Source organism: Actinomycetospora sp. TBRC 11914 (genome assembly GCF_012933465.1).
Classification (GTDB): domain Bacteria; phylum Actinomycetota; class Actinomycetes; order Mycobacteriales; family Pseudonocardiaceae; genus Actinomycetospora.
This window is the reverse complement of record NZ_JABBND010000006.1, coordinates 113,959-168,996: the sequence shown is the minus strand read 5'-3', so window position 1 is coordinate 168,996 and position 55,038 is coordinate 113,959. Positions and strand designations below refer to the sequence as shown.

Sequence of the window (55,038 nt, the reverse complement as noted above, 5' to 3'; positions counted from 1 at the left end):
CTGCACGTCGTCGCCTCGGACTCCGACGCCCGCGCGCGGATCGCGGCGATCCGCAACGCCCGGCTCAACGGGGTGAGCCTCGACGTCGTCGGGGACCTGGTCACCGAGGACGCGGCGGACGTCGCGCTGGACGTCGACGTGGTGCTCGCCGGCGACGTCTTCTACGAGCAGCCGATGGCGCGCCTGGTGCTCGACTTCCTCGACGAGGCCGTGGGGGCGGGGATCGACGTGCTGGTCGGCGACCCCGGGCGGGAGTACCTGCCCCGGAAGCGCGTGACCCCGCTCGCGACCTACGACGTGCCCGGCACCGCCGACCTCGAGGGCCGCGCGGTGACGCCGACGACGGTGCACCGGTTGACCTGACGCCCGTGAGCGCGGCTCCCCACGAGGGGATACCTGCCCGCAACACGATGGGCCGCCACCGGAAACGGTTGCGCACAATCATCGACGGTGAGTCCCCTCCGTCAACCCGAAAGGCTGACCGTGCCCGACCTCTTCTCCCCGTTCACCCTCAAGGGCGTCACGCTGCGCAACCGCATCGGGATGTCGCCCATGACGATGCACGCGTGCGAGGACCGCAGCGGCAAGATGAACGACTACCACCTGATGTACCTCGGGGCCCGCGCCGCGGGCGGGTTCGGGCTGGTGTTCCCGGAGCAGATCGCGATCGTCCCCGAGGGCCGCACCACGGTCGACTGTGCCGGTCTCTGGAGCGACGAGCAAATCGAGGGCCACGCGCGGGTCACCGGGATCATCCGCCGGCAGGGCGGCGTCGCGGGCATCCAGCTCGGGCACACCGGCCGCAAGGGCAGCGAGGTCGCCGCGCACGGGCAGGTCGGCGAGTACGGGCCGGGCGCGGCCCTCCCGCCGGACCACGACCGCGGCTGGCTGGTCTCCGGGCCGTCGGACATCCCCTACGGCGGCGACCACCACTACCCGGTGCACGCCCTGACGACGGACGAGATCCGGGGCCTCCACCGCGCCTACGCCGACGCCGCCCGGCGGGCCGCCGACGCCGGCTACGAGTGGCTCGAGATGCACTTCGCGCACGGCTACCTCGGCGCCGAGTTCTTCTCGCCGCTGGCCAACCAGCGCGACGACGAGTACGGCGGGTCGCTGGAGAACCGGGCCCGCTTCCTGCTCGAGGCGCTCGACGCCGTCCGCGAGGTGTGGCCCGAGCGCTACCCGCTGACGATGCGGCTCGGCTCGGACGACTTCCACCCCGGCGGCGTCCAGTTCGACGAGTCCGTCCAGGCGGTGGGCTGGATGGCCGAGCACGGCCTCGACGCCGCCGACATGAGCCTCGGCTTCAACACCGACGACATGGCGACGAAGCCGCCGATGAACGACCCGGGCTTCATGCTCGAGCGCTCCGCGCGGGTGAAGCGCGAGGTCGGGATCCCGACGGTGTGCTCGTGGAACCTGGGCGTCCCCCAGAACGCCGACCGGGCGATCACGACCGGCATGACCGACGTCGTCCTGCTCGGCCGGCCCGCCCTCTCCAACCCGCACTGGCCGGTCTGGGCGGCCCGCGAGCTCGGCCACGAGGCGCCCTTCTCGCTCCTGCCCGACGACTGGCGCCACTGGCTGGAGAACTTCCGGGGTCACGCGCCCTCGATCGGCCTACCGCCCGCGGGGTCCTGGACGGCGACGCCGGAGGACGGGGTCGCGGCGTAGCGCCGGAGGCGCCCTCCGGCCCGGTCGGTGATCCACGTCTAGGGTCCCGACGACGGGTGTGCGTGCGTTCCCGTGCTCCGGCACGGGGCGCACGCACGAGGCCGGAGGCCGGAGGAGACGCATGCGCGCGGTGCAGGTGACCACGCTCGAGGGACCCGACGCCGTCGAGGTCGTGGAGCTCGACGAGCCGGTCGCCGGCCCGGACCAGGTGCTCGTCGACGTCGAGGCCGCCGGCGTGGTGTTCCCCGACCTGCTGCTGACCCGCGGCGAGTACCAGATGCGCCCGGAGCTGCCGTTCGTGCTGGGCTCGGAGATCGCCGGCACCGTCCGCACGGCGCCCGACGGGTCCGGCTTCGCGTCGGGGGACCGGGTCGCGGCGCTGTGCGTCGTCGGCGGGTTCGCCGAGCGTGCGCTCGCCCCGGTCGACCAGACCTTCCGGCTGCCCGACGCGGTGTCCTCCGACGTCGGCGCCGGCCTGCCGATGAACTACCTGACCGCGCACTTCGTGCTCGGGCAGCGCGGCCGGCTCGCCGAGGGCGACACCGTGCTCGTCCACGGGGCAGCCGGCGGGGTGGGGATCGCGTCGATCCAGTTCGCCAAGGCCCAGGGCGCCACCGTGATCGCCGTGGTGTCGACCGAGGGCAAGGCCGAGGTGGCCCGCGCCGCGGGCGCCGACCACACCGTGCTGGTGGACGGCTTCAAGGACGCCGCCCGGGAGATCACCGGCGGGGCGGGCGTGGACATCGTCGTCGACCCGGTCGGCGGCGACCGCTTCACCGACTCGCTGCGCAGCCTGCGCCGCGGCGGGCGCGTCCTCGTCGTGGGGTTCACCGCCGGCGAGATCCCGACGGTGAAGGTGAACCGGCTGCTCCTGGGCAACACCGAGGTCATCGGCGCGGCCTGGGGCGAGTGGGCGTGGGGCACCCCCGGCTTCATGCGCGAGCAGTGGGACGAGCTGTACGACGACATCGCGTCGGGCCGGCTCGCGCCCCCGGTCAGCGCCACCTACCCGCTGGCGCAGACGGCGGCCGCGGTCGGCGAGCTCGCCGAGCGGCGGGTCACCGGCAAGGTCGTGGTCCACCCCCAGGAGTGAGTCGCGGCAGGTGCGCTCCGCGCTCGTGAGCACTTTCTGGTGCTATAGCACCAGAAAGTGCTCACGAGGCCGAAGGCCACCCAGGAGGTTCCGTGCTCGCCCACTCGCGCTCCGGGAACGGGGAGCCGCTGATCCTCGTCCACGGCATCACGCACCGCCGGCAGGGCTGGGACACGGTGACGCCGTACCTCGAGCCCGAGCACGAGGTGATCGCCGTCGACCTGCCCGGCCACGGCGAGTCGCAGGACGTCGCGGCCGACTTCGACGGGTCCATCTCCTACCTCGTGGACGCCGTCGAGGAGCTCGCGCGCGACCTCGGGCTCGAGCGCTGGCACGTCGCCGGCAACTCCCTCGGCGGGCTGATCGCGCTGGAGCTCGCGGCGCGCGGCGGCGTCTCCTCCGCGACGGCGCTCTCCCCGGGCGGGTTCTGGTCGCCGGTGGGCCGGCTGTGGGCGAGGACCGTGCTCGGCGGCGCCAGCGCCCTCCTGAAGCGGATGAGCCCCGAGCAGCTCGACCGCGCGCTCGCCAGCTCGGCGGGCCGCGCCGCGCTCACCGGGCTGATCGTCGCCCACCCCGGCCGGCAGGACCCCGCGGTGCTCGCCGCCGACCTGCAGGGGCTCGCCCGCCCGCGGGACGGCTTCGCGACGATGCTGGCCGCCCTCGACCGCTGGACGGTGCCGCGCCGCTCCGACGTGCCGACCATGGTGGCCTGGGGCAACCGCGACTACCTGCTGCCGCGGGCCCAGATCCGCCGGCTGCGCACCGTGCTGCCCGACGCCCACGTCGTGGTGCTGCCCGGCTGCGGGCACATCCCGATGGCGGACGACCCGGCGCTCGTCGCCGAGGTGATCCTCGGCAACGCCCGGCTCGCGCGGCGGTAGCAATGGCCCACGAGTACCGGCTGACGGTCGACTGGCACGACGACCCCGGCACCGTCGACTACCGCTCCTACACCCGCGACCACGTCGTCACCGTCGAGGGCAAGCCGGCCCTCGACGGGTCCGCCGACCGCGCCTTCCGCGGGAACCGGGCGCGCTGGAACCCCGAGGAGCTCCTCGTCGCGGCGCTCTCGCAGTGCCACCTGCTGAGCTTCCTGCACGCGGCCGCCGACGCCGGCGTCGTCGTCACCGCCTACACCGACCACCCGGTGGGACGGATGACCAAGGACGACGACGGCGGGTGGTCGTTCGCGTCGGTGGTGCTGCACCCCGCGGTGACCACCACCGATCCCGGTGCGGACCTGGCCCCGCTGCACCACCGGGCCCACGAGGACTGCTTCATCGCCCGGTCGGTGGCGTTCCCGGTGACCGTCGAGCCGGCGTGACCCTCAGCGGTACCAGAGCCGGTGGGCGGTGCGTGCCACGTCGGTGACGGCGTCGATCACGGCGCCCTCCCGGTCGGCCAGTCGACGCGCCGGCATCGAGACCGCGAGGCAGGCGGCCACCCGGCCGTCGGGGTCGGCCACCGGGGCCGCGACGCAGGCGAAGCCGTCGGCGAACTCCTCGCGGTCCAGCGCGTAGCCGTCGCGGCGCACCCGGGCGAGGTCGGCGTCGAGCGCGGCCGGGTTCGTGAGGGTGTTCCGGGTGTAGCGCCGCCAGGGTCCGGCATCGTCGAGACGGGCTCGGCGGGCGCGGGAGAAGGCCATGAGGGCCTTCGCCGCGGCGAGCGCGTGGGCGCTCGTCGGGGGCACCCGGGAGGGGAGGTCGGGGATGCGGGCGAGGCGCTCGTGGCCCCGGACGTCGAGGAGGTCGACGTGGTCGTCGTCGGTCCACTCGGCCAGGTAGGCACGGGCCCGGGTGCGACGGTGCAGCTCGGTGACGGCGTCCGCGAGGACCGTCGGGAGCGGGGTGGGCCCGCTCCGGACCCGGTAGGTGCCCTCCGGTGTCGCCTCGGCGTGGCCGGCCGCGACCAGCGACTCGACGGTCCGCCGGGTCGCGTCGAGCGGGCGGCCGAGGTGGGTGCGGGCGCTGGGCAGGTCGAGGCCCTCGGGGTTGGCGGCGAGCAGGCGCAGGGCGCGCAGCGCACCGGGCGCAGCGGTCGTCACCCGTCGGAGTCTAGATCAGACCCGTCGCGATGAGTGACGATCCGCTGCGCCGATCGAGCTAATCAGCGGGCGACTCAGTAGCCGGAGGACCCGTAGGAGTCACCGGACGCGGCCGGGGCCGGGGCGGGGGCGGCACCGGCGTTGGCCCCACCGGCGTTCGTGCCACCGGTGTTCGTGCCACCGGTGTTCGTGCCGCCGGCGTCGGTCCCGCCGGTCTTGGCCCCGGCGGCCGGCGCGTTCGGCGCGACCGCCTTGCCCTCGGGGTTGAGGGCCTTCCACGTGCCGCCGACGCCGTTGCCCGTGGTGTCGCCGGGCTTGGTGTCCTTGGCGTAGCGGTAGAGCGGCCAGCCGTTGAGGGTCATCTGCTTGGTGCCGTCGGGCCGGTCGACGGTGCCGACCTTGTCCGGGTTCACGCCCTTGAGCCACGGGGTGTCGCCGGCGAGCACCGGGGGCCAGGCCGTCGCACAGGCGCCGGTGCAGGTCGCGTTCGCCGGCTTGTTCGAGTCCTTGGTGTACTCGTAGACGGTGTAGCCGTCGCTGGTGGCGACCAGGCCGAGCGGCGTCTCGCGGGTGGAGAGGTTCGGGCCGGTCAGCGAGCTGACGGACGCCGGCGCGGCGGCCGTCGTCGCGGGCGCGCTCGAGGACGACGTGCCCCAGTGCGCGATCGCGACGTAGCCCGCCGCGCCGGCGGCGACCGCAGCCGCGGCCACCAGCGCGAGGAGCACCCGACGCTTCCCGCGGCCGGTCCCGGTGCGGCGCTCACCGCGCCGGTGCCCGGAGCCGACGGGCAACGGGCCGCTGGGGTGCCCGTCGCGGGGGTCGTACCCCGCGGGGCTGTACCCGGGCGGCTCGTACCCGGCCGGGGCGGCGTCGTAGGCGGTGGCCTCGTAGCGGGGCTCGGACTGCGCGTGGCGCACGGTCGGCTCGGCGGCCTGCCGGGCGGTGGGACCGGCGGCGCGGGGGTCCGCGGCCGGCCACCCCCCGGTGCGCGGCGCCGCCGCCTGGGGTCCGGAGTACGGCCCGACCGCGGGCTGGCCACCCGAGTAGGGGCCGGCGGTCGGGGTCGGACCGGACCAGGGCGCCGCGGGCTGCGGGCCCGACCACGGAGCCTGCGGGCCGGCCGCGGCGTCGTGCCGGCCCGCCGTGTCGCGGGGGACCGGGATGCCGAACTCCGGGCGCGGGTCCTGCTGCAGGTCGGGGCGCATGGACGAGAACCTCCGGTGATGGGGAGCGGGGCCCGCCGCGGCGTCGGGGGAAGCCGCGGCGAGCGCAGCGACGACGGTAGGCAGGCCCGCGCCCGCCGGTCCCGGACCTGAGAACGTGACCGTTCCGAGGCCGCGCAGGGGGCCTCGTCGTGCGGCAAACGGCGCCCGAGGCGGCCGGACGTCTGCTGCGACTACTCCGAACGCCGACACGCGCCTTCAGGTCGGCCGTTCATCGCCACTCACCGCGTCCGGGCCACGATCGAGGGTCACTGGACGGAGTGACGCTGCCGCTGCCCCTGCAACGGTGACCGCGCCCCCGACGAGTTCCCCCGGGAGGCCCGTCCGAGGGGAGACCATGCGCATCGTCGTCGTGACCGCGGTCGTCGTCCTGGCCGTGCTGGGTGGGCTGGTCGTCGTCACGGCGGCGGACAGCCGGGCGGCCGCCGAGGTCCACGCGGCCCCGCCGCCGCGCGCCGCGGCCGCCTCACCCGCCGTGCTCGGCGTGATCGGCGACTCCTTCGCGGCCGGCACCGGCGAGGTGGCCGGCCGGGGGTTCCCGGTGGTGCTCGCCGAGCGGGTGGGCTGGCGCGCGACCACGACCGCCGTCCCGGGGACGGGCTACGTGGCCCACCCGGGCGGGACCCGGCCCTACGACGGGCAGGTCGCGGCGATGGTCGCGGCCCGGCCGAGCGTCCTCGTCGTCGAGGGATCGCAGAACGACGGGCACTCCGACCCCGGGCAGGTGGGCGCGGCGGCGACCGCGCTGTACGTGCGGCTGCACCGGGAGCTGCCGGGGACGAAGGTCGTCGTCGTGGGCCCGGTCGCGTCGAACTCGGCGCAGGCGGCCGCGCTCGCGGGCGTGGACGCCGCCGTCGGTGACGCGGCCCGCGCGGCGGGGCTGCCCTACGTCGACGCGATCGGCGAGGGGTGGTTCACCGACGCGCAGGCATCCCTGATCGGCCCCGACCACATCCACCCGACGACGGCCGGCCACGCGCGGATCGCGGATCTGCTGGGCGCTGACCTCGTCCGGCTCGGGGCCGTGCCGCCGGCACGGACCTGAGCCCGGGGACGAGAAAGGCCCTGGTCACCGTGGTGACCAGGGCCTGGTGGTGGGCGATACTGGGATTGAACCAGTGACCTCTACCGTGTCAAGGTAGCGCTCTCCCACTGAGCTAATCGCCCGAGGCGGAGGCGGGAATCGAACCCGCGTACAGGGCTTTGCAGGCCCTTGCCTAAACCACTCGGCCACTCCGCCGGGAGTTCGGAGAACGGCCCGGCGCCGAGGGGGCCTGCCTCCCGAGCGGACGACGGGACTCGAACCCGCGACCCTCACCTTGGCAAGGTGATGCGCTACCAACTGCGCTACGTCCGCATGTCATCGGTGGGAATCCTCGGTGAAGTCCGCGCTCCCTGCCGACGACCTGAACTCTACTGCATCGTGCGCGCCCCCCGTCGAGGGGGGTCGAAGATCAGGAGGGGTCCGTGGACAGCAGCAGCCCCAGGGCGTGCTCGAGGTCGAGCCAGTCGTCCTCGGCGCCCGGCTCGATCACCTCGTGGGTCCGCTGGAGGAACTCCGAGACCTCGCGCGAGAGCGCGCGGAAGGTCGCGTGACCCGACGGCGAGGAGAGCTCGATCTCCACGGACTCGCCCTCGGCGGGGCGGATGCGGACGTCGCCGTCGCCGGCGGTGTCGATCAGGCCCTCGGTGAGGAGGTCCCGCGAGAAGACCCACTCGACCCAGCCGGCGCGCCCGGTCCGGAAGGCGGCCTGCACGGCGTAGGGGTCGCGGGTGTCGTAGCGGAGCTCGACCTGGACCGGCACGGGCGGGTTGGGCGGTCCGATCAGGTCGAAGACCGCCGTGGAGCGGATCGTGACGTGGTCGTTGTGCATTCGAAGGCTGCCTTTCGCGCACGCTGCTGTCGAAGTGGGGAACGACCGGCGGCCGGGCCTGTGACGCCGGTTCACCCGGCTCACGCACCGAGAGCATCGTAGGAGTACCCGGTCGAGGCCTTACATGGTCCGGTTCCGTAACGACGCACCCTCCCTGCCGGAGCGGCTGCGGACCCCCGAGAGCACTAGCCTGTGCAGCGTCTTGCCCGGACACGCGACGATGACGCAGGAGAGAGCCGTGTCGGACGCCTCGCAGCGCGCAGCCGAGCTGGCTGCGCAGCGTGACGACGCGGCCGAGAACGGTGTGACCGACGCCACACTCCTCGACGCGGTGGCGACGCGGGCACCGCGGTCGCTGGAGGAGTTCTACGACCGCTTCTCCCGGCGGGCCTACTCCCTCGCCCGACGCGTCTGTGTGGACGAATCGATTGCGGAAGACGTCGTCCAGGAGGTGTTCCTGCTGGTCTGGCGCCAGCCGGAGCGCTACGACCCGGCCCGGGGCAGCGTCGCGACCTGGCTCATGACGATGGTCCACCACCGGGCCGTCGACGCCGTCCGCCGCGAGGCCGTCCGGCGCCGGCGCACGGTTGCGCCGGGTGAGGACGGTGACGAGTGGCTCCCACCCGGTCCGGGGGCCGACGAGGCCGCGCTGGACGCCGTCGTCGCCGGGCACGTCCGCGAGGCGCTGGCCGCGCTCCCCACCGAGCAGCGGGAGGCCCTGACGCTCGCGTACTTCGGCGGCTTCACCCAGCGTGAGGTCGCGAGCATCGCGGGCATCCCCCTCGGGACGGTGAAGTCGCGGATGTTCACCGCGGTCCGGACCCTCCGCGGGTTGCTCGAGGGCCAGGTCGACCGGGGCGCCGAGGAGGGGTCGGCGTGACCACTCCACTGCCCGCGTCCCCGGACGGCCACCCGGAGCTCGCCGTCGCCTGGGTCCTGCACGGCCTCGAGCCCGAGGAGGACGTGGCCTTCACCGCACACCTGGGTGACTGTCCGGGCTGTCTGCGCATCGTCGCCGAGACCGAGGAGGTCACGACGCTGCTCGGGTCGGCGGTGGAGCCGGGGGCCCCGCCGTCGTCGTTGCGGGACCGGATCCTGGCGGAGGCCGGTGAGTCCTCCAGTTCCGGTTCCGGTGCCAGCGAAGCGTCGTTGCTTGCATCCAGTGACAGGAAAGCCCCGTCGTCGAACGTCGTCCCGCTGCGGCGCCCGGAGCGCGGGGGCTGGATCCGCCGCACCACGGCCGTCGTCGCCGTCGCGGCCGTGCTCGCCCTCGTCGTCGCGGTCGGTGGCCTTATCGCGGCCAACCGGTCGCTCGCCGAGCAGCGCGACGCCGCGGCCGCCGCCGCCGCGCGCGGCCAGGAGGTCACGGAGATGCTCGACGCCGCCGCGCAGCCCGGCGTCCCGCACGCGGTGCTCGCGACCCCGCAGGGGAACTTCGTGGGCCTCGTCGTCGACAAGGGGCAGGGCCCCGAGGTCATGGCGTCGGGGCTCGCCCCCGCCGACCCCGACCACACCTACGTCCTCTGGGGTCTCGCCGGACGGAAACCGGTCGGGCTGACGACGTTCGAGATGTCCGGTTCGGGGCCCGTTGTGCAGTCCGTACCCTCGGTACAGGCGGCCGGACCGTTCGCCGGGTTCGCGGTCTCCCTCGAGCCCGGTCACACCGTGCCCGCCACGCCGACGCAGGTCGTCGCGAGCGGTCAGACGGCGGGCTGACCGACCGGGGCCCCGACGCCGGCGAGCCGTGACCGACCCCCGGCACCCGCCGGCCGACGCCCCAGGGAAGGCGATGACGCATCTACCGGCGAGTCCCGACGTCGAGTCCTCCCGAGCTCCCCACGACGGCCGCCTGCACGCTCTGCGGGTCCGGCTCGTGGCCTTCCGGGCGCGGGTGCGGGCCCGGCCGGGGTGGAACCTGCTGTGGCGGATCGGGATCGGGGTGCTGGGCACGGCCGTGCTGGTGCTCGGGGTCCTCGCGATCCCGTACCCGGGTCCGGGCTGGCTGATCGTCTTCGCCGGGCTCGGGATCCTCGCCACCGAGTTCACGTGGGCGGGCCGCGTCCTCCGCGTCGCCCGGCGGTACTACGACCGCTGGGTGGCGTGGGTGCGCCGCCAGAACCGGGTCGTCCAGGCCCTGCTGGGCCTCGCGACGCTGGCCGTGGTCCTGACGACGCTGTGGCTGCTCGACGCCCTGTGGCTCGTCGCGCGGATCGTCGGCCTCGGTCACTGGACCTGGCTGCACAGCCCGATCATGGCGTGAGTTAGGCTGGGAGACGCTGCGGGCGATTAGCTCAGGGGGAGAGCGCTTCGTTCACACCGAAGAGGTCACTGGTTCGATCCCAGTATCGCCCACCAGCAAAGGCCCTGGTCAGCGACTCAGCAGAGTCGAGGACCAGGGCCTTCGTCGTTCCCGACCATGATCCATGCAGCAGAAATGCAGCAGCGGATATCACCGCTCGTCCTCCTCGTCGTCGGTCAGGGCGGCGAGGATGCGGCTCGTGTCGGCCGTCCTCCGCGTGTAGAGGTCAAGGGTCGTGGAGGCCCGCTCGTGCCCCATGACCCGCTGAACCATGTTCGGCGGGACCCCGTCGTCGACCAGCCAGGTCGCGTACGAGTGGCGCAGGTCGTGGAAGCGCAGCCCCCCGAAGTGGCGCCGAGAGACCTCCATCACCGCCTGGTAGTAGGTCCGCGTGCTCAGGGACTGCTCGTCGCCGCCGCGGTCGCGCCAGACCGCGAGGAAGCCGTTGCCGTCCGCGCTGACGTCGCCGATGAACCCGGCCCGCACCAGCGAGGGCCGCCACACCCGAGCGCGGAACGCGGTCCGCCCGATCGGGCCCTGAATCTCGTTGGCGAACACCGGCGAGGTGGCCGGCGAGGGCCAGCGCTCGACGTGCTCGGCGACCAGGCGGCGCACCCACGCCGGGATCGGGACCTCGCGCCGGCCCGCGACCGACTTGGGGAACGGCTTGAACGACCGGTGCCCAGCGACCTCGACGACCGTCCGAACCACCCGCAGGACGCCCGCCTCGAGGTCCAGCGCATCATCCATCAGCCCGGCGACCTCACCCCAACGCAGCCCACAGCCGGCGGCGGTGGCGATCAGCGCCCGGTGCTGTTCCGGGACCTGGGGAAGCAGGACCTGACGCAGCGTCGGCCGGCTGATGATCTGCTCGTCGGTGTCGGTCTTGCGGCGCTTCGGGACACGAACGTCGAGTGCCGGGTTGAAGGCGATCAGCCGATTGCGGACCGCCGAGCGCAGCACCGCCGAGGTCAGCCGATGAGCTTCGGCGACCGTGGCCCGCGAGCGACGGTGGCCGAGGTCGGTGACCCAGGACTGCATGGACAGGTGATCGATCTTCCCAAGCGGCCACGACTCCCACTGCGGCAGCACGTGAGTACGCATCACCGAACGATCTCTGGCGGCGGTGGTGCGCTCGGTATTCCACGAGGCCATCCAGGCGGTGGCGTGGTCACCGAAGGTGGTCCGCCCGGCATGGGGCGAGACGTAGAGGCCGCGGCTCTTGGCGGACTCGGTCTCGGCGAGGAACGCGTCGGCTTCCTTCTTGGTCGTGAACGTCTTCGACCGCTGGGTGCTGGTCGGGTCGCGCCAGAACACCCGCCACTTCTTGTTCTCGACCTTCTGGACCCAGCCCATCAAGCGGCCTTGTCGACCGCTGCGCCGTTGAGCCAAGCGTGGAAGCGCTCGCGTGGGATGAGCCAGCGCCGGCCCATCCGCACGGCGGGGATACGGCCCTCGCGCACGGCCTCGTAGGTCGCGCTGCGGGCGGTGCCGAGCATCGCGGCGACCTCTTCCACGGTGTAGGTCAGCAGCTCCATGACTTCCTCCTGCGGATCAACGGCTGGTGTCAGCGGCGCGGTCGGTGGCGGCGCCGAGTTGGTGGGCGAACGCGCCGGCCCCGGAGGAGACGGCGGGTCCGAGGGCGGGGAAGGCAGCGAAGAGCAGACAGAGCGTCACGACCCCGAATAGGACGGCGGCCCCGGCGCGGCGGCTCTTGGCGAGCAGCAGTGTCAAGAGGAAGGCGATGACGACGATCGCGGCGAGGCTCATGCCGCCCACCCCTCGGCCGTCTGGTCCGGGCGTCGGCCGTGGCGGGTGATGCGGTCGCAATACTCGCCGTAGGACCCGAGGTAGGGCGCGCGGAGGCGGACGAGCTCGTGGCCGGGCGCGGAGAGGTAGGCGATGCCGGGGTCGGCGTTGGCGTGGGTCGGCCCGAGCTTGCGGGCGTCCTCGCCGTGCAGCATCACCAACGACTCGCCCGGCACCCGGAACGAGAGCCGCAGCGCGAACTGGTCCCTGGCGTAGCCGCCGCCCACGGCGTTGGCCTCGAACCGCTGGGCCAACATCAGGACCCGGAACGCGGCCTTGCGGCCCTCGGAGACCAGTCGCAGCACGGTCGAGGTGATCCGCTCGGCGAGCTTCTTGTCCTTGGCCTGGGCCGCGCGTAGTAGACCGGGGAACTCCTCGAGCACGACCAGGACCAGCGGGTTCTGCACGGTGGGTCGGACCTTGTCCTGCCGCGGTGGCATGGCGTCGAGGCGGCGGTCCATCTCCGCAGCGAGGGTGTCGAGCAGCGCGGCGTGCGCGGCCAGGTCCTTCGTACCGGTGACCTGCCACTTGCGGTGGGTGGTGTCGTCCCAGGCTCGGCCGAGGACGAGGCCGGTGATGTCGGAGCCTCCGATGAGTACGTCGGGGGCGGCGCAGACCTGGGTGAGCAGTCCGTAGGTGAAGGCGGACTTGCCGGCGCCGTTCTGGCCTTGCACGGCGAGGTGGGCGGCGTCGGCGAGGGCGTGAGCGAGGCTTGTGCCGTCCTCGGTGCGGCCGAGCAGGACCGGCTCGTCGGCTCGCGAGGTCGTCATGGCCGCGAGTGGGAAGGACTCGCGCAGTGGGTCGTGACGCAGCAGCATGACCCGAACCCAGCGCCCGGCCAGGGGCTCGATCCGCAGACCGTGGCCCCCGAGGGTGTGCGCGAGGCGGTCGGCGTGGGCGGTGATGTCGTCGGGTTCGCCGCCGGGCAGCAGCTCGACCGAGAACGCCACCCCGGGCCGGCTGCGCAGGGCGCCGAAGCGGGGGGTGCGGATGGTGACCCCGGTCGGCATGGGGATGTACTGGCAGAGCCCGACGCCGGTGCAGGCCTCGCGCCACAGCCCGCGGAGGTCCTCCTCGAGGCGGCGGTGGTCCTCGAGGCGGCGGTGCTCGGACCACCGGTCCCGCAGTCGGCCCAGCAATCCACGTGAGCGGCGCTGGTCGTGTCGGATGGTGCGGGTGGCGGGGGAGTGGTCGGCGGTCATCAGGCGGCCCTCCGCTCTTGGCAGCGGGCGCACAGTTCGCCGTCGACGGCGGGCATCGGGAATAACAGCGCGCAGGCCGGGCACATCGGCTCGACGTCGGCGACCGGGTCCGGCACGCCAGCGGCGCGAGCGCGGCGGATCGCCCGGCGGTCGGTGGGGGTGGTGACCGCCCACAGGCCGTGCTCCTGGCCGGTGTCTAGTGCCCAGCGTAAGCACGCTGTCGAGACAGGGCAGGCGCCGCAGATCGGGGCGATGGCCATGCGGTGGCGGGCGACGATCACGCTCGTGTCGTCGTCACTCGGTGGGAAGAACAGTTCGGGGTCGACATCGCGGCAGGCCGCGTGCTTCTGCCGGCTCATCGTCAGGCTGCCTCGGCGGTCTCGGCCGACCGGCGCCCGCCCGAGCGCTGATGCCCGGATGGGCGGATGGCCTCGGCGTTGAACTGCACGTCGACGCCCTTGCCGCCGTTGCGGGCCTGTCGGACCTTGGCGACCAGGCCGACGAGCTCGACCTGCGAGTAGGGCGCGAGCTCGGGCGCCTCGTGGCTGATGATGCGGACGCCGTGCAGTTCGTGGCGGCCATCGCGGCCGGTGGGGAGCATGACGTCGTAGACGCGTACGGGCGCCCCGGTGGCCTCGTCGAGCAGGGGCTCGCCGGAGGAGCGACGGCCGTTGGGCCCGTCCTCCCAGCGCTCCATGGTCTGCGCGTGGCCAGTAGCGACGGCTTGCATCTGGTTTGTGTCGATGGGGGCGTTGAACTCGAACATCATGAGTCACCTCGTGGTTGGTGGTGCTGTGGAACACCTCGAAGGCTCCGCAAATCCGAGGGACGGCCCTACCGCACGGAGGGACATCTCAGGACGTCTTCGATAGAATGAAGTCGTCCCTAATCGTGGGGGAGGCGGACACATGGCGAACGAACGTCTGCGCGACGCGCTCGCGACCGCCGGCCTCACGACCACGGACGCGGCTGAGGTGGTCGGGGTTGACGCCAAGACCGTCGAGCGGTGGATGACGCAGGACCGCACCCCGTACGCCCGTCATCGCGGCAAGCTCGCGGCGCTGGTCGAGCTGAGCGAGTCCTACCTGTGGCCAGCGGCAGTCCCACCCGCACGGCAGGCCAAGATCGCCGAGTCCGAGATCGTTGCCGCTTACCCGCACCGCCGGACGATCCCGGGGGACCTGTGGGACGAGCTGCTCGATCGCACCACTGACCGTATCGACGTCCTCGTGCACGCCGGCCAGTTCCTCGCCGAGCAGCACGACGTCGTGACGTTGCTGGGTGAGAAGGCGCGGGCGGGTGTGACCGTGCGGATCAACTTCGGGCGCCCGGGGAGCGACTCGGTCGAGCTGCGCAGCGAAGAGGAGGGATTGGGGCCTGACGTCCTCGCCGCCCGCATCCGTTACGGGCTCACTGCCTATCGCCCGCTACGCAAAATCCCGGGCATCGAGTTTCGCTTTCACGAGACGACCCTCTACAACTCGATCTTTCGATTCGACGAGCAGATGATCGTCAACATGCACGTCTATGGAGTGGCTGGAGCTCACGCACCTGCGCTCCACTTACGGAAGTTGGGACCCGGAGACCTCTTCGAGACCTACGCACGTAGCTTCGTCGACGTCTGGAATAAGTCGCAACCAGCGGAATGGTGATTCGTTGACTCGCGTCGATCATTACAATGAGCCTGACGCTCCCAAGGCCAATAGCATCGTCATCGCGGTGAGCGCGTTCGTCCAGGACGCGGGTGGCCGCATCCTCATGATCAAGCGCACGGACAACGATCTCTACGCGCTGCCGGGAGGTCGTCATGAGCTTGGGGAGACCATGACGGCGACTGCGCTGCGGGAGACGTGGGAAGAAACCGGCTATGTTGTCGAGGTCGACGACCTCGTCGGCATTTACTCGAATCCAGGTCACGTCATGGCTTACGATGACGGTGAGGTCCGGCAGGAGTTCTCGATCTGCTTTCGTGCGCACGTCGTCAGTGGTGAAGCGCGGACAAGCAATGAGTCGAGCGAGGTGGTCTGGGTTGAACCTTCTGAACTCGACTCGGTGCAGGTCCACCCGTCGATCCGCCTACGGATCGATCACGCGTTAACTCGTGAGCAGCCGTATTACACTTGATTCTCTTCTTCGACCAGACGTACCCATGCACAGGCTCGCGCGACGGCCCCGCTTCGCTCGTCCATCGTTGCGTCCAACGCCTGCGAGACGTAGTCGTCATTGGAGTAGCGAGATCGCACGTCGGCCATCCGCTCCCCGAACGTCAACGGCGAACCGTCGGGACCAACCGTCATGTCGCAGTACCAGAGCAAGTCACGCGTCAGCGTCCGCTCGTCCGGGAATAGGGCGAGTTGCTCGGAGCAGCCGAAGAAGCGTGCCTCAACGGCGGCCGCTGAGTGGTTAGCGACAAGAGCACAGAGGCGCATAGACCAGCCTAGGGACCGGAGAAGGAGAGCGCCGTCAAGTGGGTGGAATCCTGTCAAGCGGACCTTGTCGCTGTACCCGACGTCGTGTAGCCAAGCGGCGCAAACCAGCACGTCTGTCTCTTCCTCGCCCCCGCCGCCTAGCTCGCCAGCGCGCTTCGCGACCCCGCAGACGTGCGCCCATCGACGTGGCGCGCTACGGGCAAGGAGCGACTCAGCGAGCGCGCGCGCTGCTTGTACAGACCCATTTGACACTCTGAGAGCCTAACGAGTCGTTCGTTGCTCCAGGCGCAGTCGGGGGCTCTGCGCACGCTCTGACGACGCAGACGGGGTCACGTCTCTCAGTCGTCATCGCTTCGGGCGTTGTCCTGCTTCGGAGCAGATGGCGCGGAACGCCCAGGCCTCCTCCTCGGAGGTCGGCGAAGAAACCTAATCAGCGAACCGCTACGCTATCCTCCCAAGAAGTTTGGCGACGCAGCACTCGGGTGGAGAATCCACCCCATACGTCTGGCTATTGAGCAACCTTGAAGCTCACCTGTTATTTGATCATGTGGCACTGTGTTGCTCGGCGTTGGCCGTTCACATAGAAGACCGCGCAGGCGCTGCCATCATGAGCCAACGTGCCCGGATATACGGTCCGTCCGGCCGCTCGCTGACAGCCACCGTTCGTGGGACCTCGGTCGTACTTGTAGCGCTGGTTGTTCTCGTCGTTATAGTATTCAAAGTCGATTCTCCAATTACACGCCGGACCCCTCATCCAGCCGACGAGCGAAGTTGGGTCTAGGGTATAGTCGGCCTTATCCCAGTCGACCTTGCGGTGATTTCCTCTAATCACATGGCCGAAGTACCCCGATTGGATCGGGATCGAGACGCTAACGCCCTTCACCACGGAGCTGAGATTCCAGGGGGCGATCCAAACACCCCCCGTAGCTGTGGCCGAGGCAGAGCCGACAGACAGGAAGAGCCCTCCAACGGTCAGCGCAAGAGCGCAGATCGCGCTGACGATCGTCGACCTCGACCTGATCCTCGAGCGATGTGCTCCATGGCCTCTGCGAGTCTTCTCCATCGACGCCCCTTTTGAGTCGCACCGAGGAGGTGGACCTCGAGTGTTATCAACCTATCTCCGACTAGTGATAGGTCGTTACGTAGGTGAGTAGGCTATGAAGAAGTTGCACCGCTCGGCTGCAACTAGTGCGGCACACGCTGGCATGAGCTAGTCCGAACTCCGTACCTCCGAGGCCACTCAGGAGGGCACCACGGTCCTCCGGGCCAAGACCACCGGTGGCGCCCGACGGGTCGTCGACATCACCGGGACGCGTTCGCTGCTACAGGACTCGGGGTCGGACCTCCGACGTGCTTTCAGCCCGTGGACGCGAACGACACGAAGCAGCCTCGGAACCGTCGACTGTGGGCGACCGGCTCGCCCGCGCAGGGCTGTCGTCTGAGCGCATCGCGTGGTGGTTCGCACAAGAGGCGGGTGCCGTCCGGGTCGACGGCGAACCCGTGACCGACCCGACGCATCCGGCCGACCCGCCAGCTCGGGTTGTACTTTGCAGCTAGTGGCGCTCAGGGTCGTCGAGGCCGTTGCGCCGCAGCCGCTCGATGATCTCGTCGGGTGTCGGGCCGCCCTTGAGTAACGGCGAGTCCGCCGCTGCGGCGCGCAGGATTGGGCCGAAGTCGGCGAGCGCGTCCCACATCGCCTCGTCGATCGCGGCGACCAGCTCCGGCTCGGGAGACGTCACGACCAGCCGCGCCAGACGTCGATGAGACTGAACCCGCGGGCACGGACGATGCGCCAGGTGCGGAGTGTCTTCATGGTCGAGCACAATGCCCCGACCGGAGAAATGCGTCCATCGAACACATGTTCGATGATAGTCGCATGGTCAGACGCATGCCGCCCCGGGCCGCTGCAGCGCATCGGGCGTCCTCCGAGAACGTCCGCGCCGCCGCAGAGCTGCTCCGCGCCGGTGAACCCTTAACTCCCAAGGCGCGCGAGGCACTCGTCGACCTCCTCGAGCACTTGGCAGCCGGCGCGGGCGAGGTCGTACCTACTACGGTGTGGGATCGAGTTGCACGCCTCGCGCTCTGGGTGCGGGAGCCGCACCGCGGCCGGCTCCCCGACCTCAAGCCGCCCAACGTCGGAGGCGGTGTTGCGCGCCCCTGACCTACCTAGGACCCCGATGGGGAGGCCGGCGCACCGGTCTGCCCGTGGGCGACAGCCCTGCCCAGAGCGCGAAGGGGACCGGGGAGTTCACTGAGTCGACAGCGCGGGGGTAGCTGCTAGGCCGAACGGTCGAAAGACCTCGCGGCTCGGCATGGTAAGTGGACGATTGCTACCACGTAAGGTCTACTGAGATCTTCGCGTTGATACCAAGGGGGCTTAAGTGACCTTTTTCTACGAGCAGTTGGACCCAGAACGGTTTCAACACTTCGTGCAGGCCCTCCTCGCCGAAAAAGATCCACACCTACGTTGCCTTCCAGTCGGCCAGCCGGACGGGGGACAGGACGCGTGGACCACGGTCGACTTAGTTGCCGCGGCTAGTGGCAAGCCAGCCGTTGACTCTCGCCCCAAGTTGGCATACCAAGTTAAATTTGTTCGTAACCCGGATTCAATCGAGGACCCGCACCGTTGGCTTGTAGAAACCATAGAGAAGGAACTTCCGAAGCCGAATACGCTCGCAGCAAGGGGTGCTGTCGAATATATCCTCGTCACCAATGTCCGAGGTACCGCCCACCCGGACGTGGGGTCTATCGATCAACTGCAGCGTGTGCTAGACGATCGGATCGACATACCATCGACGGTCTGGTGGCGCGGCGATGTTGATCGTCGAGTCGAAACGGCAAGCGCCTCGCTGCGCTGGTCGTACCCGGAAATTCTCCGAGGGAACGACTTACTCGAACTTCTCTTCGAACCCGACGCTGGTTCCGATAAGTTGCGTAGACAAGATGCAATTCGCGCCTTTCTCATCGACCAGAAAGAAAAGGATGAAGAAGTTCGCTTCAAACAAGTAGAACTGCAAAATGATCTAATCAGCCTATTCGTAGATGTACCAGCTCAGCTCACGCGCGTACCAGGGGGCCGGAGAGCGTTCTCCCAGGGGCAGAACCTCGTCCTTTCCCTAAAGCACGCGTCAGAAGGAGGTGAAGACCGCAGCATTCAAGGTCTTTCTGATGTCTACTGCGGCGCCGCTATCCTCTTCCTCAATCCGGCTGTCCAAGAATTCTACCCCATTGCGGTCATTCAAGGTGCGCCAGGCCAAGGAAAATCGACACTTGCGCAGTACCTTTGCCAAGTGTATCGAATGCAAGCTCTTGGCAACGATCTATCGCATATTCCGTACGATCGGCAGCCGAAGCTTAGCAGACTCCCTTTTAAGGTTGACCTACGTGACTACGCAGTGTGGGTCAGAGGTAGGAACCCGTTCGATGAGGAGGAACGCGTCGAAGCGAAGAGTAGGAGCGTTGAGGCATTCTGCGCTGCCTTGGTCGAGCACCATTCTGGTGGGAAAGCCTTCTCTGTCGACGATCTCCATAGCGTCCTCAAGACAAGTCCGTCTTTGCTCATGTTAGACGGCCTAGACGAGGTGGCCGATCTCGACGTCCGCGAGCGCGTTGTGAAGGAGATTTCTGCGGCAGCTCGACGATTCCGCGAGATTGCGGCCAATGTCCAGGTAGTAGTAACAACCCGACCCTCGGCCTTCTCCGGAGTCAGTGACTTTCCCCAGCGCACCTTCGCGTACTTCGATCTCGTCTCACTAACCCCTAAACTCGTCCTCGAGTATGCAGACCGGTGGACCAAAGCAAAGAAGCTGGACGCGAAGAATTCTAAAGACTTGAGATTCATGCTGCGGAGCCGACTCGAGCAGGCGCATCTTCGCGAGTTGGCGCGTAATCCCATGCAGCTCGCCATTCTACTAAGCGTCGTACACAGTCGCGGCCCTTCCTTGCCTGACAAGAGAACGGCGTTGTATGGCGTCTACGTAACTTTGTTCCTGTCCCGAGAATCCGAGAAGAATGATGATGTGCGCGAGCATCAGGAGCTCTTGGTAGACGTGCATTGCTATCTAGCGTGGCTGCTCCACGCTCGCGCCGAAGCCGAGAACGAAAGCGGGCGTATTAGTTACGATGACTTGATGGCGGAACTGCGCTCGTATTTGATTCGCGAGGGCCGGGACTCATCCCTCGCCGAGGCTATCTTCAGCGGCTCACAACGAGTCGTCTTCCTTGTGGCGCGGATAGAAGGCACGTTCGAGTTTGAAGTGCAGCCTTTGAGGGAGTACTTCGCAGGTAGATACCTGTACGAAACTGCAGCATACAGCCCCGTAGGTAGTGAGCGCGGCGGCACGATGCCGGACAGGTTCGACGGTATCGCGCCCAATCCGTATTGGCAGAACGTGACGCGTTTCTTTGCTGGCTTCCTAGACAAGGGCGAGCTTCCGGCGCTCGTCGAGCGCCTCACTGTTCTGATTACTGAGTCTGCCTACCAGGACGTTTCGTATCCAGGTTATCTCGCTGGCTTACTGCTCCGTGACTGGGTATTCAGTCGAAACGTACGAAGCCAGCAACAAGTGATCTCACTAATCCTGCGCCGTTCGAGCTTCCTCGCTCTGCTAAGCCGTAGCAGCGGTGGGCGGCGGCCCATTGCGTTGGTGCTGCCCGATGGCGCAGGCAAGAGTGAACTCCTCACGCTACTCTTCGAGGAGATCGACGGCGAGGGTCGCTTCGATCCCGAGAAGCTCAGGCTGGTTGGACAGCTTCTGCAGGCGAACGCAACGCGAGAAGAACTAGTCGCTTTGTGGAAAGACAACTACGCAGCCAGAGAGGCGCGAAGCTTATGGGTTCACTTTGCCTACTACCTTGGAATCATGGCGTCGCTGTCGATCGAGGATCTCCGGCTTAATGCGATGCCTGACGAGGAGGTGAAAGACTGTATTCAGGTAGTCGGTGTTGTAACCAAGAATGCGATATCTGTGCAACATGACCTTAGGCTCACGAAGTTCTACTTGGAATCAGTTCTACGCTTCCCAGACCACCGTTTCGGAGCAGGACGCGACCTAGCTGCCCTTCAAGTTGTCAGCACATTTGCGGGCGCTTACTTCTATACGTTTGTATTCATATACCTGGCAGACGATACGCCGGCCAGACATGCCGCTCGAGTGACTTCCTCGATCATGGGACCTTTGCATGCAAATGCGGAGGGTATAGAAGGACTTGGATTATCGACTCTCGTAGTCGAGCTCGACGCTCAGCTCGACTATCCACTGTCCTGGTGGCGCACTAGTCTAGATCCTTGGACCAGAATCACTAATGGTCTTGGGCAGTACTCGAAGAATTCCGATGCGGTACTCCGAATCGCAATTCTTTCCAGTCAGGTCAAAGCGCCACTCAGTGTAGAGAGCTCTGCAGGGCTGTATAGCAGCGAGCTTGATATGACTGTGCGGCTGCGACTCTCCAAGCTTCGAGCTGGCAATTACCGATGGTGGACGACGCAATTCAAGGACGCCAGCAGTGAGTGGGCGACCGTAACGTTTACATCGGCCTTCTTCATGAACGCTGGGCCAACAGTCCTTCGGAGACTCCTCCCGGACGTCGATCGACTAGTGAGCGGATTGAGCGATAGCGCGTTTAATCGGATAGCAGACATTCTCGAGGATGTCCAGCTCGCGCTAGACGACTACTCGAATCAAAGAATACGTGCTCGGTTATCGGAGTTGACGCAGTTAGCCTTATCTCCGCGAACTAAGGTTTTGGCAATTAGTTCAATGCCGCGCTTTCATCAACCTCATCTGGCAGATGTACTGCTTCCTGACTACACGGGTACTGATACGGTGGTGCTCGAGCGTCTCATTGACTGGATTGCGAGAAAGCCCAACTCCAGTGCAAGGAGCCTAATGGAGAGCGACTGGAGAAGGCTCGCCGAATACTCGAAGGTGATGCCTGAGTGGGCATGGCCACGAAGTCTCGGGGATTATCCCAGCGGGGGGACGCGGAATGCTGGGATGCCCCTAGAACTCGCGCAGCTCATTGTGAGTTCAGACGATTATCCACTTTCGTTGAAAGCCCACGCGGAGGAGGTGTGTGAGCAGGCTGTCTTTGAGGCTGCCGTTCCGGTCATGCGCATTGCTGAAGAAGAGCAGTGGTTTGTGGACTAGCAAAAGCTAGTATGAGCCGGAGTTGTGGACGAGATCGCGTAACCTAAGCGACTATGTGGCGGTGACCTGATGGCCATCTCCGTGAAGTAGTCCCCCCTCGAGCAGGTCTGCACCGCCTTCACCGGCGTAGGTTGGCGTGCCAGCCGGGGACTTAGAGGTTAGCAGAGCGCAATTGGCCGCTGCACGTATAGTAAGCCTCACATAAAAAAGAGCAGTGAGCAATCAAGCATTGCATTTAGCTCAGAAGGAGAGTCTGAGTCTTGGCTCTTGGCTACATCAGAAGGTTGTTTAGTACGCAACTCGAGCCCGAGCTGTCAGCCGACTTGACCTACTTCGGGTTCGACTCGGCTCCGTTCCAACTCGCTCGGCGGAAGCAGCGAAATTCGGCTACCATCCTTCTCGGCAGCTACTTGCCAGTAGCTACTCTCGCTGTTGTTATCTTTGGATTTGTCCTCCCGCAGCCTATGCGCGGCCTTTCAACGTACCAAAATCTTGGCAGAATCACTATTCTTATAGGAAGCTTAGCAATCATTCTCGCGCCCTGGGGGGCATTCGCCGTCACGTCCGATTACATGGCTAGGCTTCGGGCATATTCCCGGGTCATTGGAAGTGTCTCGTCTGTATCAATCGTGGCGTCAAGAGTCACCTCGCATGCAGCATCTGGACGGGCTCTTCGACGAAACTTGTGGCACATGCGACGGTTGGCAGGTAGCTCTGTGACCGCCTGCCTACTCCTCTCAGCGGACCTTGCGCAGTTGCGGGGGCAGCGAAGGGCACTCAAACACGAGCGACCTCAACGGGAAGTTCCTACTGTGATTTTGGCAGCGGCGCGCGCTCCTTATGATGAGGCCAGGCGACGCTATATGCTTATGAAGACCTCTGAGTTGATAGCTGCGCTGCAGTCAGGCGAGTTCCCGCTGCCGGTCGTTCAAGTAGCTACCTCCGATAGTCTTCCGCGGGGTACGCTCAAACGTAGCCGGTCGTTCTTTGGGCCATTCATAGTGACGTTTATATTCAGTCTAATTGTAGCCGTGTTCTCGCGTCTGATTGCCAAGTAGGGCAGCTTCTTCGATCTCGAGACCCTCACCGGTATAGTGGTCCGCAAACAACCGGGCCGTCCGTTTTTTGCGGCGCGGTGGACCGAGCAAATCCAGGGTCGCATCCGGTGTTGTCTATCCATCGCAGACCGCGGCTCGTCAGCCAGACGCGGGCAGCATTGAGCCCGCCGCCCTCTGCGACGTGCAACAATTCGGTTTCAGCTTGAGCGCTTACCAGATGGGCCCAATCGTCGGCCGCAAGCCCGAGACGGGTGTCGGCCTCGTGGTCCTCCTCGGAGATCTCCTTATCGGTGGCCTCTCGGCCCAGTCCCGCGAGCGCGCGCAGATCACGACGGCCCGTTGACCAAGTGAGCTGTCGGCGGCCGTCGGACGCCGCCTCCCACTCCCACCAGCGCGACAGTGCGGACTCCTCGTAGGTGTCCACCGCGTCGGCGAGGAGCTGCATCGGAGTGCGGCCACCCCGGGCGCGGCCTTCCTTGCGGTGTCCGCCGGTGACTTCGTGGGCCATCTTGGTGAAGTAGTCCGCCAGGCCCCCGTCGCCGATCTGGGCGCGGCGCATGTCCCAGCCGTGCTCCACTGACGCGGCGAATCCCTTGCGCTCCAAGGCGCGGCTCCAGCGCCCAAAGAGCCGCGGGCCAAGGGCGGCGCGGGCGAGCTCAGCGGAGACCTGCTCGCGGAAGCACATCAGCACGTGGAGGTGGACGTGCCAGCCATTCTCGCCATCGGTGACCTCCACCGCCCGCGCCCACCCGAGCAGTCCGCCGAACCGCTCGCAGTCCTCCTGCCACGACGACCCAGACGTCACCCGCTGCCAGGCGTAGGACAGGACGTCCCAGCAGCCTTCCTGGGCCTTGATCGAGTCGAGTTCGATGGCGTCGGCCTCGGCCTGGTGCTCGTCGACGTCCCAGCCGTTGGCCTCGGCTACCTGGAGGTCGGCCAGGCGTTCCTCAAGCCGGTTCCGCCGGGCGCGCTGCTCGCTGGTGAGGCCGAGGCGGTCGCCGCGGTCGTGGCGCATCGTCAGCGTCAGCAGGAACGCCGAGCCGCCGAGGTCGTCGACTGCGCGCATCACCGTGGCGAGGTCGTCGGCGCGGCGGGTGGCGATCTTCGCCGCGCACACTGGGCAGCACCACACCGAGCCGCACGTCTTCAACCCGCCATAGGCCGCGGAGCGGGTGCCATCAGGGTTCTCGATCACCCCGAGGGTCACGCCGCCGTCGGGCGTCATGGTGTGCCCGCAGTACTTGATCCGCTTGAGCTTCGAGATGCGCCGCAGCTGGGCCCGGCGCTGCCACCGGTTCGCCCGCCGCTCCTGCGCCCCGGCGACCTGCTCGGCCGACCGTGGTTGGGCGTGCTCGCGGCGACGGCGCCGTCCAGGCCGGGTGGCCGTTCGAAGAGTTGTTGCCCCTTTACCGAGAGCGGGCGCGGTCACCGAGCACCACCAGCGCGGATGAGGGCCGGCGCTGGCGCGCCGGCCGTGCCCGGCCCCTGCAGGCCGGGCACGCTTCCCCTCCTGTCTTCGACCCGGGGCGCGCACCCGGCCCGGGGCCCGGGCACCAGCACGGCAGACGCAGCGACAACCACCCACGCGACGGAGAGCGGCAGGGCGACGAGCCCACCTCGAGGAGCGAGCACACCGTCGAGCCGGCCGACCCGGGGCGTGGGGCAGCTCAGGGCCGCGCGGCCACGCCAAGAGCGACGGAGCCGGCTTCGCCGGGCTGCCGTGTCGGCGGCGGCCGAGTTTGACCGGCCGTCCCTCCCCAGCAAGGGCCGCAAACCATCTTCACCGCCAGCTGAAGCGGCATGCCCCCGAGACGTCGAGGGCCGGTGAAGATCGTTTGCTTCCTCCCTTGCCGGCGAGCCTCCGACGGCCGAACGGGCCGCAGGCGCGGCGGAGCCGGGGACGGCCCCACCCACAGCGCCCGCCGCCGACACGGCCAAGCACAGGAGGCCCCCATGCCGTTGCTTCGCGAGCTCCTCGCCGCCTGGGAAATCTGGTCGGCACGCGACTCCCTGACCATCACCCTTGCGGAGGCCGCCACCGATGACCGTCGCGAACGGATCACGGAGACCCTCACCGAGGTGCCAACCGCGAGTGCGTTGGATGCTCTGCTTGGTAGCGCTGAGCTGGTCGAGCTGCTGACGAACTGACGGTGGCAGGCGGTATACGCCGCGTGGCATGACGGGGCGAGTTGGGTGCAAATATCGGTTTCTTCCCTGACAACGGCCGCCGACTCGCGGACGTTCGATACGGAGATCGACCGTCATAGGATGCTCCTTTGCAGGGACATGGACTTATACCGAGATGCTCCGCGCCGGCCGATTCGCGAATGACCGTGGCCGGCCGAGCCAGGTGAGCCTGACTCTTGCGTGGCCGTGCTCCACACGTAAGACTGAGACGGTAAATGTGCGAACTCACTCGTTTGGGAGGATGATTTGCCGCTGCGGTGGTTTCGCATGGAATGGTCCAGACTGGGGCGACCTGCTAGAGTGATAATGCCCGTAGCGATCGTTCTCGGTATGTCCGGGTTGTGCTTCGGCGTTGTCGAGGATCTGCGAGGATTCTGGTCCGACAAGCCGTTTTTGACTAACGTAGTCTCAAATCTCTCCGGTGCACTGATTGGTATACCGGTGGGTATTATTGTCCTACAAAGGATAGTCGCACAGCAGGCGCACGTAAGCGAGCAGCTCAGAGTGAGGCGACGCCTCAGGGCCGCCCTCGAAGAGATAGAGGCTCTCATCTTCGACGGATTCTTTCGAGATTGGGCTCAGGTCCGCACGACTATCTATGAATCTCTCAATAGTGCAAGGCGCGAACTCGAATTGCTCCTTGAAATGTATGAACAACTTGTAAGCCGAAGTGGTGTCGACCAATACGACGTTGAGTTGCGGAGCCTCCATGGATGGGGTCAGCTGCAGCGCCAGGCCCTTCTATACAGCGAACGACGAAGCGCTCTAAATGATCATATTGTAGAGTCACTCGTAAAGAGTTCCGAAACGCGGAAGATCGTTCGAGTTGATCGCAGGCGGGTGATTATGCCGGGGTGGGAGCTCGACTTGAAGTACGCTTGGGGACGTCTCCTGGAACTGCATTCGCTTTACACTCAGGCGGGCCTAGAATGGATGGACGAAACAGTCGAGCAGATCATGGAAAGACATTTCGCAGACTCGGATTCATCTGTCGCCAGGCTCCCTAGCTCGTATTCGATTGCTGATACCACTACTGGGAATGAGCAACCAGAGAAAGAATGGGTACACCTCCTCCTTGATGGGAATAAAACCGTGGAGCAGCTGCAGGTGATTCGAGATCGGATTGGTCGCCTCCTGGGGGTGCACACAATCGATTTGGAGATTCCGCTGCTAGACATACTGGTGGTCGATTTCCAACAGGTTGTGCTCAACCTATTTCCTCCCAGGTCCTCGTCGTCGGAGACTCCACTAGAAGAAAGGCGAATAATGCGAGAGGCCTGGTTCCGGGATAGCGATTTCTACTGAAATCGACTGAGGAAAGGATCGGGGCCACGGAAGGCGAGTCTCGGTAGAGCGCAACGCGAAGTCCGAGACCCGACGCCCTCGTGGTCACCAGACCGAACGCACGTGGGACCCGCCCAACACCGTCTTCCCGATCGCGCACCCTAGTGAAGGTCAGTCCTGACCAGGCCGAGCGTTCGTGCCGCGGCACATGATCAATGCAGCATTCAGGCAGCACGAGGTCTGACAGCCAGGCCTGCGCGGCCGGACGCAGCAGCACGAAACAGCAGGTCAGGCCGCATGCGAGGGTGGTGGGGGAGACCCGGGAATCGAACCCAGGCCCGTTCACACCGAAGAGGTCACTGGTTCGATCCCAGTATCGCCCACCAGCAAAGGCCCTGGTCAGGGACTCGTGAGAGTCGCCGACCAGGGCCTTCGTCGTTCCGGAGCAAGATCGAGGCAGCGAGAAGGCAGCAGAGGTCATCGCTGGTCGTCCTCCTGGTCGTCGTCCAGGGCGGCGAGGATGCGGCTCGTGTCAGCCGTCCGGCGGGTGTAGAGGTCGAGGGTTATCGAGGCGCGCTCGTGGCCCATGACCTGCTGGACCATGTTCGGCGGGACCCCGTCGTCGACCAGCCACGTGGCGTAGGAGTGGCGCAGGTCGTGGAAGCGCAGCCCGCCGTAGTGGCGCCGGGAGACCTCCATGACCGCCTGGTAGTGGGTGCGGGTGGTCAAGGACTGCTCGTCGCGGTCCCGGTCGCCCCAGACCGCGAGGAACCCGCTGTCGACCGGGCGGACGTCGCCGATGAAGTCGGCCCGCACCAGCGAGGGGCGCCAGACCCGGGCGCGGAACGCGGTCCGGCCGATCGGGCCCTGAATCTCGTTGGCGAACACCGGCGAGGTGGCCGGCGAGGGCCAGCGCTCGACGTGCTCGGCGATCAGGCGACGCGCCCACGGCGGGATCGGCACCTCGCGCCGGCCCGCGACCGACTTCGGGAACGGCTTGAACGACCGATGCCCGGCGACCTCGACGACGGTGCGGACCACGCGTAGGACGCCCGCCTCGAGGTCGAGCGCATCGTCCATGAGCCCGGCGACCTCACTCCAGCACGGTCCACAGCTGGCGGCTGTCCGCAGCAGGAGTCATGCCGGACCCGTTAGGTGTGGACGTGCGCCACGCGGTACTGCTCGTCGGTGACCTGCTCGAGCCAGGTGGTGTCTTCGCCGTTGTCGTCGGTCTCGAGCAGGGCGAGGTGGCACATCAGATTGCCTTCGGTGGCGCCGTGCCAGTGCTCCTCACCGGGTGGGGTCCACACGGTCTCGCCGGGGCGCAGGGTGAGCACCGTGCCGTCGCGGTTGACGACGAGCCCGATGCCGTGGGTGCAGTGCAGGGTCTGGCCGCGGGTGTGGGAGTGCCAGTTGCTGCGCGCGCCGGGGATGAAGGTCACGGCGCTGGCGATCATGCGCGAGGGTTCCTGGCCGCGGTAGATCGAGTCGACGTAGACCTCGCCGGTGAACCGCTCGGCGGGCGCCTTGGCGGAGGACTTGGCAGGGAGCGTTTCCATGCTTGTTCCCTTCTCGGGGTCACGAGTCGGGTGGCCGCTGCGTGTCCGTGGCCACCCGACTGGTGTGTCACGGAGTGACGAGGACCTTGAGTGCCTGGCGGTCGGCCATGGCCTGGTAGCCCTCGGGGACGCCGTCGAGGTCGACGGCGCGGTCGAAGACCCGGCCGGGGGCGATGGTGCCGTCGAGGACGTCGGGCAGCAGGGTCTCGATGTAGGCCCGGGCGGGCGCCGGACCGCCGGTGAGGGTGAGGTTGGCGCCGAACATCGCGGCGAACCCGATCGGACCGTCGGTGTACTGCGGGACGCCGACGCGGCTGATGACCCCGCCGGCGCGGGCGACGCCTTCGGCGGTCTCGAGCGCGGGCAGCAGCCCGACGCATTCCAGGACGCGGCGGGTGCCCTGGCCCTTGGTGAGGTCGCGGACCTTCGCCACGCCCTCGTCGCCGCGCTCGGCGACCACGTCGGTGGCGCCGAACTCCCGGCCCAGGTCGGTGCGGTTCCGGTGGTGGCCCATGAGGACGATCTGCTCGGCGCCGAGGCGCTTGGCCGCCAGCACCGCGGACAGGCCGACCGCGCCGTCGCCGACGACGGTGACCGAGTCGCCGGCGAGCACGCCGGCGGTGACCGCGGCGTGGTGGCCGGTGGAGAACACGTCGGCGAGGGTCAGCAAGGAACCCAGCAGCTCGGAGTCCGCGGCCACCGGCAGCTTGACCAGGGTGCCGGTCGCCAGCGGCACCCGGACGGCGTCGGCCTGGCCGCCGCCGGCGCCGCGGGTGCCGAATACCCCGCGGTTCGGGCAGGCGGTGTGCAGGCCTTCTCGGCAGTACTCGCAGGTGCCGTCGGCGAAGGTGAACGGGGCGACGACGAGGTCGCCGGCGGCGACGCCGGTGACCTCGGCGCCGACGTCCTCGACGACGCCGATGAACTCGTGCCCGATGGGGGCGCCGGCCTCGTCGACCGGCGCGGAGGCGTAGGGCCACAGGTCGGAGCCGCAGATCGCGGCGCGCACGACGCGCACGATGGCGTCGGTGGGCTCGACGAGCTCGGGGTCGGGGACGTGTTCGACGCGGATGTCGCCCGCGCCGTGGATCAGGGTCGCCTTCACGACGACGCCTCGTCTTCCTCGGGGAGGATGGTCTGCAGCTGGCCCAGCGCGGTGACCGCGGTCGGCCAGCCGGCGTAGAACGCCAGGTGGGTGATGGCTTCGACGAGCTCGTCGCGGGTGACGCCGTTCTCGATCGCACGGGCCAGGTGGAACCCGAGCTGTTCGGTGCGATAGAGCGAGACCAGCGAGGCGACCGTGATCAGGCTGCGGTCACGCTTGGAGAGCTCGGGGCGCTCCCAGATGTCGCCGAAGAGCACCTCGGTGTTGAGCTCGGCGAGTTTCGGAGCCAGCGTGAGCGGGTGTGGGCGGTCAGCCATCGTGGGTGTCCTTTCCTGCGGGCGCGGTCGCGGGGGTCGCGGCGGCCGGGTCGCCCTCGGGTCGCGTGGAGGTCTCGGCGGTGTGGTGATCGCGGGCGGCGAGGGCGACCAGCGCGCACACGGCGGAGATCGCGGCGGTGGCCACGACAGCGACGTTCCAGCCGGCGAGGATGGATGCGGGTCGGGTGCCGCCGCTGGTGACCAGGACCGCGCAGATGGCGATGCCGAGCGCGGAGCCGAGGTAGCGGGCGGTGTTGTTGGCGCCCGAGCCCATGCCGCTTCGTTCGGCGGGGACGCTGGCAACGGCCTGGCGGCCCAGCGCAGCGTTGAGTACGCCGTTGGCCGCTCCGGCCACCAGCAGGCCGGGCACCAGCCGGGCGGGGCTGCTCTCGACGCCGAGCCCGAGCAGCGACAGTTGTCCGACCGTGACGCCGGCCAGGCCGCCGACGAGCAGCGCGCGTGGGGTGACGGTCTCGGGGAACCAGCGGGCGGCGTACGCGGTGACCGCGCTGGTCGCCGACCACGCCAGCAGCACCACCGAGGCCAGCATCGTGCTGACCCCGAGACCCCGCTCGAGAACGGTGGGCACGAAGTTCGCCAACGCGAGGACGCCGGCGCCGGCCCCGACCGCGGCGACGGTGGCGCCGACGAAGTCGGGCCGTCGGAACAGGCCCAGATCGAGCATCGGGTGCCGCGAGTGGTGCTCGACGACCACGAACCCCGCCAGCAGGGCGATGGCGGCGACCAGCAGCACCACCGTGTCCGGCGCGGTCCAGTCACTGCGGCCTTGCACCAGCCCGGCCAGCAGCGCGGCCACCCCGCCGGGCAACAGCACGGTTCCGAGCACATCGACCGGGCGCGGGGCCGCGGCACGGGACTCGGCGAGCAGCAGCCGGGCGGTCACCGCAAGGACCACCGACGCGGCGGCGATCACCACATAGGGCAACCGCCAGCCGCCGACTGCGGTCAGTGCGGCGGCCACCAGCGGCCCGACCGCCACCCCGCCGCCCAATGCTGCCCCCCAGGCGGCAGTCGCGCGGGAGCGCTCGCGCCCGGTCGGAAAGGCTCGGCCGATCAGGCCCAGCCCACAGGCCATCACCGCGGCACCGCCCAGGCCCTGCCCGATGCGCATCGCCACCAGCCACCCCGCGTTGGGTGCGAGGCCGGCCAGCAGCGAGGTCACCGCGAGCAGGCCGGCGCCGATCACGAACACCCGCCGCCGGCCGCGCTCGTCGCCGATCGCGCCGCCGGCCATCAGCCCGGCCGCGCAGCCCAGGCTCATGGCCGAGAGAATCCACGCCTGCGGACCCGCGCCGGCGGCCACACCGGCCGCGGTTTCGACCAGGGTCGACAGAGGCGTGGTGAACGCGACCAAGGTCAACAGCACCCCGGCCGAGGCGACCACCACCGTCGCATCCCGCGACGTCGTGGCCGCTTCGCCGGCCGCGCCGTCCGATGTCATACCGCCATCTCCTCGAAGCATCTGCCCGGAGCGGTGCGCTCCGGCGACCTCGAGACAACGCCCTCGCCGGCGGGTGGGCGAGGGGCTGCTGACCGGTGTACTGACAGCCCACCCCACGACCCGCGCCCGCGTCGTAGCGTCGGGACCGTGGACAACCGCAGCGAGGTCAGCGAGTTCCTGACCACCCGGCGGGCCCGGATCACCCCACAGGAGGCCGGTCTGCCCTCCTACGACGGCTCGACTCGCCGCGTGCCCGGGCTGCGCCGCCAGGAAGTCGCCACGCTGGCTGGGCTCTCGGTGGAGTATTACGCCCAACTCGAGCGGGGCAAGTTGCAAGGCGTCTCCGAAGCCGTCCTCGACGCACTGTCCCGCGCCCTACAGCTCGACGATGCCGAACGCGCCCACCTGTTCGACCTCTGCCGCGCCGCGAACACCACCGCCCGCGCCAAGCGCCGTGGCCCGCGCACCGTGCGGCCCGCCGTCGCCCGCATCGTCGAGGCGATCACCGACATCCCCGCCATCGTGCGCAACCCGCGCCTGGACATCGTCACGGCCAACCCGCTCGGGTATGCGCTCTACGCCCCGCTGTTCCCCGACCCGCGCCACCCCGATCCGACCGCCCCGGCGAACATGGCCCGCTTCACCTTCTTCGACCCCCGGGCCGGGGACTTCCACCCCGACTGGACCGCCGCCGCGGAACGCGCGGTGGCCATCCTGCGCACCGAGGCCGGCCGCGACCCGTTCGACCGCGACCTCTCCGACCTCGTCGGGGAGCTGTCCACCCGCAGCGAGGCCTTCCGCACGCTCTGGGCCCGCCACGACGTCCGGCTGCACCAGAACGGCGTCAAACGGTTCAACCACCCCATCGTCGGATCACTGAACTTCGACTTCGAGACCCTCGACGTTGCCGCCGACCAGGGCCTGACCATGACCGTCTACAGCCCCGAGCCGGGCAGCCCCTCGGCCGACGCCAATGCCCTGCTCGCCAGCTGGATCGCCACCGGCGACGCCGACGGGCATCGTGCTGCTCAGCGCCACGAGTCCGCCTGACATGGCGACATGGCAAGCTCGCGTCGTCAGCCGCGATGGTGCATGAGTGGCTTCTTCGGAGGTCGAGTCTCGACCTTTGACCGGTCAGACCTTGGCCGGCGAGGAAGGCTGATGCTCCCTCGATCCCTCTCTCCTCGGCCGCGGCAGTCGTGCGGTCCGAGGGCGGCGGCGCGAGGTCGGCGGAGACCTGTTCGCGGAAGCAGAGCAGGACGTGGAGGTGGACGGGCCAGCCGTTGTCGCCGTCGGTCACCTCGACGACGCGGGCCCACTCGAGCAGTCCACCGAGACGCTCACAGTCCTCCTGCCACGAGGAGCCGGAGGTCGCGCGCTGCCAGGCGTAGGACAGGACGTCCCAGTGAACCGCCCGGCGAGTCTGAAGACAGGAAACTGCGCGGCCCACCCAGCGCGAGCGGCACATGGCAAGCCCATGAATCTCGCCCACAGCGATTGACTGCACACGACCAGTTGTGGTCGTCTTGTGTATAGCCACTTCGCATCGTGGACATCGTGGCGCGTTGCGGCTTTCAACGAAGCTCCGGCGGCTCACATCGCGAGACTGCTTCAGCTCCCGCGCACGATCACGCAGGAGAGCGACGTGACCAGGCTCGCGCCCGTCAGTACACCGGGCTCATCGTCTGACGAACAAGATCGTTCGAGCACGGCAGCGCGCGGTGACGCCGCCGGCCGAAGCGCTGCTCTCGAACAGCAACTCTGCGACGTCAGAGAACGTGCCCACAAGACGCTGCAACGGGCGGTGGAAGCCGAGCAACGCGCCTGCGCGGGCGAGCGCCGCATCGACGCGCTGCTGCGGGCCATGGACACCCGAGGGCCGATCGACCAGGCCAAGGGCGTGCTGATGGCAGTGTTCGGCCTGGAGCCCGACGCCGCGTTCGACGCCCTGGTCTGGGTCTCCCAGAACGCCAACGTCAAGCTCGCCACCGTCGCCGAACGCTTCATGCTTGACGTCGTCGGACTCGATCTGAGCGTCAACCCGCGCGACGAGGTCACCTACCTCCTCGCCCGGATCGGCCAAGTCCACGGGGCGTACTTCAGCTGAGCCTCGACGGAGCCTCCAGTGGCCGTGTGCGCCAACGTGGGCGCCGGCCTCGGGTGAGCCCACCACCCCGTCGCGGACCCTCATGCTTGTGTAGGCCAAAAAGCGAATGGGTAAGCCACCCTGCGAAGTCGCTGTAGGTCGATGCTCAGTGCGATCGACCCCGCGGTCGTTGCGCGAACGCCGAGCGACCCGCCACACCGCCGCTGCGCAGGCAGTCAACACCACCGACTTCGAGTGCGGCCCCGATGCTTTCTCGGCGGCGTCGAGCCGTCCCACACAGACGGGAAGGGGACCGAGGACCAGATGAGTACGAACGAGGAGCTGGCGATCTCGCTCCGTCGCGCCGCGCACACCCTGACTGACACGCACAGCATCCGCGACCTGGACCAGACCCTGGCCGAGATCGTCGCCGCCGCGGTGAACACCGTCGGAGGTGCCGACGCCGGCGGCATCTCCACGACCACCGAGAGCGGCGTCAGCTCCCGGAACCCGAGTACCGAGACGGTCACCAAGCTCGACGGTCTGCAGAGCGAGCTCCGCGAGGGACCCTGCATCTCCGCCATGGAGAACCCGCCGGACGACGGGGCCATCGTCGTCGTCGATCTGGGCGGGGAGGATGCGGCGCGCTGGCCCCGATTCGCTCCCCAGGCCGTCACAGCCGGGTTCCGGGCGATGATCTCTCTGGACCTTCACACCGGGCGGCGCATGCGATCCGCGCTCAACCTCTACGCGGCCGAGCCCGACGCATTCGACGACGAGGCACGCCTGACCGCCGCCCTGTTCGGCGTGCAGGCCGCGATGCTGCTCTACGGCAGCGAACAGGCCGCACACCTGCAACGAGCTGTCGACAGCCGCGATGTGATCGGGCAGGCCAAGGGCATCCTCATCGAACGGTTCCACCTGACCGGCGACCAGGCGTTCCAGATGCTCGTGAGGTCCTCGCAGGACACCAACATGAAGGTCGTCGACGTCGCCCAATGGCTCCTCGAGGAGGCCTTGGCGCGCAACGCCGGCCACGACGGCGACGGCTGGACCGCGCCCGCTGGCTGAGCCCCGAGCGCGCTCACAACAGTCAGCGTCTCCTGCCCGTGGGCGTCGTGTGTGCACCCTCCACGCGAGGCGACTGTCGAGAGGAACCAGATGAGCGACACCGACCCCTCGGCGGCCGACGAGCCCCGCGACCGGATCAACTGCGCCCTGGGCATCCTCAGTGAGCGCCATCGCTGCACCGTGACCGGGGCGCTCTTCCTGCTGCACGGATGGGCCCACCAGGTGGAGATGACCGTCGCCGACGTTGCCGACCTCGTCCTCGCCGAGTGGGAGGTCCGCGCAAGCACGTGGAGCTGAGTCGCAGACGCAGCCGATCGACAGCCCGCCCCGCGGGGGCACGTTCCGCCCAGCGCCGGCCTCACGCCAGCCACCAGAAGGCTCCTCAGAGCCCGCCCGTCGAACGACGCCGTCGGGCAGACTCAGCCAAGACGAAGGGACACCCCGACTGATCATCAGCGAGCCGGTGAACATCGTGACCAAGAAGTCGATCTCTCGACGATCTGCTCCAGGCAAGGGGCTCAACGCCCGTGTCCAGGCGAAGCCAGACCATCACGCCGACCTGGCGGCGGAGGAGCGGGACGCGCCGGCCGACGCCCGGGATGTGGCAGCGCGGGAGCGGCAGACGCGGGCCGACGCCCGAGATGTGGCAGCGCGGGAGCGGCAGACGCGGGCCGACGCTCGGGATGCAGCCGCAGATCGACGCGACGACCTGGCCGACGAGCGTGACGAGATCGCGGACCGGCGAGAGACTAGGGCGGACGCACGCGAGCAACGGGCCGATCGGCGCGAAGCCTCGCTGGACGACCTGGCCCGTGCGATGCAGGTCCCCACGATCGAACAACTCAACCGGGTCGATGCAGCTCTGGGCCGTGCCCACGAGGCGGTGCTCCGCGCTGCAGAGCGTCTTGATCGCTCGCGCAGCGCGGGGGCCCGCTACCGGGAACGGGACGACCGAGAACAGGCGGAGATCGACCGCGAGACCGCGCCGGAGCCCTAGCGCGCCGGCCACCGGTGTCCCCGGCGGGGCGGTGGCCGGAGCGGGGTCTCTCCCACGACGAGGTGCCCCGGGTCTGCCAGATCGCCCGGGAGCACGGGCTGGTCGAGGCTCCGGTTTCACCGCGGCCGGTGATCGGGCACCGCTGCCGCGCCGGTTCGAGCGGTGGTGTCGGTACCTGAGGTGCGTCATGGCGCCCTCGTTCCGGTTCACCAACGCAGCCGGTCGGGGCGGCTCCGCCCGCCGCAGGAGCACCTGTGGCGGCGGGGTCGTCACCGGGGGCACCGATCAGCAGAATCGGACCGAACCCGCCATTGGCTCGACCGCCGGCGCAGCCGAACGACACCTCACCGCGCGCAGGGTGGACAAGCTGTTCGTTGTACGGTCTGGGTGTGTCGGTCGACCATACGGCCGCGATCTGCTGGCGGGGAGCCTGAAGAACCGCCGAGGCATTCCGTCCACGTCGGGTCGCTCGACGACCAAGCGCCGCGATCGACGTCGCGGACGGGTGCGATCGGTCCCGGAATCGTGCTCCCCCGGCCCGCGCCGCGAGCCCAGGAGCACCTTGATGCCGACTGCCCAGGACCATCGACTCGTCGCCGCCCTGCGCGCCGCCGCGCGCGAGTTGACCGGGCACCGCAGTATCCACGACCTCGAGCAGACCCTCGGTCAGATCGTCGCGTCGGCCGTGGAGACGATCCCGGGGGTCGACGCCGGTAGCATCTCGATCACCGAGCACGGTCGCATCGAGACCCGCCACCCGACCCGCCAGAGCGTCCGCAAGCTCGACGAGACCCAGTCCGAGCTCGACGAGGGCCCCTGCATCACTGCGATCGAGGACCCGCCCGACGACGGGATGGTCGTCGCCCACGACCTCACCGGGGCCGACGCCGGGCGCTGGCCCCGGTACGCGCCGATCGTGGTGGGCGTCGGCTTCCAGGCATTGACCTCGATCCAGCTCTCCACCGACGGCGGGATGCACGGCGCCCTGAACCTCTACTCCGAGGCCCCGAACGCCCTCGACGAGCACGCCCTGACCCTGGCCGGGCTGTTCGGGCTGCAGGCCGCCCTGCTGCTCTACGGCACCGAGCAGGCCAGACACCTGCAGCGCGCCGTGGACAGCCGCGACCTCATCGGGCGGGCCAAGGGCATCCTCATGGAGCGCTTCAAGGTCGACGACCACGGCGCGTTCCGGATGCTGGTCAAGTCCTCCCAGGACACCAACATCAAGGTCACCGACGTCGCGCAGTGGCTCAACGACAACGTCACCAGCTCCGCCCACCAGCGAACCCACCCACCGGGCACCTTCTGACCCAGCCGTTCCGGCTCCTGTTGGGCACCGGAGCCCGCCCCGACCCCGTGTCGACGGGGTCGCGACGGGGACCGGGTCACCGGCTCCGGCCGGAGCGGCCCTCGGTGTCGGCGTCGGGTCCGGCGTCGGCCTCGATGTGCTCCTTGCGAACCTGCTCGCTGACCTGCTCCTCGTCGCGGCGGGTCTCGGTGCCCATCCGGACGCGCTCCCTGGCGACGGTCTCCTTGCCGACCACGGGCCGCTCCTCGTGGAGGACCACTTCGTGCTCCTCCTCGGAGATCGGCGGGCCGTCGTGTGCGGCGGGGGCGTTGGCCTCGGTGATGGGCTCCCGCTCGACGACGACCTCCTCGTGCGAGACCGGCACCGTCGTGGTCTGCTCCTCGGTGACCACGTACTTGCGCAGCCGGGCCCGTCCGCGCTCGCGGGTCTCGATGCCGACCCTCATCTCCTCCTCGGAGCGGGTCATCGCCTCGTCGGTGGTCGGGCCGGAGACGTCGTGGCCGACGGCGCGACCCTCGTGCCGCCCGCTCGTCGCCCCGGCCTGCTCGCGGTGATCGCCACCGGTGCGGGCCCCGCCGTCACCGGTGCGGCCGTCGTAATCGACCCCGTAGTGCTCGAAGAGCTCGCGTTCCTGGTCGGCCGAGAGCTCGCGCTCGGGGTCGTGGTGCGGGGCCCGCTGGACGGCCGACTTGTCGTAGGGCAGTCGCAGGGTGCCGTCGCGGTACTGCGCGGTCGCGAGAGGGACCAGCGACACGTGGACGCCGAACAGGCCGGTCGTGACCGCGACCCACTCGGGTCGGCGGGTGTCGTTGTCCAGGTAGACGTTCTCGACCTTGCCGAGCTTCTCGTCGTCGCGACCGAGCACGGCCGCGCCGTTGAGCTCGCGGGGGTCGGAGAGTTCCACTGCCATGTCGTGCTCCTCGCTGAGCGTGTGTCCGTGGGGCTTCGCTGCGCCGGGGTGGACAGCAGAGCGGGGCCACGTCGGCCGGGGCCGGCGGTCGCGCCGGGTCGGCCGGGGTGCCGTCGTGACGCCGTCGGGCCGTCGGGTCCTCGATCTCCGCCCGTCACCGCCCTCGTCGCAGGCGCAGGGCGCGGGCCCCGCTGCACGAGAACGGAGGGAGGACGGAACGAGGAGGCGTCGAGCCGGCGGACGTCACCCCGCGGGACGTCGTGCACTGCGGCGGAATGCTCCGCAGGCTGTCCCGCGTCGAGTTCGGGGTGGGCCCGAGGGCCCGATTCCCTCGCAGCGCGGGTTCTCGGCTGCGTGCCGGCGGGATGCGCGGCCCACCCGTCCCGGAAAACCCGGCACCGCGAATTGGCGTGATACGGCAGGCGTGGTGCCGACATCCGGCCGAAGATCCGGACGGCCGGGCGGCGGCACCACACCAGACCCATCGCGCTGGTGATCCGCCGACGCCGAGTGCGCCCGGGCGGTGACGAATCCGAGTGGGAGGCCCGACGAACACCCCTCGGTTCCGGCTCCGTCGGCGAGAAACGCCCATCGCGGGAGGAAAGCCGCCGTCTCCGCGGAAGCCTCGTCGCGGGGCCGTGCCGGGCCCTACCCTCCCTCCATGAGGGCCGACCGGAGCACGGCGTTGGCCCTGTGGTGTGCCCAGGTCCGAGCGCAGGCCGAGGCCTCCCGGACGTTGTTGGTCCACGCGCGCAGGCGTGCCCACGACCAGGAACGGTATGCCCGTGCGGCGTGCGCCCGGACCCAGGAACAGGCCGACCGGAACATCAACGGGTGGGCGGCCGGTCGAGGGCTGGCATCTAGCGGTGAGGGGCGGACGCGCGCGGACGTGGTCGGCGTCGTCCTCGACGCGGTCGGGCCGCTGTACGGCGGTTGCCTGTCGATCAGCCTGACCCTGGTCGAGCAGCTCGGCGGCGACCGACCGCAGTACCGGACGGCCGGCCCCACCGGCGTCGCGGACGCCATGGACGCGGCGCAGTACCGGCTGGCCGAAGGGCCGTGCGTGGAGGCCGTCGAGCTCGACATGGTCGCGGTCGTCCGGGCGGACGACCTGGCCGGTTCCACCGACCGGCGGGCCTGGCCCGACCTGTGCCGGGAGGCCGACGAGCTCGGCGTGCGCTCGGCGCTCTCCATCGCCGTGCCGTGGACGCCGCAGCGCGTCGGGGTGGATGCCGAGCAGTGGTCGTTGGGGGCCATCAACTGCTACGCGAGCGAGCCGCACGCCTTCACGCAGACGGAGGCCTACGGACGCCTGGTCGGTTGCTGGGCGGGAGCGCTCATGAGCGGGCAGGCGCCCGCCGACCTGTCGCACGCCGGCGAGTAGACCGCGCCCGGCCGTCATTGCCCGGATCGTCGAGCGACTGCCAGGCTCGCGTCCATGGGTCGAGCGGTGCCGCGCGGGGTCGGTGACGTCCTGTGGTCGGCGGTCGGGGTCGCCGGTGCCTTCGGCGGGATCCGGCTGATGGAGGCGCTGCGCCCGCCGGTCGTCGCCGAGGACGCCGCCCGGCCGACGAGCCGGCCGGACGGCGTCGACGAGCTGACGCGGGCGTACTTCTTTTCGGCCGGCGCGATCGTCGCGAGCCCCCTCGTCGCCGCGTCGGTCCGGCTCCCGCGGTGGTCCGGTCCCGCCGGGCTCGCCGTCCAGGCGGGCGGCATCGGGCTGCGGGTCTGGGCCATGCGCACCCTGCGCGGGCACTACGCGCGGACGCTGCGGGTGGTCGACGGCCAGCCGGTCGTCCGCTCCGGGCCGTACGCGGCCGTGCGGCACCCGGGCTACCTGGGCGTCCTGCTGCTCTGGCTCGGTGCGGCGCTCACCGCCCGGAACGCCCTGGCTCCCGTGCTGACCACGGCCGCCGTCGGGACCGCCTACCGGCACCGCATCGAGGCGGAGGAGGCCCTCCTGCGGCGGGACCTGGCCGGGTACGCCGAGTACGCCGTGACGACCCGGCGCCTGGTCCCGTCGATCCGGTGACCGCGGTCAGGGCCGCAGGTGCTCGACGAACCAGTCCCGCGCGGGCGGCATCGAGTGGTCGTAGCCGTCGACGTAGGCGTCGAAGTGGCCGCCGGGGAGGATGACCAGCTTCTTCGGCTCGCGGGCGTCCACGTACGCGGCGACGGCGAGCTCGGTGGGGGTGAGGACGTCGTTCTCGGCGACGAGCATCAGCAGCGGGGTGGGGCTGATGCGGTGGATGTAGGCCCGCGGCTCGTACTCGGACAGCATCTCGACGGTCCGCAGCGTGACCTCGTTGCGCCACGACGGCGCGCGGAGCTCGTGGGTCTCGGTGAACCACTGGTAGGAGTCCGGGGTGGGGAGCGCCGACGGCGCGAGCGGGTCCTTGTCGACCACCGGCACCATCGCGGGCGCCTCGCCGCGCCCACGGGCCTCGCGGTCGGCGTCGAACTGCTCGCGGAACCCGCCGATGAAGTCCGAGCGCACCAGCGACCGGATGTTCTCGTAGCCCGAGACGAGCGGGACCTGCGCGACGACCGCCCTGACCCGGCGGTCGATCGCGCCGAGGACGAGCGCGTGGCCGCCGGAGTAGCTCGAGCCCCACACGCCGACCCGGGTGCGGTCGACCTCGGGCAGGTTGCTCGCGTAGGTGATCGCGTGGCGGTAGTCGCGGACCTGCGCGACCGGGTCGATCTCCTGGCGGGGCTCGCCGTCGCTGGCGCCGAAGCCGCGGTTGTCGAAGACCAGGGCATGCAGGCCGGCCCGGGAGAAGGCCTCGCCGTACCGGTCGAGGTACATCTCCTTGACCGCGGAGAAGCCGTGGGCCATGACGACCACGGGGGCCGGCCCCGAGGCGCCCTCGGCGTCGTAGAACCAGCCACGCAGGGTCGTCCCCTCGGCGTCGAACTCCACATCGCGACGGCTCATCGCGCTCCTCCTCCTCCTCCGGCGCCGACGGCTCGGCCCACCGACTGTAACGGCGGTCACATGGTCGACACAGCCGGTGCGGGCGGCCGCTGGACAACCCCGAGGGGAGGGTCTTCGATCCAGGGAGCATGGGAGCGACCCCGGCCGCGGCCGCGTGGTCCACGGCGGCGGTGGATCAGGACCAGGCCTTCGACTACTGGCGCGACCTGATCTGCGACGCCTTCGTCCAGCTCTCCGCGCGACCGGTCGACGACCGGCCGTTCGCCGGCGCGATCGAGCACCGGGCACTCGACGACGTCGAGCTCTCCACCGTCACCGCCGACGCGCAGCGCGTCGACCGCACCCGCGGCCTCATCGCCCGCAGTCACGAGGACTACCTGCTGGCGAGCATCCAGCTCGAGGGTGTCGGGCAGGTCCGCCAGGACGGCCGGGTCGCGGAGCTGCGAGCGGGGGCGATGGCCTTCTACGACAGCACCCGGCCCTACACCCTCGAGTTCGACGACCACTTCCGCCAGCTCGTCATCCAGGTGCCCCGGTCGGCGGTCCCGCGCGCGGCGGTCCGCGACGCCACCGCGACCGCCCTCGCCGGGCCGGGCCCCGCCCGGCTCGTCACCGACTTCTTCGTCGGCCTCGCCCGGGAGTCCGCGCAGGGGCACCCGCCGTCGGGACTCACGCCGCACGCGCTCGGCCTGTTCGAGTTCGCGCTCGGCCTCGCCGGGCACGCCACCGCGCCGCCGAGCGACGCCGCCGTCCGGGAGCGGGTGCGGCGCGGCATCGCCCGGGCCGCCGACGAGCCCGGGGTGAGCGCCGAGGCGATCGCGTCGGCCTGCCACGTCTCCCGGCGGACGCTGTTCCGGGTGCTGGCCGCCGAGGGCGAGACGTTGAGCGGCCTCCTGCGCGCCGAGCGCCTGCGCCGTGCGCGGGCGCTGTTGCGCGAGCGGCCCGAGCTGCCCGTCGCGGTGGTCGCCGCACGGTGCGGGTTCGGCGGGGAGGCTCAGTTCCACCGCACCTTCCGCGACGCCACCGGCACCAGCCCCGGGGTCTTCCGCGCGCGCGGGGGCTGAGCCCGGCACGCAGCGCGAGTCCCGGTGGCACGCACGGTCAGGGCGGGCCGTCGTCGTCGGCGCATCCTGCCGAGACCACGACCACACGGAGGACCCCCATGGCACACGTCGTGCGCGCTGCCGCGGTCCAGGCCGAGCCCCGCTGGCTCGACCTCGACGCGGGCGTCGAGCACCTCATCGGCTACGTCGGGCAGGCCGCCGAGCAGGGCGCCCAGCTCGTCGCGTTCCCGGAGACCTTCATCCCCGGCTACCCCTGGTGGATCTGGCTCGACGCTCCCGCCATGGGCATGCCGTTCGTGCCGCGGTACGCGGAGAACTCGATGACCCGCGACGGCGAGCACATGCGGCGCATCGCCGACGCCGCCGGCCGGCACGGCATCCACGTCGTCTTCGGGTTCTCCGAGCGCGCCGGCGGCAGCCTCTACATGTCCCAGGCGCTGATCTCCGACACCGGGCGCGTGATCAGCGTGCGCCGCAAGCTCAAGCCGACCCACGTCGAGCGCTCGGTGTTCGGCGAGGGCGACGGCAGCGACATCCAGGTCCACGACACGGCGCTCGGGCGGGTCGGCGCGCTGAACTGCTGGGAGCACTTCCAGCCGCTGACCAAGTACGCGATGTACAGCCTGGGGGAGCAGATCCACGTGGGCGCCTGGCCGAGCTTCTCGGTCTACCGCGGCGCCGCGCGGGCCCTCGGGCCGGAGGTGAACAACGCCGCGAGCCTCGTCTACGCCGTCGAGGGCCAGACGTTCGTGGTGGCGCCGTGCGCCGTCGTCGGGCAGGCCGCCCACGACCTGTTCTGCGACACCGAGGTCAAACGGCAGCTCCTCCTGCAGGGCGGCGGGTTCGCGCGCATCTTCGGGCCCGAGGGCAGCCCGCTGGGGCAGGACCTCGACGAGACCGCCGAGGGCCTCGTCGTCGCCGACCTGGACTTCTCGATGATCGCGATCGCGAAGTCCGCCGCCGACCCCGTCGGGCACTACTCCCGGCCCGACGTCATGCGCCTGCTGATCAACCGCGCCCCGAACCCCGTCGTCGTCGACCGCAGCGTCCCGGCGATGCCCGCGTTCGTCGACGCCGACGAGCTGGAGGCAGCGCCGGTCGAGTGACGGTCGGCGGTCACTCCCGCTCCGCACCCACCACTCGCCGCCGTCGTCGGAGTGGTCCTGCTGGGCCGATCGGGCGGCGTCGCCCCGTTGACCTCCCGTGAGGCGGACACTCCGTCACTTCCGGAGCGGAAGCCACCACACCGGGACGAAACGGGAGCTGTCCATGTTGACCACGACCGATGTCTCCAGCCGACTGGCCGACGTCAAGGCCAGGACCTCCGCGGCGCTGAGCGCCGCCGAAGCCGACGAGGGGGCCTCGGTGGTCACCGTGGCCGTCGTGCGGGAGTTCGACACGAAGTCCGACAAGGCGCGGCGATCGGCCGCCGACGACGCGTCGGCCCGCGACGCCGTGATCGAGCTCGAGCAGGCCGGCGACAGCGCCAAGGCGGCCGCCGAGGCCGACCCCGGGGCCGATGCGGGGACCCGCGACGCCGTTCTCGACGCCCACCTCGCGATCTGCATCCTGAAGACCGAGGTCTGACGGGGGTCACACCCCGTCGGCAGCCCGGCGCCGGGCACGCCGAGCGGCACCTGCACCGCCGGCCGGAACCGCGCGACGGGTTTCAGCCCTGCGCGACCGGGGCGGCGTGCTCGTCGTCGTGACCGCCGGTGACGTGGTCGGGGTACCACGCCGTGATCTTGACGGCGGCGACGATGAGGACCACCGGCAGCACCCAGCTGAAGAGGTCCGGATCCGCGCCCCAGAAGCCCACGGCCACGTCGCACAGGCCGTTGAGCACGAACACCGTGCCCCACAGCGCGGTCAGCACGCGGTTGATGCGCGTGAAGACCGGGCTCTGCCAGTACTCGCGGGGGGTGCTCTGCTTCGCGTAGTACTCGGTGAAGGGTCGGCCCGCGGCGAGCGAGCCGAACGCGACGACGGCGATGACGACGCTGGAGAGCAGCTGGGCGCGGTCCTCGAGGGGCTGCAGGGTGGCGCGGTCGAGTGCCAGCGCGAGGACCGCCATCACGGCGAAGAACGCGATGCCGGCGGCGTCGAGGATGCTCATCGAGTGGGTGCGCCGCCAGGTCGGCACCACCAGGATCAGCGAGCAGACGAGCCCGGCGAGAGCGGCCCACTCCCAGGTGCTCGGCCCGGACACGACCGAGAAGACGATCCACGGGACGAAACCGAGGAACACGCCCGTCCGCTGCATGGTGCCCTCCCGTTCCGGTGACTCCCGGTCACTGTGCTCCAGCCCGAGTCGCGGCGTCCATCACCCCGACGGGCTACCTGGGTGGACGAGGAGTCGCAGCACAGTGCGCACCGGAGCACGGTTCGACGACGGCGGCTGGTCACGGTGCGTGCGCGATGCGACAGCACGCGAGTTCAGCCGTCCGGCGGCTTGCCCGACGCGTGCGCGAACTGGCCAGCATGTGCGCCAAAGGGATAGAATGCTCGCGTTCGAGCAGGTCGGACCGGTCGAGTACGGTCGCGGACGTCCCGGCGGGAACCAACTCGGGCGTGCACAATCCAACCGCGAACCAGTAACTTGGGGTCATGTCATTGGACGACTCGGGGATGGCGCTCGCCGAACAGGCGACACGATCCCTGGGGAGCCTGGAGCGCTACGGCCACGTCCTGCGTCCGTCCGGGGTGGACGAGGCCGTCTGGCGCCTCGAGGTCCTCGAGGAGCTGGCCCAGGCCGGACGCCGGCTGGCCGGGGCGATCGCCCGGGTCGCGGGCGACTCCGATCCCGCCGTGGCCGCCACCGTCCGCGAGCTCGGTTCGGCGATCGAGCTGCACGTCGACCGCGTGGTGCGGGCCGTCCGCGAGCGGCCGCGGACCGGGGGCGGGGACCGCGTCGTGGCGTTCCCGACGCCGTACGCGCGGGTGCCCGGCCACGGGCCGCCGCCGCGTGGGTCGGTCGCGCCCGCCGGGGACGCGGTGTCCGCCGGGGAGGCCGTGGCCCCACTGCGGGACGCCGCGCCCGCCGTCGTCGACCACGCGGCGCAACAGGCCCTGATCGGTGCCGCGGCGGAGCTCCTCATGGCGCGCCTCGGGTGCGGGGTCGACGCGGCCTACGCCCTCATCCTCGAGCGGGCGCGCGAGGGCGGCACCTCGACCTACGAGATCGCGCAGCGGGTGATCGACGACCGCTGAGGTGCTCACGCGGGCAGCGTCGTGCCGGTCAGCTCGGCGCAGTACCCGAGCAGCGCGTCCTGCGCCGCGGCGTCGCGGGCCGTGCCCGGGGGGTCGATCGGGCGCCGGTGGTAGAAGTACCCGCCGGTCGTGCGGGCGTCCGGCTCGTCGGAGACCGCCAGCCAGGCCTGGGTGACCGGGCCGGCGTCGAGGTCGTCGGGCGCGCCCGCGCCGCCCATCCGCGTCGGGACCCAGCCGGGCGAGACCGCGTTGGACAGCACGTCCGGCCACCGGCGGGCGACGCCGAGCGCGAGCAGCAGGTCGAACAGCTTGCTGTCGGAGTAGGCCTGCGCCCCGGCCCAGCGGCGGCGGGTCCACTGCGGGTCGTCCAGGTCGCCGTGCCCGCCCCTCGCCATGCCCGAGCTGAGGTAGACCAGGCGCGCCGGCCGGGGCAGCAGCGCCGTGAGCAGGTAGGGCGCCAGCACGTTGATCGCGAACACGTGCGCCAGGCCGTCCGGGGTCTCCACCCGGCGCGGTTCGCGGTAGCCCACGCCGACGTTGTGGATCACCGCGTCGAACGGTCCCGCCGCGGCGGCCTGCTCGGCGACCGCGCGCATCCCTGCGATCGCGGCCACGTCCCCGACGACGACCCGCTCGGCCGCGGGCAGCGCCGCCGCCGCGGCCCGGGCCCGATCCTCGTCGCGGGCGTGCAGCACCACGGTGTGGCCCTCGTCGGCCAGCAGGCGCGCGGCCATGAGCCCGAGCCCGTCGGCGGACCCGGTCACGAACACCCGGCTCACGACGTCGTCGCTCCGTTCGGCAGTCGGGTCAGGGTCCGCAGCGTCTCGGCGAGGCGGTCGCGGTGGTGCTCCAGGGCGGCCGCGGTGACGGCGCCACCCGCGACGGTCCACGCGAGGTCGTCGGTGAGCACACGCAGCGCCGCGTTGACCGCGGCCGCGCGCAGCCGCACGTCGAGGTCGTCGACGGGGAGCCCGAGGCGGGTGGCGAGCGCCGCGGCGATCGTCGGCTCCGCGCGCTCGTGCAGCACGAGCCAGACCGCGCGCAGGCCCGGCTCGTCGCGGGTGAGGCGCACGACGGCGAGGACGGCCCCGGCGTCGTCGAGCGAGGCGCCCAGCTCGGTGCCGTACGCGGCCCGCAGGTGCTCGTCGAGCTCGAGGTGCGCCGGCCAGCTGCGCAGCACGGCGACGAAGTCGTCGAGCGCGATCGTGAGCACGGGCTCGACGCAGGCCTCCTTCGCCCGGAAGAGCCGCCAGAGGGTCCGCTCGGAGACGCCGGCGGCCTGCGCGATCTGCTCGCCGGTCGTCTCGGCGACGCCCTGCCGGCCGAACAGCGCCACCGCGTGGCGCGAGATCGCGAGGCGACGGCGGGCGCGCTGCTCGTCGGTCTCCGGGGGGCGGCCGCGGCGCGCCGCGCCCTCGTGCACCCGTTCGGTGGTCACGCGTCCTCCGTCCGGTGGTGACGGCTTCCGCACAGCCTAGCGAGGACTTTTTGTGGCAGTGACTGCCACGAAGACGTACCGTCGGTGACGAGACCACCACCGTGAGGAGTGCTCATGACCGTCGCCCCGGAGCGCCCGGCGCTGCCCTTCACCCGGCCCAACATCCTCGAACTGGCCCCGCTCTACGACGTGCTGCGCCGCGAGGCCCCGGTCGCGGCCGTCACCACGCCCGCCGGGGACCCGGCCTGGCTGGTCACCCGCTACGAGGAGGTGCGCGACCTCCTCGGTGACAAGCGCCTCGGCCGCTCGCACCCGCACCCCGAGCAGGCGGCCCGCATCACCCACGGCGCGGTCCAGGAGGGCCCCTCCGGGAGCTACGAGACCGAGGAGGCCGACCACACCCGGATGCGGCGCCTGCTCACTCCGGCGTTCTCCGCCAAGCGGATGCGGCAGATGGGCGACGACGTCCAGGCGCTCGTCGACGGCTACGTCGACGACCTCGTCGCAGCCCGGGAGGCCTCGCCCGACGGCGTCGCCGACCTGCACGCGACCCTCGCCGTGCCGCTGCCGGTCGCGGTCATCTGCCGGCTGCTCGGCGTGCCCCACGAGCACAGCGAGTTCTTCCGCGACCTCTCCGACCGCATGGCCTCCTACGACCCGGCGCGCGACCCGGCCGGGGCGCGGGCGGAGTTCGGGCGCTACATGGCGGGGCTGGCCGAGCAGAAGCGCGCGCAGCCCCGCGAGGACGTGATCTCCGACCTCGTCGCGGCCCAGGCGCAGGACGAGTCCTACGACTACGCCGAGATGGTCCGGCTCTCGGTCGGGCTGCTCTTCGCCGGCCACGAGACCACGGTCAACCGCATCGGGCTCGGCACGCTCCTGCTGCTGACCCGCCCGGAGCGCTGGGCCGACCTCACCGCCGACCCCGACGGGCGCACGGACGCCGTCGTCGAGGAGATCATGCGCCTCGGCGCGCCCGGCGACCTCGGGCTGCTGCGCTACGCGCACACCGACGTCGAGGTCGGCGGCGTGACGATCCACGAGGGCGACGCGGTCATCCTCTCGATCAACGCGGCCAACCGGGACCCCGACGCGTTCGCCGACGCCGAGGCCTTCGACCCGGACCGCGAGGAGCGCGCCCACGTCGGCTTCGGGCACGGCGGTCACTTCTGCATCGGGGCGAGCCTCGCCCGCACCGAGCTGCGGACCGTGTTCCGCACGCTCGCCCGGCGCCTGCCCGGGCTGCGCCTCGCGGCCGGGCTCGACGACATCGAGGTCCGTACCCAGCACCTCACCGGTGGCGTGAGGGCCCTGCCCGTCGCCTGGTGACGACGGTGCCCGGGGCCGTTTCGGAGCCGTACCCGACGGGGCACCACGAGAGCCGTCGGGGGCCGAGCGCCGCCGATCGGGGCGGCTCCGGCCCCCGTTGAGCCACCAGCGGCGCCGGAGCCGCTTCCGTGTCCCCGCGCTCCGGTCGCCGCCGGGCCGCGTCCGGGTTGCCCGGGGATCACCGGTCACGCATGGTGTGGCACGGAGGTGCTCCGTGACGAAGGCCGTGCAGGACCTCATGGTCGAGGTGGAGCGCGTGCGCGACGCGTTCGTCGCCGCCCTCCTGCGGCCGGACCCGGGTGCCGTCCACGCGCTGCTCGCCCCGGACGCCCGGCTCGAGATCGACCCGGTGGGCATCGTCGTCACCGGCGCCGACGCGATCCGGGACCACGTCGCCGAGCGGATCGTGCCCGGCCGCCCGGCCGACCTCGCGGTCCGCCAGCGCTCCCGCACCGGTGACCGCTGGCGCGTCGTCGACGAGGCGACCGCGACCTTCACCCACGACCGCGAGGTGCCGTGGCTGCTGCCCGGCGTCCCCGGCACCGGTCGCGGCGTCGAGGTCGACCTCCTCACCGTCGTCGGGGTGCGCCGCTCGCGGATCACCCGCGCCCGGCTGGTGTGGGACCTGCTGGGCCTCGCCGACCAGCTCGGGCTCGACGCCGACGCACTGCCCCGCCGCCGCCCGCTGCTCACGGACGCCGCGCCGGGGGCGTGAAGGTCCCGGCGAGGACGGCCGGGCGCCACCCCCGCAGCGAGCTCACCACCGCGACCCCGTCGGCCCGCCCGAGGTCCTCGGGGACCAGGACGCGCTCGACGAGGTCGCCCCGCTCGACGAGGACGGCCCGGCCCACCCCCGGCAGCGCCCCGCCGCCCAGCGGCGGCGTGCACCACCGGCCGTCGAGCAGCACCGCGAGCGAGGCGATCGTCGTCTCGGTGAGCTCGCCGGCGCCGTTGACGAGCACGACGTCGTCGGCGTCCGGGTGGGTCCGCCGCGCGGCGGCCAGGCGGCGCGCGTAGGGCTCCCGGTCGGTCGTCTTGTGGTGCGGCCAGACGGCCGCGGCGTCGACCGGGTCGGTGAGCAGGGGAGGGGCGAGCACGACGGGGTCGGCGTCCGGCGGCAGCGGGGCGAGCGTCACCTCGACCGATCCGTCGCGGTGCAGCACCACCCGGACCCGGGCGTCCCGCACCCCGGCCAGCCGCTCCGTGAGCACCGGGCGGACGGCGGCGTCGTCGAGGCCGAGGAACGCCGCGGAGTCGGCCAGCCGCGCGAGGTGGCGCCCGAGGTGGACCGGGTGCCCGTCCCGCACCGCGAAGGTCTCCAGCAGGTCGGCGCGCGGCGTGCGGTGGGTGAGCACCCGCGCCTTCGCGCGGAGCTCGGCGTGCTCGGCGGCCGCGTCGGAGTCCCAGGTGATCCCGCCGCCGGTGCCGTAGACCGCGTGGGCGACGCCGGCGGGCGCGCCGGGCGGCGCCCGGTCGACGACGGCGGTGCGGATCGGGACCGAGAACTGCACGTCCGGCAGATCCGTCCCGTGGCCGGGCGGCGCCACCCACCCGAGGGCGCCGCAGTAGACGCCGCGCGGGGAGTCCTCGAGCCCGGCGATCAGCCGCATCGTCGAGCCCTTCGGCGCCCCGGTGACCGACCCGCAGGGGAACAGCGCGCCCATCAGCGCCGCCACCCCGACGTCGGGCCGCACCGTGGCCACGACCTCGCTGGTCAGCTGCCAGACCGTCTCGTACCGCTCCGCCGCGCACAGCGACCGGACCCGGACGGTCCCGTCCACCGCCACCCGGCCGACGTCGTTGCGCAGCAGGTCGACGATCATCACGTTCTCCGCGCGCTCCTTCGGGTCCGCGCGCAGCCGTGCGGCCACGGCCGCGTCCTCGGCGCCCGTGCGCCCGCGGGCCGCCGTCCCCTTCATCGGCCGGACGGTCAGCTCGGTGCCGGTGCGCCGGACGAAGAGCTCGGGGCTCGCCGAGACCACCACGAAGCGCCCGAGGTCGAGCAGGGCGTGGTGGGCGCCGCGCTGGGCGTGGGCGAGGTCGGCGTACAGGCGCGCGAGGTCGGGGTCGGCGGCCAGGTCCAGGACGCCGTCGACGCGGGCGGTGAGGTTGGCCTGGTAGGTGAGCCCGGCGGCGATGTGGGCGCGCACCTGGGCCACCCGGTCCGCGTGCGCCGCGGCGTCCTCGCGCAGCAGCCACCGGCCCGGCGGCGCGCCGGCGGGCTCCACGACCGGCACGGCGCGCGGCGCGGTGCCGACGAGGCCGAACCAGGCGAGCGGCGGACCGTCCGGTTCCGGCGGGTGCGTCACGAGGTGGGGGTCCAGGCCGGGCGCGGCCTCGTAGGCGAGGTGGCCGTAGGCCCACGCGCCGGACGCGGTCGCCGCGTCGAGGGCGGCGAGCACCCCGGGGACCTCGTCGGGGCGGTGTGCGACGAGGACCTCCTCGGGGGGATCGAAGGCCAGCGCGCGCCCCGCGCGCAGGTCGTCGAAGCGGGCGCCGCGGGTCACGCGCAGAGCCTTCCCGACGCCGGGCGCGAGGTCGATGCGCGTACCGTCACCCCATGCTCGGCTCCCCGACCTGGCCGCCGCCGGACACCGACCGCAACCGCTTCCTGTTCCGGCTCGGTTTCCCGGTCGGGGTGCTCGCGTCGGCCTACGTGCTGACCTTCGCGCTGACCAGCAACGGGTGGCTGCCCTACGTCGTCGCCGTCGTGCTGATCGCGGGGACCCTGATGCTCGGCATCGGCCTGCTGCTCATGCGGGCGCAGCGACGGGCCGCGGGGGACGCCGAGGAGGCGGACACTCCGGCGAGCCCGGGCGGGACGACCGCGGACGACGTCGCTACACCGCGTCCTCGTCCGCGACCTGCTCCCAACGCTCGCTGAGCTGGTCGAGCGCCAGTAGCAGCTCGGCGAACCCGTCGGTGTCCTCGTCGCCGTCCATCAGGCGCAGGTTCAGCCGTGAGACCCGCCGCGTGACGTCCGCGAGCACCGACTCGCCCTGGGCGGTCAGGCTCAGCAGCTTGCGCCGCCCGTCGGCGGGCGCGGTGTCGCGCTGGATGAGCGCGCGGTCCTCGAGGCGCCGGCACACGTCGGCCATCGTCGAGCGGTCCAGGGCCACGCAGGTGGCGAGGGAGCCCTGGTCGACCCGCGGGTAGGCCTGGACGGCGGTCATCACCGCGAACTGCGGCCCGGTCAGCGCGGTGTCCACGTGCCGCAGCCACGCGGCCGCGTGGGCCTGGTAGAGCCGCCGCACGAGGAATCCCGGCGTGCTGCGCAACGGCTCCGGGGTGTTCGGCGGCCCGCCGCCCGCGGCGTCGCCCGCCGTCGCACCGGTCGCCTCGGACCGCTGCGGGCGCGCGCCGTCCCGCCCCGTCGACCCGTTCTGTCGAGTCATCCCGCCCTCGTTCCCCCTCGGGCGCGGAGTGCTCCGTCACCGACCACGAGGCGTGGACCCCGAACTGGTGACCGGCTCGCGGAGCACCCCACCGCGAACTCGCGTCACCCATCCGGCTGGACGGGGACGCGTTCCCCCTGCACGCCGCGTCGCGGCGACGGGTTGCACGCTACGTTCTCGACCCCCATCGAAGCGAGTCAAGGGATCCCGGGCGCGTCGGGACCGGCGTCAGACCCGGCCGGGCAGCTCGGCCGGGACCTGGGCGGGGAAGAGCCGGCGGACGTCGTCGAGGGTCACCAGGCGCAGCCCGATCACCTGGTCGACGACCGCGACGCGCCACCCGCGGGTCTTGTCGTTGAGCCGCACGCCCCGCAGCCAGCGCTGGGCGTGGCGGAACGCCTCGCTCTGGGTCTTCGGGCTCGGCACGGGCCGGCCCGCCTCGCGGTGCCAGGCGGCGATCTGGTCGGCGTCGCCGTGCACGTGCTGGGGCGAGCGCAGCGACGGGGAGAGGTTCTGCGCGGCGCCGTCGGGGGCCCGGGCGGCCGCGAGCAGTGTCGGGCCGCACGCCGCCACGAGGACCGACCACCACGTCTCGTCGGTCGGGAGGGCGGCGTTGACGGTGGCGCCGCCCGCGAGGTCGTGCGACCCGGACAGCGCGGCGGCGCCCAGCGGCCCGAACGCGAGCAGCGCGAGCGTCACCTCCCGCCCGTCGGCGAGCCAGAGCCCCAGCGAGGCGCGGGAGTCGCGCACCAGCAGCCCGTTGCCGGCCCGGATGCGGTCCTGCCCGGCGACCCCGGGCACGACCAGCGTCAGCTGCCCGCCGTGGCGCTGGCGGTTGATCACCAGGTAGGCGTCGTCCCGCACCTCGATCTCCGCGGCGACCCGCGAGACCTGGTCGTCGCCGACGTGCACGTGCCGGTCGGAGGCGGCGTTGCGCCCGATCGTCACGGTCTCGCCCCACGGCACCGAGAGGCGCCGCTCGGTCCGCACGTCGAGCAGGGCGAGCCCGCCGAGCGGCAGTCGCCGCGCCGGCTCGCGCTCCTGCCTCACCCGGTCTCCTCCCGCCGTCGTGGGCCTCAGTATCCGCGTGCGACGACGGGTGCGGTGGTCGTCGCCCCGGGTTCGGGCGACGGGCGGCGCTCGGGCACCTGCAGGCGCAGGCGCGGCCCGTCGGCGCCGAGCCGGAGCTCTGCGCCGGGCGGGAGCGGCGTGGGCGCGGTGACCGGCGCGCCGTCGACGGTGGTGCCGTTGGTCGACCCGAGGTCGGTGACGGTCCAGCCGCCGGAGCGGTCCGGCTCGAGGGCCAGGTGCCGCCAGGAGACGCTCGGGTGGTCGACGACGACGTCGCCGTCCGGGTCGCGACCCAGCTCCACCCGGCCCGCCACGTCGGTGTCGGTCAGCCGGGAACCGGCCGGCTCGTCGACGACGAGGACCGCGCGGGCGGGCGCGGGGGAGGGGGTGAGGCGGGCGATCGTGGTCCGCAGCCGCGCCGGGACGGACACCGTCGCCATGGCGGCGAGCGCCCCTGCGGACCACGACCGTCCCGACGCCGCCGGCCGGGCGGGGGCCGGCGGCGCGGGCCGGCCGCGCGGTGGCGCGGCCGGCAGCGCGGCCGGGCGCGGTGGAGCCGGGTGCTGGGGGGTCGGGTGCTGGGGGCTCGGGTGGGCGGCGCCGCGGGCCGGGGCCAGCGGCGCGGCCGTCGACGCGCACGCCGCGGCCACCGGCGGTTGCTGCGGCTCGGAGAAGGCGGCCGTGACCACGACGCGCCCGAGCGGGACGTCGTCGGAGACCAGCAGGTGCACCCAGGTGCGCTCGGCGAGCCGCCGCACCCCCTGCTCGCGTCCCCGCTCGACGTAGCCCTCCGCGAGCTCGCGGGCCAGCGCCTCGAGCGGGCGGCGCCCCGCGATCTCGGCGGCGTCGACCGGGTTCCACTCGACCCAGAGGTGGGGCGCCGCGACCTGCTGGCCCCGCGGCGTCCACACCAGGGCGTCCGGCCCGTCGAGCCGGGTCGCGGTGGCACGCAGCAGCCCGTCGCCGTGCACCCACGGGCGCGCGAGCGCCAAGCGGAGCGCCCGGCGCACCGGGGCCCCGGCGGGCGGGGCGAGCGACAGGTCGGCGGTCGGGCGGTCCGCGGTCGGGGCGTCGAGCGGCTCGGGGCGCGGGCGTGCCCACCCGGCCACGACGACCGCGAGCCCGGCCGCGAGGCCCAGGAACACGAGGACGAGCAGCGCCACCAGCAGCGATCCCGTCGCCCACCACAGCAGCAGAACGCCGACGACGGACCCGCCGAGCACCAGCCGAGCGCGGGGGGCCAGCAGCGGGGGCCGTGCCGGACCCGTCGTCGGGCGGGGTGTCCCTCCCGGGGCGGTCACGAGGTGCTCCCGACGGCGACCACGCGTCCCAGCCCCGGGACGTGGCCGGCCAGCTGCGACGCCGTCGGGAGGTGGGCGGCGGTCGCGGTGAGCACCGAGCTGCCGCGCACCGCCTGCCCGAGCCCGGACGGGCCGATCGCCACCAGCACCGCGCCGACCACGACGCACAGCACCAGCGCGAGGCCCCCGTGGGCGACGAGCCCGACGACCCGCTCGAGCAGGTGCGGGCGGGCGATCCGGCCGTCGCCGCGGCGGGCGAGCGCGTCCGCGAGGCGGCGGCCGACCCCGAGGCCGATCAGGCCGCCGACGACGACCGCGACGATCAGCAGCACCGTGGACGAGGCGTCCCACCACGTCGCGAGCGCGCCGCCGAGGAACACCCCGGCTACCGCCCCCGCCAGCGAGAGCACCAGCGCGGTCCCGCCGCGCCGCCAGCCCCGCAGCGCGGCGAGGGCGACGATCGCGAGCACCACCAGGTCGACGGCGAGTTCCGTCCCGCCCACGGGTCCTCCTCGGGTCCGGCCAACCATGTCGACACCGAGTCAAGCGGGACGGTGGCCCGCCGGGGCGACCGCGATCGGGAAGTAATTCCCGCCTTCGCGCCTGCGGCGCTCGTGCGTGCGTTCCCGTGCCCTGACACGGAAACGCACGCACGTGTGCGCTGGCGCACAACGACGCGTGTGACCGGGATCGTGCGGTCGACCCGGTACCGTGGGTAGCGGACACCGCCGGTCTCCGGTACTCCTGGTACCTAGTAATTCACCAGGCAGAGGAGAGACCGTGACAGCGATCGGAGACTCGCCGCTGGCGCGCCGCGTGCGCGCCGCCGCGACCCGCTTCACCACCCCGCTGCTCCCCGACGACTACCTGACCCTCGTCAACCCGCTGTGGTCCGCCCGTGAGCTGCGGGGCCGCATCGTCAGCGTCACCCCCGAGGCCGAGGACGCGGCGACCCTCGTCGTCGAGCCCGGCTGGGGCTGGACCTTCGAGCACACCGCCGGGCAGTACGTCGGGATCGGCGTCGCCATCGACGGCCGCTACGTGTGGCGGTCGTACTCGCTCACCACGCCACCGTCGCGCGACGGCCGGCGCCTCGTGATCACCGTGCGGGCCATGCCCGACGGCTTCGCCTCGCACCACCTCGTGCACGGCGTCGAGCCCGGCACCGTCGTGCGGCTCGCGCCCCCGCAGGGCGAGTTCGTGCTGCCCGACCCGCTGCCGGGGAAGGTCCTCTTCCTCACGGCGGGCTCCGGGATCACCCCGGTCATGGCGATGCTGCGCTCGCTGGACCGGCGGCCCGCGGGGACCGAGGACCTGGTCCTCGTGCACTCCGCACCCGACGCCGAGCGGGCGCTCTTCGCCGAGGAGCTCGACCTGCTCGCCCGCCGCCACCCCGGCTGGCGGATCGTGCAGCGCCACACGAGCACGGACGGCCGGCTCGACCTGAGCCCCGCGACCCCTCCGCGCGAGGGGACCCCTCGCTCGGATAGAGCGACCGGATCCTCCCCTCGTACGGCCCTCGGCGACCTCGTCCCCGACTGGCGCGAGCGCGAGACCTGGGCCTGCGGCCCGGCCGCGATGCTCGACGACGCCGAGAAGCTCTGGGCCGACGCCGGCCTCGCCGACGCGCTGCACCTCGAGCGGTTCGCGGCGTCGTTCTCGGGCTCGGCCGAGGGCGGCACGATCACCTTCGCCCGCAGCGGCCGCACCGTCGAGACCGACGGCGCCACGACCGTGCTCCAGGCCGGCGAACAGGCCGGCGTCCCGATGCCCTTCGGCTGCCGCATGGGCATCTGCCACACCTGCGTCGCGCCGCTGCGCACCGGAGCCGTCCGCGACCTGCGCGACGGCACCGAGCACCGCGTGGCCGAGACCGACCAGTCCACCCGCACCGTCCAGACGTGCGTCACGGCTGCCGCCGGCGACTGCACCGTCGACCTGTAGAGAGAGGAGCCGACCATGGCCATCTCCGACATCACCGAGTTCGCCCACCTCACCGACGCCGACGTCGAGGCGCTCGGCGAGGAGTTCGACCAGATCCGTCGCGACGTCGAGGCCTCCCGCGGCGCCGCCGACGAGGAGTACATCCGCTCGATCATCCGGACCCAGCGCCGCATCGAGATCGCGGGGCGCGCGGCGCTGTTCGGC

Annotated in this window: 58 protein-coding genes and 4 tRNA genes (2 of these 62 cut by a window edge); 32 read left to right on the top strand and 30 right to left on the bottom strand. The window is 71.0% G+C overall.

The genetic code is table 11. The annotated features are described in order from the left end of the window. The 5 genes from HH311_RS12670 to HH311_RS12650 form a co-directional block, all read left to right on the top strand. Window positions 1-363 carry the 3' portion of a 50S ribosomal protein L11 methyltransferase gene (locus HH311_RS12670; protein ID WP_312030112.1) on the top strand. It extends 309 nt beyond the left edge of the window, so 363 of the gene's 672 nt are visible here — the last part of the coding sequence; its start codon lies beyond the left edge, outside the window; it ends in the stop codon at window positions 361-363. An 87-nt stretch (window positions 364-450) separates the two neighbouring features. Beyond that, window positions 451-1,677 (top strand): NADH:flavin oxidoreductase/NADH oxidase, encoded by a 1,227-nt coding sequence (locus HH311_RS12665; RefSeq protein WP_312030111.1) that lies wholly within the window; start codon window positions 451-453, stop codon window positions 1,675-1,677. Window positions 1,678-1,798: 121 nt separating this feature from the next. Continuing rightward, window positions 1,799-2,770 (top strand): NADPH:quinone oxidoreductase family protein, encoded by a 972-nt coding sequence (locus HH311_RS12660; protein ID WP_169184013.1) that lies wholly within the window; start codon window positions 1,799-1,801, stop codon window positions 2,768-2,770. 92 nt (window positions 2,771-2,862) lie between these two features. Next, window positions 2,863-3,651 carry an alpha/beta fold hydrolase gene (locus tag HH311_RS12655; RefSeq protein WP_169184012.1) on the top strand — a complete coding sequence of 263 codons (789 nt, stop codon included), beginning with the start codon at window positions 2,863-2,865 and terminating at the stop codon, window positions 3,649-3,651. 2 nt (window positions 3,652-3,653) lie between these two features. Further along, complete coding sequence (locus HH311_RS12650) at window positions 3,654-4,094, top strand: OsmC family protein (protein WP_169184011.1); 441 nt, start codon at window positions 3,654-3,656, stop codon at window positions 4,092-4,094. Window positions 4,095-4,097: 3 nt separating this feature from the next. Here the strand turns inward: HH311_RS12650 and HH311_RS33280 are convergent, their stop codons facing one another. Together HH311_RS33280 and HH311_RS12640 are read right to left on the bottom strand one after the other, a co-directional pair. Further along, a complete protein-coding gene (locus HH311_RS33280; RefSeq protein WP_211190153.1) occupies window positions 4,098-4,814 on the bottom strand; it encodes an IclR family transcriptional regulator C-terminal domain-containing protein in 717 nt (238 codons plus the stop codon). Window positions 4,815-4,888: 74 nt separating this feature from the next. Beyond that, window positions 4,889-6,019 carry a hypothetical protein gene (locus tag HH311_RS12640; RefSeq protein WP_169184010.1) on the bottom strand — a complete coding sequence of 377 codons (1,131 nt, stop codon included), beginning with the start codon at window positions 6,017-6,019 and terminating at the stop codon, window positions 4,889-4,891. 355 nt (window positions 6,020-6,374) lie between these two features. Between HH311_RS12640 and HH311_RS12635 the strand changes: the two genes are divergently transcribed. Further along, window positions 6,375-7,082 carry an SGNH/GDSL hydrolase family protein gene (locus HH311_RS12635; RefSeq protein ID WP_169184009.1) on the top strand — a complete coding sequence of 236 codons (708 nt, stop codon included), beginning with the start codon at window positions 6,375-6,377 and terminating at the stop codon, window positions 7,080-7,082. Window positions 7,083-7,129: 47 nt separating this feature from the next. Here HH311_RS12635 and HH311_RS12630 read toward each other — a convergent pair. From HH311_RS12630 to HH311_RS12615, 4 genes are all read right to left on the bottom strand, one after another. Next, window positions 7,130-7,204, bottom strand: a tRNA-Val gene (locus tag HH311_RS12630). Between the two features lies 1 nt (window position 7,205). Continuing rightward, window positions 7,206-7,277: transfer RNA gene (locus HH311_RS12625), tRNA-Cys, on the bottom strand. A 44-nt stretch (window positions 7,278-7,321) separates the two neighbouring features. After that, window positions 7,322-7,394: transfer RNA gene (locus HH311_RS12620), tRNA-Gly, on the bottom strand. Window positions 7,395-7,491: 97 nt separating this feature from the next. After that, a complete protein-coding gene (locus HH311_RS12615) occupies window positions 7,492-7,911 on the bottom strand; it encodes an SsgA family sporulation/cell division regulator (RefSeq protein ID WP_169184008.1) in 420 nt (139 codons plus the stop codon). Window positions 7,912-8,149: 238 nt separating this feature from the next. On the opposite strand from HH311_RS12615, the gene HH311_RS12610 reads away from it, so the two are divergent. The 4 genes from HH311_RS12610 to HH311_RS12595 all read left to right on the top strand — a co-directional run bounded on the left by HH311_RS12610 (window position 8,150) and on the right by HH311_RS12595 (window position 10,266). Next, window positions 8,150-8,791: a sigma-70 family RNA polymerase sigma factor gene (locus HH311_RS12610; RefSeq protein ID WP_312030110.1), complete on the top strand. Its 642-nt coding sequence runs from the start codon at window positions 8,150-8,152 to the stop codon at window positions 8,789-8,791. Beyond that, complete coding sequence (locus HH311_RS12605; RefSeq protein ID WP_169184006.1) at window positions 8,788-9,627, top strand: anti-sigma factor; 840 nt, start codon at window positions 8,788-8,790, stop codon at window positions 9,625-9,627. The genes HH311_RS12610 and HH311_RS12605 overlap by 4 nt, the downstream gene beginning before the upstream one ends. A 73-nt stretch (window positions 9,628-9,700) precedes the next feature. After that, window positions 9,701-10,171, top strand: coding sequence for a TIGR02611 family protein (locus HH311_RS12600; RefSeq protein WP_169184005.1), 471 nt, complete (start codon window positions 9,701-9,703; stop codon window positions 10,169-10,171). A 20-nt stretch (window positions 10,172-10,191) separates the two neighbouring features. Further along, window positions 10,192-10,266: transfer RNA gene (locus HH311_RS12595), tRNA-Val, on the top strand. A 94-nt stretch (window positions 10,267-10,360) separates the two neighbouring features. On the opposite strand, the gene HH311_RS12590 is transcribed toward HH311_RS12595, so the two are convergent. From HH311_RS12590 to HH311_RS12565, 6 genes are read right to left on the bottom strand one after another with little or no spacing between them, the layout of a single operon-like run. Then, window positions 10,361-11,566, bottom strand: a complete 1,206-nt coding sequence (locus HH311_RS12590) for a site-specific integrase (RefSeq protein ID WP_169184004.1) — start codon at window positions 11,564-11,566, stop codon at window positions 10,361-10,363. Continuing rightward, window positions 11,566-11,748: a helix-turn-helix domain-containing protein gene (locus HH311_RS12585; RefSeq protein ID WP_169184003.1), complete on the bottom strand. Its 183-nt coding sequence runs from the start codon at window positions 11,746-11,748 to the stop codon at window positions 11,566-11,568. The genes HH311_RS12590 and HH311_RS12585 overlap by 1 nt, the downstream gene beginning before the upstream one ends. 16 nt (window positions 11,749-11,764) lie before the next feature. Next, window positions 11,765-11,980 carry a hypothetical protein gene (locus HH311_RS12580; RefSeq protein ID WP_169184002.1) on the bottom strand — a complete coding sequence of 72 codons (216 nt, stop codon included), beginning with the start codon at window positions 11,978-11,980 and terminating at the stop codon, window positions 11,765-11,767. Beyond that, window positions 11,977-13,221, bottom strand: coding sequence for a hypothetical protein (locus HH311_RS12575; RefSeq protein ID WP_169184001.1), 1,245 nt, complete (start codon window positions 13,219-13,221; stop codon window positions 11,977-11,979). Before HH311_RS12575 ends, HH311_RS12580 begins: the two co-directional genes overlap by 4 nt. Further along, a complete protein-coding gene (locus HH311_RS12570; protein WP_169184000.1) occupies window positions 13,221-13,580 on the bottom strand; it encodes a WhiB family transcriptional regulator in 360 nt (119 codons plus the stop codon). Before HH311_RS12570 ends, HH311_RS12575 begins: the two co-directional genes overlap by 1 nt. Before the next feature lie 2 nt (window positions 13,581-13,582). Then, entirely contained in the window at window positions 13,583-13,990 is a 408-nt protein-coding gene (locus tag HH311_RS12565; protein WP_169183999.1) for a hypothetical protein, read from the bottom strand. A gap of 139 nt (window positions 13,991-14,129) precedes the next feature. Here HH311_RS12565 and HH311_RS12560 point away from each other — a divergent pair, with 139 nt between their 5' ends. After that, window positions 14,130-14,873, top strand: a complete 744-nt coding sequence (locus HH311_RS12560) for a helix-turn-helix transcriptional regulator (RefSeq protein WP_169183998.1) — start codon at window positions 14,130-14,132, stop codon at window positions 14,871-14,873. A gap of 4 nt (window positions 14,874-14,877) precedes the next feature. Then, a complete protein-coding gene (locus tag HH311_RS12555) occupies window positions 14,878-15,345 on the top strand; it encodes an NUDIX hydrolase (RefSeq protein WP_169183997.1) in 468 nt (155 codons plus the stop codon). On the opposite strand, the gene HH311_RS33700 is transcribed toward HH311_RS12555, so the two are convergent. Continuing rightward, window positions 15,336-15,902, bottom strand: a complete 567-nt coding sequence (locus HH311_RS33700; RefSeq protein ID WP_169183996.1) for an HD domain-containing protein — start codon at window positions 15,900-15,902, stop codon at window positions 15,336-15,338. The genes HH311_RS12555 and HH311_RS33700 overlap by 10 nt on opposite strands. Before the next feature lie 1,301 nt (window positions 15,903-17,203). Continuing rightward, window positions 17,204-17,389 carry a hypothetical protein gene (locus HH311_RS12545; RefSeq protein WP_169183995.1) on the bottom strand — a complete coding sequence of 62 codons (186 nt, stop codon included), beginning with the start codon at window positions 17,387-17,389 and terminating at the stop codon, window positions 17,204-17,206. 642 nt (window positions 17,390-18,031) lie between these two features. On the opposite strand from HH311_RS12545, the gene HH311_RS12540 reads away from it, so the two are divergent. Then, a complete protein-coding gene (locus HH311_RS12540) occupies window positions 18,032-21,799 on the top strand; it encodes an NACHT domain-containing NTPase (RefSeq protein ID WP_169183994.1) in 3,768 nt (1,255 codons plus the stop codon). Between the two features lie 1,083 nt (window positions 21,800-22,882). On the opposite strand, the gene HH311_RS12535 is transcribed toward HH311_RS12540, so the two are convergent. Continuing rightward, complete coding sequence (locus HH311_RS12535) at window positions 22,883-24,286, bottom strand: hypothetical protein (RefSeq protein ID WP_169183993.1); 1,404 nt, start codon at window positions 24,284-24,286, stop codon at window positions 22,883-22,885. A 524-nt stretch (window positions 24,287-24,810) separates the two neighbouring features. Between HH311_RS12535 and HH311_RS12530 the strand changes: the two genes are divergently transcribed. Together HH311_RS12530 and HH311_RS12525 are read left to right on the top strand one after the other, a co-directional pair. Beyond that, window positions 24,811-25,005, top strand: coding sequence for a hypothetical protein (locus HH311_RS12530; protein ID WP_169183992.1), 195 nt, complete (start codon window positions 24,811-24,813; stop codon window positions 25,003-25,005). A 345-nt stretch (window positions 25,006-25,350) separates the two neighbouring features. Beyond that, the gene (locus HH311_RS12525) at window positions 25,351-26,349 is read left to right on the top strand and encodes a hypothetical protein (protein ID WP_169183991.1); all 999 of its coding nucleotides are present in this window, start codon (window positions 25,351-25,353) and stop codon (window positions 26,347-26,349) included. A gap of 456 nt (window positions 26,350-26,805) precedes the next feature. On the opposite strand, the gene HH311_RS12520 is transcribed toward HH311_RS12525, so the two are convergent. The 5 genes from HH311_RS12520 to HH311_RS12500 form a co-directional block, all read right to left on the bottom strand. Next, the gene (locus tag HH311_RS12520; protein ID WP_169183990.1) at window positions 26,806-27,408 is read right to left on the bottom strand and encodes a tyrosine-type recombinase/integrase; all 603 of its coding nucleotides are present in this window, start codon (window positions 27,406-27,408) and stop codon (window positions 26,806-26,808) included. Window positions 27,409-27,479: 71 nt separating this feature from the next. Continuing rightward, entirely contained in the window at window positions 27,480-27,887 is a 408-nt protein-coding gene (locus HH311_RS12515; protein ID WP_169183989.1) for a cupin domain-containing protein, read from the bottom strand. 67 nt (window positions 27,888-27,954) lie between these two features. Continuing rightward, on the bottom strand, window positions 27,955-28,992 hold the full coding sequence (locus HH311_RS12510; RefSeq protein ID WP_169183988.1) for an alcohol dehydrogenase catalytic domain-containing protein: 1,038 nt from the start codon (window positions 28,990-28,992) through the stop codon (window positions 27,955-27,957). Continuing rightward, window positions 28,989-29,309, bottom strand: a complete 321-nt coding sequence (locus HH311_RS12505; RefSeq protein WP_169183987.1) for a carboxymuconolactone decarboxylase family protein — start codon at window positions 29,307-29,309, stop codon at window positions 28,989-28,991. The genes HH311_RS12510 and HH311_RS12505 overlap by 4 nt, the downstream gene beginning before the upstream one ends. Continuing rightward, window positions 29,302-30,888, bottom strand: a complete 1,587-nt coding sequence (locus HH311_RS12500; protein WP_211190152.1) for an MFS transporter — start codon at window positions 30,886-30,888, stop codon at window positions 29,302-29,304. Before HH311_RS12500 ends, HH311_RS12505 begins: the two co-directional genes overlap by 8 nt. A 30-nt stretch (window positions 30,889-30,918) precedes the next feature. On the opposite strand from HH311_RS12500, the gene HH311_RS12495 reads away from it, so the two are divergent. The 6 genes from HH311_RS12495 (at window position 30,919) to HH311_RS12470 (ending at window position 36,234) form a co-directional block, all read left to right on the top strand. Continuing rightward, window positions 30,919-31,821: a helix-turn-helix domain-containing protein gene (locus HH311_RS12495; RefSeq protein ID WP_169183986.1), complete on the top strand. Its 903-nt coding sequence runs from the start codon at window positions 30,919-30,921 to the stop codon at window positions 31,819-31,821. A gap of 595 nt (window positions 31,822-32,416) precedes the next feature. Next, a complete protein-coding gene (locus HH311_RS33275; protein WP_169183985.1) occupies window positions 32,417-32,878 on the top strand; it encodes an ANTAR domain-containing protein in 462 nt (153 codons plus the stop codon). Between the two features lie 303 nt (window positions 32,879-33,181). Next, a complete protein-coding gene (locus HH311_RS12485) occupies window positions 33,182-33,928 on the top strand; it encodes a GAF and ANTAR domain-containing protein (RefSeq protein WP_169183984.1) in 747 nt (248 codons plus the stop codon). 90 nt (window positions 33,929-34,018) lie between these two features. Beyond that, window positions 34,019-34,225, top strand: a complete 207-nt coding sequence (locus HH311_RS12480) for a hypothetical protein (protein ID WP_169183983.1) — start codon at window positions 34,019-34,021, stop codon at window positions 34,223-34,225. A 166-nt stretch (window positions 34,226-34,391) separates the two neighbouring features. Further along, window positions 34,392-34,925, top strand: a complete 534-nt coding sequence (locus HH311_RS12475) for a hypothetical protein (RefSeq protein ID WP_169183982.1) — start codon at window positions 34,392-34,394, stop codon at window positions 34,923-34,925. Between the two features lie 565 nt (window positions 34,926-35,490). Beyond that, a complete protein-coding gene (locus HH311_RS12470) occupies window positions 35,491-36,234 on the top strand; it encodes an ANTAR domain-containing response regulator (protein WP_169183981.1) in 744 nt (247 codons plus the stop codon). Window positions 36,235-36,310: 76 nt separating this feature from the next. Here HH311_RS12470 and HH311_RS12465 read toward each other — a convergent pair whose 3' ends face one another. Beyond that, window positions 36,311-37,144 (bottom strand): DUF2382 domain-containing protein, encoded by an 834-nt coding sequence (locus tag HH311_RS12465; protein ID WP_169183980.1) that lies wholly within the window; start codon window positions 37,142-37,144, stop codon window positions 36,311-36,313. A gap of 661 nt (window positions 37,145-37,805) precedes the next feature. On the opposite strand from HH311_RS12465, the gene HH311_RS12460 reads away from it, so the two are divergent. Next, complete coding sequence (locus HH311_RS12460; RefSeq protein ID WP_169183979.1) at window positions 37,806-38,528, top strand: hypothetical protein; 723 nt, start codon at window positions 37,806-37,808, stop codon at window positions 38,526-38,528. Between the two features lie 54 nt (window positions 38,529-38,582). Further along, the gene (locus HH311_RS12455) at window positions 38,583-39,176 is read left to right on the top strand and encodes an isoprenylcysteine carboxylmethyltransferase family protein (protein ID WP_169183978.1); all 594 of its coding nucleotides are present in this window, start codon (window positions 38,583-38,585) and stop codon (window positions 39,174-39,176) included. A 6-nt stretch (window positions 39,177-39,182) separates the two neighbouring features. On the opposite strand, the gene HH311_RS12450 is transcribed toward HH311_RS12455, so the two are convergent. Further along, window positions 39,183-40,082: an alpha/beta hydrolase gene (locus HH311_RS12450; protein ID WP_169183977.1), complete on the bottom strand. Its 900-nt coding sequence runs from the start codon at window positions 40,080-40,082 to the stop codon at window positions 39,183-39,185. 128 nt (window positions 40,083-40,210) lie between these two features. On the opposite strand from HH311_RS12450, the gene HH311_RS12445 reads away from it, so the two are divergent. The 3 genes from HH311_RS12445 (at window position 40,211) to HH311_RS12435 (ending at window position 42,733) form a co-directional block, all read left to right on the top strand. Continuing rightward, entirely contained in the window at window positions 40,211-41,146 is a 936-nt protein-coding gene (locus HH311_RS12445; RefSeq protein ID WP_169183976.1) for an AraC family transcriptional regulator, read from the top strand. Between the two features lie 98 nt (window positions 41,147-41,244). Then, a complete protein-coding gene (locus HH311_RS12440; RefSeq protein WP_169183975.1) occupies window positions 41,245-42,252 on the top strand; it encodes a carbon-nitrogen hydrolase family protein in 1,008 nt (335 codons plus the stop codon). A 163-nt stretch (window positions 42,253-42,415) separates the two neighbouring features. Next, a complete protein-coding gene (locus HH311_RS12435) occupies window positions 42,416-42,733 on the top strand; it encodes a hypothetical protein (protein WP_169183974.1) in 318 nt (105 codons plus the stop codon). A gap of 82 nt (window positions 42,734-42,815) precedes the next feature. On the opposite strand, the gene HH311_RS12430 is transcribed toward HH311_RS12435, so the two are convergent. After that, on the bottom strand, window positions 42,816-43,409 hold the full coding sequence (locus tag HH311_RS12430) for a hypothetical protein (protein WP_169183973.1): 594 nt from the start codon (window positions 43,407-43,409) through the stop codon (window positions 42,816-42,818). 344 nt (window positions 43,410-43,753) lie between these two features. Between HH311_RS12430 and HH311_RS12425 the strand changes: the two genes are divergently transcribed. Next, window positions 43,754-44,356, top strand: a complete 603-nt coding sequence (locus HH311_RS12425; protein WP_169183972.1) for an ANTAR domain-containing protein — start codon at window positions 43,754-43,756, stop codon at window positions 44,354-44,356. A 5-nt stretch (window positions 44,357-44,361) separates the two neighbouring features. On the opposite strand, the gene HH311_RS12420 is transcribed toward HH311_RS12425, so the two are convergent. After that, on the bottom strand, window positions 44,362-45,135 hold the full coding sequence (locus tag HH311_RS12420) for an SDR family NAD(P)-dependent oxidoreductase (protein WP_169183971.1): 774 nt from the start codon (window positions 45,133-45,135) through the stop codon (window positions 44,362-44,364). Beyond that, window positions 45,132-45,794, bottom strand: coding sequence for a helix-turn-helix domain-containing protein (locus HH311_RS12415; protein WP_312030109.1), 663 nt, complete (start codon window positions 45,792-45,794; stop codon window positions 45,132-45,134). The genes HH311_RS12420 and HH311_RS12415 overlap by 4 nt, the downstream gene beginning before the upstream one ends. A gap of 114 nt (window positions 45,795-45,908) precedes the next feature. Here HH311_RS12415 and HH311_RS12410 point away from each other — a divergent pair, with 114 nt between their 5' ends. Beyond that, window positions 45,909-47,123 carry a cytochrome P450 gene (locus HH311_RS12410; protein ID WP_169183970.1) on the top strand — a complete coding sequence of 405 codons (1,215 nt, stop codon included), beginning with the start codon at window positions 45,909-45,911 and terminating at the stop codon, window positions 47,121-47,123. 214 nt (window positions 47,124-47,337) lie between these two features. Continuing rightward, a complete protein-coding gene (locus tag HH311_RS12405; RefSeq protein WP_169183969.1) occupies window positions 47,338-47,838 on the top strand; it encodes a nuclear transport factor 2 family protein in 501 nt (166 codons plus the stop codon). On the opposite strand, the gene HH311_RS12400 is transcribed toward HH311_RS12405, so the two are convergent. Further along, window positions 47,813-49,630 (bottom strand): chorismate-binding protein, encoded by a 1,818-nt coding sequence (locus tag HH311_RS12400; protein WP_169183968.1) that lies wholly within the window; start codon window positions 49,628-49,630, stop codon window positions 47,813-47,815. The two genes, HH311_RS12405 and HH311_RS12400, sit on opposite strands and share 26 nt — an antisense overlap. Window positions 49,631-49,683: 53 nt before the next feature. Here HH311_RS12400 and HH311_RS12395 point away from each other — a divergent pair, with 53 nt between their 5' ends. After that, complete coding sequence (locus HH311_RS12395; RefSeq protein WP_169183967.1) at window positions 49,684-50,007, top strand: hypothetical protein; 324 nt, start codon at window positions 49,684-49,686, stop codon at window positions 50,005-50,007. Here the strand turns inward: HH311_RS12395 and HH311_RS12390 are convergent. The 4 genes from HH311_RS12390 to HH311_RS12375 form a co-directional block, all read right to left on the bottom strand. Next, window positions 49,964-50,518 carry a MarR family winged helix-turn-helix transcriptional regulator gene (locus tag HH311_RS12390; protein ID WP_169183966.1) on the bottom strand — a complete coding sequence of 185 codons (555 nt, stop codon included), beginning with the start codon at window positions 50,516-50,518 and terminating at the stop codon, window positions 49,964-49,966. The two genes, HH311_RS12395 and HH311_RS12390, sit on opposite strands and share 44 nt — an antisense overlap. A 228-nt stretch (window positions 50,519-50,746) precedes the next feature. Then, the gene (locus HH311_RS12385) at window positions 50,747-51,568 is read right to left on the bottom strand and encodes an FHA domain-containing protein (protein WP_169183965.1); all 822 of its coding nucleotides are present in this window, start codon (window positions 51,566-51,568) and stop codon (window positions 50,747-50,749) included. Between the two features lie 26 nt (window positions 51,569-51,594). Beyond that, entirely contained in the window at window positions 51,595-52,890 is a 1,296-nt protein-coding gene (locus tag HH311_RS33270) for an FHA domain-containing protein (protein ID WP_169183964.1), read from the bottom strand. Continuing rightward, on the bottom strand, window positions 52,887-53,393 hold the full coding sequence (locus HH311_RS12375; protein WP_169183963.1) for a CvpA family protein: 507 nt from the start codon (window positions 53,391-53,393) through the stop codon (window positions 52,887-52,889). Before HH311_RS12375 ends, HH311_RS33270 begins: the two co-directional genes overlap by 4 nt. A 277-nt stretch (window positions 53,394-53,670) precedes the next feature. Here HH311_RS12375 and HH311_RS12370 point away from each other — a divergent pair, with 277 nt between their 5' ends. Both HH311_RS12370 and HH311_RS12365 read left to right on the top strand, forming a co-directional pair. Further along, window positions 53,671-54,834 (top strand): ferredoxin reductase, encoded by a 1,164-nt coding sequence (locus HH311_RS12370; RefSeq protein WP_312030108.1) that lies wholly within the window; start codon window positions 53,671-53,673, stop codon window positions 54,832-54,834. 15 nt (window positions 54,835-54,849) lie between these two features. Next, window positions 54,850-55,038, top strand: the 5' end (the start) of a protein-coding gene (locus tag HH311_RS12365) for an acyl-CoA desaturase (RefSeq protein WP_169183962.1). The gene runs 996 nt beyond the window's last position; the window shows 189 of its 1,185 coding nt (coding positions 1-189); it begins with the start codon at window positions 54,850-54,852; its stop codon lies off the right edge, out of view.

Excerpts from the sequence above, each read along its gene's own strand:
- HH311_RS12470 (WP_169183981.1), top strand. The coding sequence starts at position 35,491 with ATGCCGACTGCCCAGGACCATCGACTCGTCGCCGCCCTGCGCGCCGCC.
- HH311_RS12525 (WP_169183991.1), top strand. The coding sequence starts at position 25,351 with ATGCCCGTAGCGATCGTTCTCGGTATGTCCGGGTTGTGCTTCGGCGTT.
- HH311_RS12445 (WP_169183976.1), top strand. The coding sequence starts at position 40,211 with ATGGGAGCGACCCCGGCCGCGGCCGCGTGGTCCACGGCGGCGGTGGAT.
- HH311_RS12435 (WP_169183974.1), top strand. The coding sequence starts at position 42,416 with ATGTTGACCACGACCGATGTCTCCAGCCGACTGGCCGACGTCAAGGCC.
- HH311_RS12450 (WP_169183977.1), bottom strand. The coding sequence starts at position 40,082 with ATGAGCCGTCGCGATGTGGAGTTCGACGCCGAGGGGACGACCCTGCGT.
- HH311_RS12455 (WP_169183978.1), top strand. The coding sequence starts at position 38,583 with ATGGGTCGAGCGGTGCCGCGCGGGGTCGGTGACGTCCTGTGGTCGGCG.
- HH311_RS12650 (WP_169184011.1), top strand. The coding sequence starts at position 3,654 with ATGGCCCACGAGTACCGGCTGACGGTCGACTGGCACGACGACCCCGGC.
- HH311_RS12530 (WP_169183992.1), top strand. The coding sequence starts at position 24,811 with ATGCCGTTGCTTCGCGAGCTCCTCGCCGCCTGGGAAATCTGGTCGGCA.
- HH311_RS12515 (WP_169183989.1), bottom strand. The coding sequence starts at position 27,887 with ATGGAAACGCTCCCTGCCAAGTCCTCCGCCAAGGCGCCCGCCGAGCGG.
- HH311_RS12440 (WP_169183975.1), top strand. The coding sequence starts at position 41,245 with ATGGCACACGTCGTGCGCGCTGCCGCGGTCCAGGCCGAGCCCCGCTGG.
- HH311_RS12585 (WP_169184003.1), bottom strand. The coding sequence starts at position 11,748 with ATGGAGCTGCTGACCTACACCGTGGAAGAGGTCGCCGCGATGCTCGGC.
- HH311_RS12615 (WP_169184008.1), bottom strand. The coding sequence starts at position 7,911 with ATGCACAACGACCACGTCACGATCCGCTCCACGGCGGTCTTCGACCTG.
- HH311_RS12430 (WP_169183973.1), bottom strand. The coding sequence starts at position 43,409 with ATGCAGCGGACGGGCGTGTTCCTCGGTTTCGTCCCGTGGATCGTCTTC.
- HH311_RS12640 (WP_169184010.1), bottom strand. The coding sequence starts at position 6,019 with ATGCGCCCCGACCTGCAGCAGGACCCGCGCCCGGAGTTCGGCATCCCG.
- HH311_RS12425 (WP_169183972.1), top strand. The coding sequence starts at position 43,754 with ATGTCATTGGACGACTCGGGGATGGCGCTCGCCGAACAGGCGACACGA.
- HH311_RS12395 (WP_169183967.1), top strand. The coding sequence starts at position 49,684 with ATGCTCGGCTCCCCGACCTGGCCGCCGCCGGACACCGACCGCAACCGC.
- HH311_RS12660 (WP_169184013.1), top strand. The coding sequence starts at position 1,799 with ATGCGCGCGGTGCAGGTGACCACGCTCGAGGGACCCGACGCCGTCGAG.
- HH311_RS12480 (WP_169183983.1), top strand. The coding sequence starts at position 34,019 with ATGAGCGACACCGACCCCTCGGCGGCCGACGAGCCCCGCGACCGGATC.
- HH311_RS12485 (WP_169183984.1), top strand. The coding sequence starts at position 33,182 with ATGAGTACGAACGAGGAGCTGGCGATCTCGCTCCGTCGCGCCGCGCAC.
- HH311_RS12520 (WP_169183990.1), bottom strand. The coding sequence starts at position 27,408 with ATGGACGATGCGCTCGACCTCGAGGCGGGCGTCCTACGCGTGGTCCGC.
- HH311_RS12390 (WP_169183966.1), bottom strand. The coding sequence starts at position 50,518 with ATGACTCGACAGAACGGGTCGACGGGGCGGGACGGCGCGCGCCCGCAG.
- HH311_RS12410 (WP_169183970.1), top strand. The coding sequence starts at position 45,909 with ATGACCGTCGCCCCGGAGCGCCCGGCGCTGCCCTTCACCCGGCCCAAC.
- HH311_RS12465 (WP_169183980.1), bottom strand. The coding sequence starts at position 37,144 with ATGGCAGTGGAACTCTCCGACCCCCGCGAGCTCAACGGCGCGGCCGTG.
- HH311_RS12580 (WP_169184002.1), bottom strand. The coding sequence starts at position 11,980 with ATGAGCCTCGCCGCGATCGTCGTCATCGCCTTCCTCTTGACACTGCTG.
- HH311_RS12575 (WP_169184001.1), bottom strand. The coding sequence starts at position 13,221 with ATGACCGCCGACCACTCCCCCGCCACCCGCACCATCCGACACGACCAG.
- HH311_RS12460 (WP_169183979.1), top strand. The coding sequence starts at position 37,806 with ATGAGGGCCGACCGGAGCACGGCGTTGGCCCTGTGGTGTGCCCAGGTC.
- HH311_RS12505 (WP_169183987.1), bottom strand. The coding sequence starts at position 29,309 with ATGGCTGACCGCCCACACCCGCTCACGCTGGCTCCGAAACTCGCCGAG.
- HH311_RS12565 (WP_169183999.1), bottom strand. The coding sequence starts at position 13,990 with ATGATGTTCGAGTTCAACGCCCCCATCGACACAAACCAGATGCAAGCC.
- HH311_RS12570 (WP_169184000.1), bottom strand. The coding sequence starts at position 13,580 with ATGAGCCGGCAGAAGCACGCGGCCTGCCGCGATGTCGACCCCGAACTG.
- HH311_RS12600 (WP_169184005.1), top strand. The coding sequence starts at position 9,701 with ATGACGCATCTACCGGCGAGTCCCGACGTCGAGTCCTCCCGAGCTCCC.
- HH311_RS12590 (WP_169184004.1), bottom strand. The coding sequence starts at position 11,566 with ATGGGCTGGGTCCAGAAGGTCGAGAACAAGAAGTGGCGGGTGTTCTGG.
- HH311_RS12635 (WP_169184009.1), top strand. The coding sequence starts at position 6,375 with ATGCGCATCGTCGTCGTGACCGCGGTCGTCGTCCTGGCCGTGCTGGGT.
- HH311_RS12560 (WP_169183998.1), top strand. The coding sequence starts at position 14,130 with ATGGCGAACGAACGTCTGCGCGACGCGCTCGCGACCGCCGGCCTCACG.